Here is a 57,671-nt window from a genome sequence, read left to right as displayed (position 1 = left end):
GCGCCGTTGCCTCCTGGTGGAGGGCGCGGCATCCCTACGCTCTGTGGCTGCTGGCCGGGACCCTGGTTCTCTCATCGGGCGGCGCCCTCACCCGGTTCGGGGTGCCGGCGGTGCTGCCGGTAGCCAACCTCATCGGCGTCTGGATGCTGTATCGCGGACATCGCCTGTCCCGGGAAGCCCACCGTGCCCACCGGGACGAACCGGCCGCCGGCGGGCCGGCCCGCGGCCTGGCCTGAGGGTCCGCCGCGGCTCCACACAAAGATCTGCCGGCGGCAGGCATGCCGGCGGTCTGGCGGTGGCCCGCCGCGGAGAGGGGGAGCGCCCGTTGCCGGAATTCAGCCTGAACCGGGTCATCGTGGGACGGCTGCGCCGGGGTGACGACATCCTGGCGGCCCTGGCCGCCCTGGCCCGCCAGCACCGGATCGTCACGGGCTGGGTCCAGCTGCTGGGCGCAGTGGAGCGGGCGCGCCTGGCCTTCTACGACCAGGCGGAGCAGCGCTATCTCGACTTCCAGCTGGACGAACCGGCCGAGATCCTGGCCGGCACCGGAAACATCAGCCGGCTGCGCGGCGAAGCGGAGCCTTTCGTCCACCTGCATCTGACCCTGGGCGACGCCCAGGGGCGGGCGTGGGGCGGGCACGTACTGGAGGGGACGCAGGTCTTCGCCTGCGAGTACGCCATCTGGGTGCTGGACGGGCCGGCTTTGGAGCGGGCACCCGACGGGGAGACGGGCTTGAAACTGTGGCCGCCGGCCTGAAGGCCTGAAACCTTGCGGCGCTCGGGCCGCCGGGGCCGCGCGCCTTGCACCCCGTGGCGCCCGGGTTCCCGAGGCCGCCGGCGCCTTTACCCCCGCGGGTTGCGGGTGGTATACTGGGCAGCGGCCGCCACCGGTGGGCCCGTGCAGCGCTGAGCCGTCGGGCTGGGCTTGGGCGGCAGGCCCGCCGGGCCCGGGCAACCCGGGACGGGGAAGCGCCTCCGGGCAGCTCCGGTGATGGCGCTCGGCAGCCTCCCGTGCTGGGGCGGCATCCTCTTTTGGCCGATGGGCGAATAGCTCAGCGGTAGAGCACTCGCCTTACAAGCGAGGGGTCCCAGGTTCGATTCCTGGTTCGCCCACACCGCCCTGCTCCAGTTGTTGTCTTGCAGCGACGGCTGGGGTTGCAGTATAGTAGGGGTCGGTCGCGGCGCCGGTCGTGCTGGAAGAAGCCGGCGCGCGGCAAGGACCCGGCCGGAAGGAAAGCCGGAAACACGGCCGTCCGTCCGGTGCGGGCAGGGCGATCGACACGACAAAAGGACGATCGACACGACAAAAGGACCATGAGGCCCGGTAGCTCAGTAGGTAGAGCAGGGGACTGAAAATCCCCGTGTCGGCGGTTCGATTCCGCCCTGGGCCACAAGCAAGAAACCCGCGAGGCGCAAGGCTTCGCGGGTTTTCTGTTGGCGGTCCCAAACGCTGGCCCTGGGGGTGGCCATGGGCCCCGCCAGCCCGTCCCGGCACCGCGGCCAGCAGCTGTCCCTGGGGACCGGCCGCCACGGCGCCGTGCACCGGGCGGGTCCCCGTCGGCCGGGCGGAGGCCGCCACACCTGGACCTGGATAAGAATCGCCCGGCCGGGCCATGCTTTTCCAGTGGAACCCGGGCAGGCGCCTCGGCGCCTGGGCCGGGGGCGCAGGCGCCGAGGCGCCGGTCGAGGTGTTCCAGGCGCCGCCCGGGCAAGCAAGGGGGGGAGCGCGGTGCTCGTCGGGGTGCGCTGCACGGTGGCCGACTGCCACTACTGGCGGGAAGGGAACTACTGCGACGCCGAGCAGATCCTCATCACCCACGACTGGGTCAGCGACCGGTTTCCCAACCGGTTCGATGCGGCCGAAATCCAGGAGCTGTCGAGCCGGGTGGGTGGAACGCCGGCGCGCCAGGCTACTGACACCTGCTGCAAGACCTTCGAGCCGCGGCGGCGGTCGTGAAAGAAGGGGGTGGAGCGCCCGCTGGACGGGCCTCCACCCCCTGGCCGGTTCGTCCCCGGGGACGGCATCGCCTGCCGGGCCTGGAGCTCGGGGTTACTTGCCGCTGCCCGCCGCCCTCGCCAGCTGCAGGAACTCGTCCAGGGGCGCCAGGGCGGCGTCCAGGGCCTCTTCCCAGAAGGCGGGCCCGGTCAGGTCCACGCCCAGGTGCCGGCGGGCCAGGTCTTCCACCGTCATGCGGCCGGTGTCTTGCAGCAGGGCGGCGTAGCGGCGGGCGAACGACGGTCCTTCGGCCCGGGCCCGGGCGTACAGGCCGGAGCTGAAGAGGAAGCCGAAGGTGTAGGGGAAGTTGTAAAACGGCGCGTCGGTGGCGTAGAAGTGCAGCTTGGACGCCCAGAAGTACGGGTGGTACCGGTCCAGGCTGTCGTGGTAGGCACGGCGCTGGGCGTCTTCCATCAGGCCGTTGAGGTCCGCCACGCTCAGGGGACCCTGGCGGCGCGCCTCGTAGAAGGCCGTCTCGAACAGGAAGCGGGCGTGGATGTTCATGCAGAAGGCGACCCCGTCCAGCACCTGCTGCTCCAGGAAGGCCAGGCGCGTGTCCGTGTCGGGCGCATGCCGGATGGCGGCGTCGGTGACCACCCGCTCCGCGAAGGTGGAGGCCGTTTCGGCCAGGCTCATGGGGTAGTCCCGGGCCAGCACGGGCAGGTCGTCCATCAGCCACTGATGGTAGGCGTGTCCCAGCTCGTGGGCCAGGGTGCCCACGTTGGACGCCGTTCCGCCGAAGGTCATGAAGATCCGGGACTGCCGGCTCAGCGGGAATCCCGTGCAGAACCCGCCGGCCCGCTTGTTGGGGCGGTCTTCGGCTTCGATCCAGCGCTCGCTGAAGGCGCGCCGGGCCAGCCCCGCCAGCTCGTCGCTGAAGCGGGCAAACTGCTCGATGACGAAGTCCGCCGCCTCGTCGTACGTCACCTTGCCCTGGGCCTGGTAGACGGGCACATGGGCGTCGAACCAGGCCAGCCGCTGGACCCCAAGCCGTTCGGCCTTCCAGCGGAAGTACTCCAGCAGGGCGCCGCGCTTGCGGGCGACGGCATCCCACATGGCTTCCAGGGTGGCCCGTTGCATCCGGTTCTCGTCCAGGGGCTCCTTCAGGATGTCATCCCAGCCGCGGCGCCGGTACCACTGCCAGCGGAACCCCGCCAGGTGGTTGAGGGCGGCGGCGATGACCTCGGCCTCCTGACCCCACGCCGCCTCCCAGCGGTCGAACACGGCCGCGCGGACGGCCCGGTCGGGATCCTCCAGGCGATTGGCCGCCTGACCGACGGAGAGGTGGACGGTGCGATCCCCTTCCTGCACGGGAACCCGGATGCGGCCGGCCACCAGCTCATAGAGGTCGCCCCAGGCATGATAGCCGTCGACCGCCAGCGAGCCGGCCAGGGATTCCAGCTCGGGGCTCATGCGCTCCCGGGCCCGGCGGCGGCGTTCGTCCAGGGCGAAGGCCACTTCCCGCAGGCCGGGGTGCTCCAGGAGGGCCTGCCAGGCGGGATCGGACACCGCCAGCAGGTGCCGGTCCAGGTCGGTCCACAGGTTGTTGTAGGTGGCGCGCAGCTCGCCCACGCGGGTGAGCAACAGCCGCGCCCGCTCGTCGGTGGTGTCCTGGGAGACCAGGCAGTAGGTGAAGGCGCCCGCCTGCCCCAGCCGCGCGCCGGCGTCCTGCAGGCCGTTGACCAGGTTTTCCCAGTGTGCCGCCGGAGCGCCGGGGTCGAGCCGGCGCACCTCCTGCCGCAGGCGGTCCAGGTCCTGGGCCAGGGAAGCCAGGAAGGATTCAAACTGGGGCGATGCGCTGCCACCGGGGAAGAAGGTTTCCAGATCCCAGGTGGGGTTGTAGCGAGAACTCACGGCCACCGAAGCTCCACCGTCCTTTCGTGTCGGAACCCGTTTCTTGTTTTTCGCACCCGAAGGGAAGGATGCCTGCCGCTCCGGAACCTGCCGCGGCAGAGGGACGTTGGGGCCGGGGCTGGCAAGGCGGGGCTATGCGACCCCGGGAGCGGCAGGCCGGCGGTGGGGCAGCGGCCTCGCGCTGCGGGCGGCGGCTGCCGGACCGGGGCCTCACGGCTGGCAACGGGTGGTGTGGACAGGATACGGAGGGGTTGCTAAAATGAACGCCGCCGGGCCGCCCGGGCAGGACGGCCCGGCACGCATCCGGTGCCGGGCGCGGGTCGCGGTCCTCCGCGCTGGTTCCGGTCGCAAAGACCCTGCCATGGGGTCTCATGCGGGAGTAGCTCAGGGGTAGAGCGTCTGCTTGCCATGCAGAAGGCCGCGGGTTCGAATCCCGTCTCCCGCTCACGGCTCCGCTCCGGGACAGGTGCGGCAGGGACCTGTCCCGGTTCCTTTTGTGTTGTGGCGCCCTTTTGTGGCGCCTTGGGGCGGCGCCGGGCACCCCGGTGGCGGCGAAGGTCAGCTTAGGGAGCGTTTCGCCCCTTTTCACGGCGTGCCTCCCCATCCTGCGGTCCAGGGCGGCTTTGCAGCGCACACCCGGCAAGGTATAATCGGAGGGCGGATCAATCGGCCCGGCTCGCGGGCTTCCAGGCATAGGGGCTGCCGGCGGCAATGCCCACGCTCCCGTCGGCCAAGGCCGGGCCGCCGGCGGGGTCGCGCCGGTGAAGCAAAGCCGCGCCGTGAAAGCAGGGTCGCGTCGGTGAAGCAAGGCCGCGTAGCCAAGTGGTAAGGCAGGGGCCTGCAAAGCCCTTACTCGCCGGTTCGAATCCGGCCGCGGCCTCAGGAGCGGTCCTTCGGCGGAACGTTCACCGGCGGAGGACCGCCGGCGGGAGGTCCGGATCGACCTCCCCATCTGGATCTGCAGCGCACCTGCAGCTGCAAGAGGGGCGAGGGAAGTGGCTCCCCGGATGCTCCCGGGTCCCGGGAGGGAGCCGGGGCCTGCAGAAGGCCGGGTTGACAGGCCAGCCGCGCGGCTCCTATAATCCGTCCTGCAGCGCAGGGGTTGAGCGGGCGGTTAGCTCAGTTGGTAGAGCACGTCGTTGACGTCGACGGGGTCAGTGGTTCGAGTCCACTACCGCCCACGACGGGCACCGGAGAGCAGGGCCGGTGCCCGTTTTTGTTGCCGGCGGCCCCTTCCGCTACCGGTTCCCCTGCCGGCGGCGGTTCATTGACCGTCCGGGAGCCGGAGGCGTAGAATGAAAACGAACGTCAGTGATAGTCAAAGTCATCCTGCGAAGGATCCGCATGCCGCGGAGGCGAAAGGCGCCTCCATGGCGTGCGGCGCCACGGCGCGACCCGCACCTGCGCGGGGCGCGCTCGCCGGCCGGGAGCGTGGGCCGGTGGCCCGCGCTCCCGGCCTTCCTCAAGGGAGAGAGGAGGCTTCGGAGTGACCGAGCCCTGGATGGACCCCCTGTCCCAGTGGATCACCCGCGCGGTGGAGGCCGTGAGCCCGTCGGTGGTGCAGATCGCGCGGCAGCACCGGCGCGGCGGGCGGCGCCTCATCGACGCCGTGGGTTCCGGCCTGATCTGGCGCTCCGAGCCGGGCCGCAGCCTGATCTTGACCAATGCCCACGTGGTCGGTCGCGCGGCGGAGGTCACGGTCCTCCTGCCGTCGGGCAAGCGGGTCACCGGGACGGTGGCCGGCCGCGACCGCCTGTACGACGTGGCCGTAGTGGAGATCGCCAGCGGCCCCCTGCCGGCAGCGACGCTGGGCGATTCGCGCAGCCTGAAGCCCGGCCAGGCGGTGATCGCCGTGGGCAACCCCTTCGGCCTGGGCACCACGGTGACCATGGGGATCATCTCCGCGGTGGACCGGTCGCTTCCTACCCCGCAGGGTACGCCGCTGGACGGGCTGATCCAGACGGACGCGCCCATCAACCCGGGCAACTCGGGCGGGCCCCTGGCCCTGCTCGACGGCCGGGTCATCGGGCTCACCACGGTCAAGCTGGAGGGCCATGGCCTGGGGTTTGCCGTGCCGGTCCACCTGGTGGAGGCCATTGCCGGCCAGATCCTGCAGGAGGGGGCCGTGCGGCACCTGTGGCTGGGTATCCAGGGGTACGCCGAGGTGATCGACGACAACTGGGTGCGCACCTTCGAACTGCCGGCCGACCGGGGCATCGTCATCACCCGGGTGATGCCCTCCAGCCCGGCGGAGAAGGCCGGCCTGCAGGTCTTCGACATGATCGTGGCGGTGCAGGGGGAACATGTGGACACCATCGGCGACGTCCGCAAGCGGCTGGTGGGCCGCCGGCCCGGCGACCAGCTGGAGGTGACGGTGCTGCGCGGCGCCGAGTTGTTCCGCGTGCCCGTCCGCCTGGAGGAGATGCCCGCCCGCCGGCCGACCCGGGACAGTTGAGGGCGGGCCCGGTATTCCCGGCCCGTCCGGCGCGCCGGACCGGCCGGTCCCGCCGGCATGCCCGCCGGCGGCGTGCCGGGCGGGCGCTGCGGGCAGGTTCGTCCGGAAACCGGACGGAGCACGGGCGGAGCCGCCGCGGGCGGGCCTTGACGCCCTGGAAGCGTGTCTTCACCCGGAGCGGGCCTTGACCCGGCCTCGACCCATGGAGGGATGGCGCGTGGTACCCTCAGGCGAAACGCTTCCGCCAGTGCGTTCCCCGGGCGGCCAGGGCAGTCCGGCGCCTTCATCCGGCGGTGCGTCCGGCGGTGGGGGCAGCGCCGGTGGGGGCGGCGGGGCCGTGCGGCTGCAGCTGGTAGGAACCCGGCCGGGGCCCCACAGCCATCTGGGGGGCCTGGCCGCCATCCTGGTGGACGGCGACCGGGCCACGGTGTCGCCGGGTGCCCTGCACGCCAAATCGCCGGTCGAGCAGGGGGTACGCTGGGTGGACGATCCGGCCCAGGTGCCCGGGGCCCGCCAGTACTGGGTGGTCTGGATCGCCCAGGGCGGCGCCGGCGGGCGCGGGGTGCGGGGCGCCGTGGCCAGTCCTATGTGGATCGACCGGCAGGCCATGGTGGGGTACAAGCACCTGGCGCGTCACGTCAACGACATGTCCCGGGCCCTTAAAGGGGTGATCGACCTGGAGGGGCTTTCGGACGCCCAGCGGCGGGCGGTGGGGGAGGCCATCCGCGCCCGGGCGCCCCAGGTTTGGGAGGCGACGGACCCCGCCGTCCGGGCCGCTCTTGGCGGTGAGCCGGCTGGCACGGTGGGGCCGGCTGAAGGCGGCCCGACCAGCCGGGACGGTGCCGCCCCCGGGGACCGTGACGCCGCCACCTCCTGACCGCGGCCACCGGGCCGACCCCGGGACTGCCGGACGCGGTGCCGCGCCGGCCCCCGCTTTCGCCCCCTGTCTCGCCTTCGCCCTGCGCCTCGGGCTTCCGCTAGCCGGTTCCGCCCTTCACCTGGCCCGGAGCTGTTATCGGAACCCGGCCCCACCCGGCGGCCGGGTCTTCTGCTTTTGCGGCGGCCGGTCGCGCCGGCGGTCGTTAATCCGGTCGTTCAGGTGGCCGTTCGAGTGACCGTTCAGGTGATCGCCCTGGGCCCGCTGCTGGCAGGCCGGACATGGGTGCCTTGATCGCCGCCGCACCGCCGCTGCATCGCGCGGCCGCCCACGCTGACCCGGCATGTCCTCCCTCGCCCGGCCATATCGGTGACATGGGGCCGGGCGGTTGACCCCCCGCCCCCGTGCTCACACTACGGGGGAAGGCGGCGGGGAAGGGAGCGATGGGAATGTCCGACCTGCTGGTCATCGGCACCGCCCAACCGCCGGATTCCTTGCGCCAGCGGCTGGAGCAGGAGGTGGCCGCCTTTACCCCCCTGGCGGCGGCCTGCGGGCTCGAGCCGCCCCAGCTGAGCGAATACCAGTGCGGCAACTGGTTCTTCCTGGCCGTCCAGGGCCCCGCCTTGCCGGGACGGCGCCGGAACGGGCCGTTGCGGGGCGGCCGCCGGACCCCGGCCGGTCCGGCGGCGGTCCCGGGCGGGGGTCCCGGCGGCACTGGCGGGACCTGGGAGGAACCCGGCCGGGCCGGAAGCGCGCGGCCGGGTTCTCCGGGTCCGGCCGCATCCTGGAGCCGGATGGCCGCGGAGCTGCGGTACGACTTCGGCGGCCTGTTCCTGGGAGGGCCGGGGTGGATTTCAGGGGCCCTGGGCACAACCGCCGGCGCGGCCGCCCGCGGGGCCCCGTCCCGCCGGCGCGATGCCGCCCCGGGGGCGGCCGGTTCCTCCCTGCGCTCCACGCCGGCCCCGGCAGCGCATCCCGGCACCGCCGGCATCGGAGGCGCCGCCACCCCCGGAGGCCTGCCGGGCAGAACCCGCGGCGGCTCAGGGGAAGCGGGGCGGCCCGGGGCCGGTGCCGAGCCCGGGGTGCACGGCACCCGCCCTGCCGGCGCGGGGGCGGGAACGGCGCCGCCGGGGCCCCGAGCCGGCCCGGCGGCGACCCGAACGGGGTGGCCGCGGCGGACCCGGTGACCACGCCGCCCGCAGGTACCGGTGCCGGCCCCGCCGGAAGGGGCGAGGCGGTGCCCGCGTCGGAGGCCGATCCCTTGTTCCGCGACTGGCGCGCCCGGGTGGTGCGGGCCATCGTGGCCTTCATCCACGACGAGCACCGCTGGCACCTGATGCAGCGGCTGGTCGCCCGCCGCTACGCCCATCTGGCTCCCGACGAGCGGCACCAGGCCCTGGCCTACGCCCGCCGGCACCTGGCCACCGCACCGGCCCGGGACGGGCAGCTCCGCTACCAGTTGAGCCGCCAGGTGGCGGCGTACGTGGAGGGCGCCGGTTTGCTCCTGGTCGACGGGTTCCTGCGGTTCCGGTGCCGGGACTACGTGGAGGCCCTGGAGCTGGCCGTGGACCGGGCGGTGGACGAGTACCTGCTGGACCGGGAGTACCGGGACTTCGTGCGGCTGCTGCGGCAGTTCGTCGACCTGCAGGTGCCGCGGCTGGATGTGGTCCATGTGGTGGTGGAACCGTCGGGCGCCTTCACCATGACCGATGAGCAGGGGCGGGCCGTGTCCCTGCCACCGGGAGAGGCCTGGGTGGCCGGCCCGGGGGAGGGGGTGGCGCCGGATCCCGGCGACGCCCTGGTCAGTGCCCTGGTGACGGTGGCCGCCCGCCGGTTCGTGGTGCACCTGCGCCGCCGCAATCAGGGGCTGGGCGGTGACACCCGGGACATGCTGGAGCAGGTCTTCGGCAACCGTGTGGAGGTCTGCACGGGTTGCACCCGCTGCCGCCCGCGGCAGCGGCGCCCGGCGGCTCCGGCCCCGCCGATCCGGTGACCCTGCCGGGCCGGCGCCGGCAAGCCACCGCCGGCCCGCAGGTGGGGAGGCGCCCGGCGTTCCCGCCGCCGTGGTATAGTGGCGGCCGGGAGGGACGCCCGTGGACACGGCGTGGTTCACCCTGCCCCTGACGGGCGGGCTCATCGGTTGGGCCACCAACCGGGTGGCCATCTGGGCCCTGTTCCGGCCCATCCGGCCCTGGCGGGTGCCGGGGGTGGGATGGACCTTGCAGGGCCTTTTGCCACGCCGCCAGGCCGACCTGGCCCGCGCCCTGGCCGAGGCGGTGGAACGGGACCTGCTGACGGCGGCCGATGTGCGGGAACACCTGCGCCGGCTGCCACTGGACCGGGCGGCGGCCGACGCGGTGGCCCGGATGGTGCGGGAGGCGGTGCTGGCCCGCCTGCCGGCGCTGGTTCCTCGCGCCTGGTCCCTGCAGCTGGCCGATCGCATCGCCCAGGAGGCGCGCTACGAGGTGGCGCGCCGCTTTCCCGAGCTGGCCGAGGGCCTCTGGGCCGCCGCGGGCGAGGGTCTGCGCCTGGGTCCGGTGGTGGAACGGAAGCTGCTGGCCCTCGACCCGGCAGGCGTTGAAGATCTGGTCTTGCGGCTGGCCGGGAAGGAATTGCGCTTCGTCGAGTGGTCGGGGGCGGTGCTGGGATTCCTGGTCGGTCTGTTCCAGGCGCTCCTGGTGACCGTCGCCTGAAGCGAAGCCTTGGCCGCAGGCGCGGGAGCGGCGGCCGCAGGGGCACCCCAGGCGGCGGCCGGCCGGACCTCGCCGGGGGCGGCCGCCTGCCGCGCCGGGACATGGCGGCCGGTGACGGCGCCTCGATGGCCGCGCGCAGGATCCCCTTTGCCCCGGCACCAGGGTTGGCTATAATTTCGGCCAAACCGGTGCCCGGAGGATCCGGGCACGCCGGCGACGATGAAGGGGACACGACCGGAGGAGCGGCCCCGCCAGAGAGGGCGGGTCCCCCGCTGCGGCCAGCCCGGGGTGGAGTGTAGCCGGGAACCGCGGGCGGGGGGCTGGGAGCCTGCCCCGGAAGGCCACCGCCGGTTACCACCCCGGAGTTGCCGGTCCCAGGTGCGAGCGCAGGGCCCCGGCGGCGGGGTTCGACCGGCCGGCGGCGCCGCCGCCCCGGAACAGCGGCACCCCCGCCGGGGGCCGGGAGCGGGCGGGCAGCTGTTGCCGGCGCGGCGGCGACCGGGGCCGCGGCCCGCGGAGGCTGCACGAGCCTCCCTGCAGCACCGAAGACCGGCCGGTAGCCCCCGTTACCGGGCAGAAAGAGGGTGCCAAGCGGGAGGGGGCTGGCTCCCGCCCCGGGTGGCACCAAAAAGGGTGGAACCGCGAGGCCGGCGGGCCTCGTCCCTTTGGGACGGGGCCCTTTTCATTTGCCCGCTGCAGATTCCTGGAAGGACGGTGAGGGACGTTGGACGAACCGGCACGTAAGGAAACCGGGACCATGATCGTGGTCGAGCTGCCCGGCGGCAGCCGTCGGGAACTGCCCCGGGGCATCACGCCCCTGGAGGTGGCCCAGCAGATCGGCCCGCGCCTGGCCCGGGACGCGGTGGCGGCCCGCTGGAACGGGCAGGTCATCGACCTGAACCGGCCCCTCGAAGAGGACGGCCGGCTGGAGATTCTCACCTTCGCCGACGAGGCGGGGCGGGAGGTCTACCGCCACAGCACGGCCCACCTGATGGCCCAGGCGGTGAAGCGCCTCTGGCCGGAAGCCCAGCTGGCCGTGGGGCCGCCGCTGGAGGACGGGTTCTTCTACGACATCCAGACCCCCCGGCCCCTCTCCACGGACGATCTGGAAGCCATCGAGCAGGAGATGGCCCGGATCGTACAGGAAGACCTGCCCATCCGCCGGCGGCCGGTCAGCCGGCAGGAGGCCCTGGATCTCTTCCGGCAGCGGGGGGAGCGGTACAAGGTCGAGATCATCGAGTCCATCCCGGAGGACGAGCCGCTGACGGTCTACGAGCAGGGGGAGTTCGTCGACCTCTGCCGGGGGCCTCACCTGCCGTCCACCGGGCGGATCAAGGCCTTCAAGCTCACCGGCGTGGCGGGCGCTTATTGGAAGGGCGACGAGAAGGGGCCGATGCTGACCCGCATCTACGGCACCGCCTTCCCCTCCGCCCGGGAGCTGGAGGAGCACCTCCAGCGGCTGGAGGAGGCCAGGCGCCGCGACCACCGCAAGCTGGGCCCCGAGCTCGACCTTTTCCACTTCGAGGAGGTGGCGCCGGGGTACGCCTTCTGGCATCCCAAGGGGGCCACGGTGTACGGGCTCCTGGAACAGTTCTCCCGGGAGCTGCAGGCGCGCTACGGCTACCAGGAGGTCCGCACCCCCGAGATCCTGAAGGTCGACCTGTGGCATCGCTCGGGCCACTGGGAGCACTATCGCGACAACATGTTCCTGATCGAGCGGGAGGATGCCCTGTTCGGCGTCAAGCCGATGAACTGCCCGGGGCACTGCCTGCTCTACCGCAGCCGGATCCGCTCCTACCGGGACCTGCCCCTCCGCCTGGCGGAATACGGCCGGCTGGCCCGCTTCGAGCGCTCCGGCACGCTGCACGGGCTCTTGCGGGTACGAGGCTTCGAGCAGGACGACGCCCACCTGTTCGTCCGGGAGGACCAGATCGAAGAGGAGATCGGCCGCGTCCTGGAGCTGGTCGACACCATCTACGGCACCTTCGGCATGCCCTACGAGATCAAGCTGGCCACGCGGCCGGAGAAGTTCATGGGCGATCCGGCCTTGTGGGAGCGGGCGGAGGCGGCCCTGGCGCGGGCCCTGGAGGCGGCGGGCCGGGACTACACCCTGGCGCCCGGCGACGGCGCCTTCTACGGCCCCAAGCTGGACTTCTACGTGATCGACTCCCTGGGGCGGAAGTGGCAGACGGCCACGGTGCAGCTGGACTTCCAGATGCCCATCCGGTTCGACCTGACCTACGTGGACGCCGCGGGCCAGGAGCAGCGGCCGGTGATGATCCACCGGGCCATCATGGGGTCCCTGGAGCGCTTCATCGGCATCCTGATCGAGCACTACGCCGGCGCCTTCCCCGTCTGGCTCGCCCCGGTGCAGGTGCGGGTGCTGCCCGTCAGCGACCGGCACCACGACTACGCGCGCCGGGTGGAAGAACGGTTGCGGGCGGCGGGCCTGCGGGTCGAGGTCGATGCCCGGGACGAGAAGCTCGGGTACAAGATCCGCCAGGCCCAGGTGGAAAAGGTGCCCTACATGCTGGTGGTCGGCGATCGGGAGGCCCAGGAGGGCCAGGTCGCCGTGCGCAGCCGGGACCGGGGTGATCTGGGCAGCCAGTCCCTGGAAGACTTCGTGCGCCTCATCACCGAGAAGGTGGCACAGCGGCAGGGGAACCCGGCTTGACCAGTTTGACCATTTTTTGGGGAGGAACCTCGTCCAGCGCGGCGAAATCCACCCCAACACGGACCCGGAACCGTGCCGCCGGCGCGCCTTGCGCCCGCGGGCGGCAGGGCGGTGTAGATCACTCCCGGGCCGAAGGGTGAGGGGGGCTGTGATGGTGAAGACGTGGCGGCGGCGCCTGCAGGCGCTGGCGCTGGTGGCCGTCCTGGCGGTCCTGGCCACGGCGTGCGGCGCGCCGGCCCAGCCTTCGGGTGAGGGTGGCGGGGGCAGCGGCGGCGGGGAGGCCGGCCTGCCGGCGGACACCCTGGTCTGGGGGCGCGGCGGCGATTCGGTGTCCCTGGATCCGGCCAACGTCACCGACGGCGAGTCCATGAAGGTCACCCACCAGATCTTCGACACGCTGGTGGAGTTCAAGGAGGGCAAGACGGAGGTCGAGCCGTGGCTGGCCACCGATTGGGAGGTCAGCGACGACGGCAAGGTCTGGACCTTCCACCTGCGCCAGGGCGTCACCTTCCACGACGGCACGCCCTTCAACGCCGAGGCCGTGGTCTTCAACTTCGAGCGCTGGATGAAGACGGACAACCCCTACCGGCACGAGGGCGAGAACTTCGAATACTTCGCCTACATGTTCGGCGGGTTCGACGAGGAGTCGGTGATCGAGAAGGTCGAAGCGGTGGACCAGTACACCGTCCGCTTCACCTTGCGGGAGCCGCTGGCGCCCTTCCTGCAGAACCTGGCGATGCCGAGCTTCGCCATCGCCAGCCCCGAGGCGATCAAGAAGTACGGCGCCGACTTCGGCCGCAATCCGGTGGGCACCGGACCCTACAAGTTCGTGGAATGGGTCCCGGACCAGCAGATCGTGCTGGAGGCCTACGACCAGTGGTGGGGCGAGCCGAAACCCAAGATGAAGCGGATCGTCTACAAGGCGATCAAGGACAACTCGGCGCGGCTGGCCGAACTGATGGCGGGGACCATCGACGTGATGGAAGACCCGAACCCGGCCGACCTGCCCACCATCGACACCGGCCAGTTTGACATCCTCTACCGCGATGCGAACAACGTCGGCTATCTGGCGCTCAACAACGACAAGGAGCCCTTCAACGACGTGCGGGTGCGCCAGGCCATCGCCCACGCCATCAACAAGGAGGAACTGGTCAAGGCCTTCTGGGGCGATCTGGGCCAGGTGGCCAAGAACCCCATGCCGCCCGCCATGTGGGGCTACAACGATGACATCCAGGACTACGAGTACGATCCCGAGCGGGCGAAGCAGCTTCTGGCGGAGGCCGGCTACCCCGACGGGTTCCAGACGGAGCTCTGGACCATGCCCGTGCCGCGGCCTTACATGCCCCAGCCCGAGCAGATCGCCGAGGCCATCCAGCAGCAGCTGGCGGCCGTGGGCATCCAGGCGGAGATCGTCCGCCACGAGTGGGACGTCTACCTGGAGAAGACGGGCAACGGGGAGCATCCCATGGCCCTGCTGGGCTGGATCGGCGACAACGGCGACCCCGACAACTTCCTGTACGTGCTCTTGGACAAGGACAACGCCCGCACGCCCGGTGCCGGCAACATCTCCTTCTACCGCAGCGAGGAGGTGCACCAGCTGCTGGTGCGGGCGCAGCGCACCCCGGACCAGGGCCAGCGGGAGCAGCTCTACCGGCAGGCGCAGGAGATCATCCACCGGGACGTGCCCATGATCCCCCTGGCCCACGCCCGCTCGCCCATCATCGTGCGCAAGGGCGTGGAGGGGCTGGTCCCGAGCCCGCTGGGCAGCGAGAAGCTGCACAAGGTGTCGGTCACCCGCTAAGGCCCGCCAAGTCGCGGGTGCAGGCCCGGAGGTTCGCCGGGTGCTACCGGCGGCCAGGTGCCGGCCGGGCAGCAGGTGGCGAAGGGGAACGGTCGGGGCGCAGGCCGGGGCGGGGACCCCGTCCCGGCCTGCGCCTTGCCCGGGACCCAAGGCCGCCGGAGGCACCCCGGTGGCACCCGGCAGCAGGTGCGGGCGCGGGGCGGGCCAGCGGCCGGAGATAGCGAGGCGAGAGCGTGCTGCGGTACGTGATCAAACGGTTGTTGCTGCTCATTCCGACCCTGTTCGGCATCTCGGTGGCCGTCTTCGGTTTCTTGTACCTGATCCCCGGCGATCCGGCCCAGGCCATCCTGGGGGAACGGGCCACGCCGGAGATGCTGGCCCGGCTGCGGGAGGAGATGGGGCTCAACGATCCCTTCTGGGTGCAATACGGGCGCTTCGCCGGCCAGTTGTTGCGGGGGGAACTGGGGCGCTCCCTGCGCAGCGGCCTGCCCGTCAGCCGGGACATTGCCGTCCGCTTGCCGGCGACCATCGAGTTGACCTTTGCCGCCATGCTGGTGGCGATCCCCCTGGGGGTGCTGGCCGGCGTCATCGCCGCCGTACGGCGCCGCACCATCCTTGACTACGGCGTGATGGCGGGATCCATGGTCGGCGTCTCGATGCCCATCTTCTGGCTGGGGCTCGTGATGATGTACTACCTGGCCGTCGACCTGAAGTGGCTGCCGCCGTCGGGCCGGCTGTCGGTGCAGTACGAGGCCCAGGTCCCCTTCATCACCGGCATGTACCTTGTGGACACCCTGCTGGTGGGCAACCTGCCTGCCTTCGTCGATGCCGCCCGGCACCTGGTCATGCCCGCCCTGGCCCTGGCCACCATCCCGGCCGCCTTCATCGCGCGCATGACCCGCTCCAGCCTGCTGGAGGTGCTTCGGCAGGATTACGTGCGCACGGCCCGGGCCAAGGGCCTTCTGGAGCGCATCGTCACGCTGCGGCACGCCCTGCCCAATGCCATGCTGCCCGTTCTGACGGTGACGGGCCTCCAGGTGGGCAGCCTGCTGGGCGGCGCGGTGCTGACGGAGACCATCTTTTCCCTGAACGGCGTGGGACGGTACATCGTCGATTCCATCGGCTACCGCGACTATCCCGCCGTGCAGGGTGCCGTGTTCTTCGTGGCCACCCTGTTCGTGCTGACCAACCTGGTGGTCGACCTGCTCTACGCCCTGGTGGACCCGCGCATCCGCTACGACTGATCACCGGCTGGTGCCCGGGAACCGCACGGAGGGAGATGCATGGCAGCCCTGTCCCGCCAAGTGGAATCCGCAGCCTCTCTGCCGCCGGCCGCTCCGCTGCCGCTGGGCCACGGATTCTGGCGCCGCTTTCTTGGCCACCGCTCGGCGGTCCTGGGTGGGGGTATCGTCCTGGCCTTCGTCCTGGTCGCCCTGCTGGCCCCGCTTTTGGCACCCTACCATCCCACGGACGACGCGAACCTGCTGCAACGCCTCCAGCCGCCCTCGGCCGAGCACTGGCTGGGCACGGACCACCAGGGCCGCGACGTCCTGAGCCGCATCATCTACGGGGCCCGGATCTCCCTGCGGGTGGGCGTGGTGTCGATGCTGATGGCGGCCGTGGCGGGCACCGTGTGGGGGGCCCTGGCGGGGTACTACGGCGGCTGGTTCGACATGGTCTCCGGGCGGCTGGTCGACCTGATGCTGGCTTTCCCCAGCATCCTGCTGGCCATCGCCTTTGCCGCCTTCCTGGGACCCAGCCTGGAGAACACCATGTACGCCGTCGCGCTGGTCGCGGTGCCCCAGTACATGCGGCTGATGCGCGGCCAGGTGCTCTCGCTCCGGGAGCAGGACTACGTGGCGGCGGCGCGCGCCCTGGGCTTTTCCGATGCGCGGATCATCGTCCGCCACATCCTTCCCAACGCCCTGGCGCCGCTGATCGTTCAGGGCACCCTGGGCGTGGGGACGGCGGTCCTGGATGCGGCGGCCCTGAGCTTTCTCGGGCTGGGCGCGGTGCCGCCCCAGCCGGAGTGGGGGCGAATGCTCAACGATGCCCGGACGGTCTTCCGCGTGGCACCCTGGAACATGACCTTTCCCGGGCTGGCCATCATGCTGGTGGTTCTGGGCTTCAACCTCCTGGGTGACGGCTTGCGGGACCTCCTGGATCCCCGGGCCCGGGACGATTGACGTCACGGGCCGATCCCGGCTCCGGCGCCGCCGGCACGGCACCCCGGCGGCGACGTGTCAACTCAGCTAAAAATGTTACCCAACGGGTCCTGATCACTCACGTAAGGATGTTACCGAACACCTCAATCGGCGGACATGGTCGTTTCCGGGGGTTGCTGGAGGCCAGCGATCAGGTCGTCCAGCTCCCGATGGAGCTTTAGGGGGTTGAGAGACTGGCGAAGGGCCAGCCAGCGCGCCCGTTCCTCGGGCGAGAGCACGTCGCGCTCGAGGATGCGATCCAGCGGGGGCCGGGCGGCGTCGTAGGATTTGCGCACCCGGGCGCCCTCCCGGACCTTGTTCTTGAGCTTCCGGGTTGGGAGGAACAGGTTGGCGTAGAGGTCCAAGCGGGCGTAGAGCCGGTTGAGCTGTTCGACCTGCTCGGGGCGGTCGTAGCGGGCATAGCCGACGATCTCCCGGACCAGCTGGCGGTTGCGCTGCTCGACGTGGGCGTTGTCGTTCTTGCGATAGGGGCGGCTGCGGGTGAACGTCAGGTGGTGCGCTTCGGCGTACCGGTGCAGGTGATGGTTGACGAACTCCGCGCCGTTGTCGGTGTGCAGGCCCCAGACGGGATAGGGCCATTGGGCGATCAGGTCCTGGATGGCTTCGTGGACGGCGCGCTGGCTTCGGCCGAGCAAGGCGCGGCGGCGGCTCCAGCCCGTCACGATGTCGACCATGCTGAGGGTGTACGCGTACTGGCCGGCGGTCGAGCCGCCGTTATGTTCGACCAGATCGACCTCCAAGGCCCCGGGCCGGGCTTCGTCCCAGTCGTAGGTGGCCATGGGGATCTGGCTTTGCAGCAGCCCCGGTCGCGGACGAGGAAGCCGACGGCGCGGCTTGGGCGAGGGCATCGCAGCGAGGCGGCGGGCCAGGGTGGCGCGGCTGATCTGCCGAAGGGCGTCGCGAACGGCCCCGGTGAGGACCACTTCCCCATGGGCGGCCAGGTGCTCGGCCATGGGCAAGAGGACCGGGTGAAGCCGTTCGGCGCAAGGGTAGTCCAGCGCTTCCCAGACCCGCGCGATGACCGGCAAGGCCTCCAGGTAGCGCAGGGCCCGCTTGCGACGGCGCTTGGCCGGGGCCGGCGGCGTAGCCTGTCGGAGGACCCGGATCGCGTACTTGCGGTGATACCCACAGACTTGCTGGACTTCGTTCAGGATCTCGGTGCGTTCCCGGCGGGTTCGGGCCGCCCAATACCGTTCTCGCATGGTGGCGAGATACTCCCGGCGGCTGGCGAGCGACATTGGCACAGCACGTCCCTTCGGTAAGATTTCTCCGTGAGTGATCCGGGACCCCTTCGGTTACATTTTGGCTGAGTGATTGCGGGCGATTGACGGCCTCTGGCACCGGTGCTACAATGCCTCAGGCTAGTCGCATCCTGCGACCGGCTGGCATTTTTGTCTCAACCGGCAGGCAAGCGGAAGCACGAGCTTCCCACCCCAGCGCGTCCAAACTGCGACTGGGGTTTCGGGCCGGGCGGCCCGGTGGCGATCCTGGCGCGCCGCGGGCACCTGCACACGGGGTGCCGGCGGCAGGGGCAGGGTGCCGTGGAGCCGCCCGGGGGATGAGCGGGCGCCGCTTGCGCCCGTTTGCTGTTTTTGCGGTCGTACGGCAGGTCATGGGACGGGTACCTCCACCCGGGCGGCAAGGGCGGGTGGTGGGGTGCCGGCCAAACTTCCGGAGGTGACGCGCAATCGTCAGGGACCTGCGCGTGAACGAGCAGATTCGCGTGCGCGAGGTCAGGGTCATCTCGCCCGAGGGCGAGCAGCTGGGCATCTTCCCGACCCACGAAGCCCTGCGCATGGCCTACGAGCGGAACATGGACCTGGTGGAGGTGGCACCGCAGGCCCGGCCGCCCGTGTGCCGCATCATGGACTACGGCAAGTTTAAATACGAGCAGGCGAAACGGGATCGGGAAGCGCGCAAGCGGCAAAAGATTGTGGATATCAAAGAGGTCAAGATGCGGCCGCGCATCGACCAGCATGACTTCGAGGTCAAGCTGCGCAATGCCCGGCGGTTCCTCGAGGACGGCGACAAGGTCAAGGCCACCATCATGTTCCGGGGGCGGGAGATCGTCCATGCCGACCTGGGGCGCCAGGTGCTGGAGCGCCTGGCCAGGGCGGTGGAGGACATCGCCACCATCGAGCGCCGCCCCGTGGTGGAAGGCCGGAACATGACCATGGTCCTGGCCCCACGCCCCCAGGTGGTGGGTGCGTCCCGCGCCGAGGCCCGGCCGGCGGCCGGGGAGGGCGAGGGCGCCGCGGGTCCTGCGGGCGAGGAATCGCGCGCCACATGACATCCGGTTCGTCCCATGACCGGTGACGGGGCCTGGCCGCAACCCGGTGGCCGCCGCGGGGCGGCCACCCGGCGGTGAGTCCCGGCATCCGTGCAAGCCGCCCGCAGCGGCTAGCTTGTCTGACAATGTGCCAATTCTCCAACGTTGACCGAAGGAGGCGGGCCCCATGCCCAAGATGAAGACCCACCGCGGTGCGGCCAAGCGGTTCCGCCGGACGGCGCGGGGGCGCTTCAAGCACCAGCGCAGCAACCGCGGGCACCTGAACGAGAAGAAGACGGGCAAGCGCATGCGGCGCCTGCGCCAGCCCGCGGTGCTGGGTAAGGCTGACACCAGGACCGTGCGCAAGCTGCTGCCGTACCAGTAAGGCCGCTACGGTCCAGGCGGCCATGGCCGCCCGAGGACCAGCGGCAGGCCCCGGCGGGAAGCAGCGACGGTCCCGCCGCGGCGCGCGGTGGCAGTCGACGCGGCATCATGCCATCCGCCAGCAAGGCGTCGCCAGCAAGGCGTAAGGAGGAAGGTTTTCATGCCACGGGTCAAGGGCGGTCCCCGGACACGCCGCCGGCACAAGAAGATCCTGAAGCTCGCCCGCGGCTATTACGGCCGGCGGAGCAAGACGTTCCGTGCTGCCAACGAACAGGTGCTGCACTCCCTCTGGTACGCTTACCGGGACCGGCGGGCACGCAAGCGGGACTTCCGCCGGCTCTGGATCCAGCGGATCAACGCGGCCGCACGGCAGTACGGGCTGTCCTACAGCCGGCTGATGAGCGGCCTGCGCAAGGCCGGCGTGGGGCTCAACCGGAAGGTGCTGGCCGACCTGGCCGTCCGGGACGGAGCGGCCTTCCGGGCGGTGGTGGAACGCGCCCGCCAGGCCCTGGGCACCTGACGCCGGGCCGGCGGCGCGGGGCGGCTCGCCACGGCGGGCCGCCCCGCTTGTTCTTCCGTTCCAATTGATGGGCCTTCATCAGGAGGAACCCGCTACGCGATGTCCCGATCCGCCGGTTCAACAGGCAACGGCCCTGGCCCGGAGGAACCCGGCACCCGGTGGGCTGCCGGCGAAGGCCGGGCCGGTCCGGTCCGCGAGCCCAACCCGGCCCGGGTGCTGGCCCTGGGGTTTGCCGGGGTCATCCTGCTGGGCGGCCTGCTGCTGAGCCTGCCCTTCGCCTGGGAGCCCGGCCACCGGGTGAGCTTCCTGGACGCCCTTTTCACGGCCACGTCGGCGGTGTGCGTCACGGGGCTCGTGGTGGTGAACACCGCCGAGACCTTCTCCACGGCGGGCGAGCTCATCATCCTGGCGCTGATCCAGGTGGGCGGCCTGGGCATCATGACCATGTCGACCCTCTTCGCCATCCTGGTGGGCAAGCGCATCACCTTCCGGGAGCGCCTGCTGATCCAGGAATCCCTGGGCCAGCTCTCGCCGGCGGGCATGGTCCGGCTGGTGCTGTACGTGGCGGCCGTCACCGCAGGATTTGAAGTGGTGGGGGCGACCCTGCTCACCCTGTACTGGTGGCAGGCCTACGACATGCCCTTCGGCCTGGCGGCCTATCGCGGCCTCTTCCACGCCGTTTCCGCCTTCAACAACGCCGGGTTCGACGTCTTTGACAGCCGGCGGCCCAGCCTGGAGCGGTTCGCCGGTGACCCGGTCATCACCCTGACCATCGGCGGGCTGATCGTGGCCGGAGGCCTGGGCTTCACCGTGCTGGCGGACCTGGGCCGGCGTCTCCGCCATCCGCGGCACCGGCTGTCCCTGCACACGCGCTTGGTGCTGTGGACCACGGCGGCCCTGCTGGTGCTGGGCACGGTGCTGGTGGCGGCCGGCGAGTGGTCGAACCCGGCCACCATGGGCCGGCTCTCCCCGGGGGGCCGGTTCTGGGCCGCCCTCTTCCACTCCATCACGCCGCGCACGGCCGGCTTCAACATGCTGCCCATGGCCGAGCTGACCAACCTCACGGTCCTCGCCACCATCCTGCTCATGTTCGTCGGCGGCTCGCCGGCAGGCACGGCCGGCGGCATCAAGACCACCACCCTGGCCCTGCTTCTGGCCACGGTGCGGGCCACCGTCCGCGGCGAGGACGAGCTGGTGCTGATGGAGCGGCGCATCCCCACGCTGGTCGTGGCCAAGGCCCTGGCCCTGGCGGTGATGGCCGCGGGCCTGGTGCTGGCGGTGACCGTGGGCATGCTGCTCTGGGACGGTCATTCCCTGGAGGCGACGGTCTTTGAGGTGGTCAGCGCCTTTGGCACCGTCGGCCTGAGCCTGGGCATCACGCCGGAGCTGACGGCGGCGGGCAAGGTGCTGATTCTGCTTACCATGTATGCTGGGCGGGTCGGGCCCCTGACGGTGGCCGTCGCCCTGACCCGGCGCGGCCGGCGCCCGCGGGCGGTGCGGTACCCCGAAGAGCGGGTGCTGGTGGGATAGGCTGCAGGCCGTGGCGGCACGCCAGGCCGCGGCAGCTCCGGCCCGGGGAGGCCGCCGCGGCGGCCGCGACGATCCTTGCCGGGGGCGCCCCGGCAAGGACCCAGGAAGAGGTCAAGGAGGGGAAGGGCGGATGCCCGTCCGGGAGTTTGCCGTCATCGGGCTCGGCCGGTTCGGCCGGGCGGTGGCGACCACCCTGTACGAGATGGGGTTCAGCGTGCTGGGGATCGACTCCGACGAGCAGGTGGTGCAGGACATGGTCCAGCACGCCACCCACGTGGTGACCGCCGACGCCACCGACGAGGACGTCTTGCGGTCCTTGGGCCTGCGCAACTTCGACGTGGTGGTGGTGGCCATCGGCGACCTGGAGGCCAGCGTCCTGGTGACCCTCATGCTGAAGGAGATGGGGGTCCGGCGGGTGGTGGCCAAGGCCGTCAGCGAGCATCACGGCCGGGTGCTGCAGCGCATCGGCGCCGACCGGGTGGTCTTCCCCGAGCGGGACATGGGCATTCGCCTGGCCCAGCGCATGGTATCGGCCCACTTCCTGGACTACATCGAGGTCTCGCCGGACATCAGCGTGGTCGAACTTCAGGCCGGCGGGGACATGGTGGGCAAGACGCTGGAGCAGCTGCGGCTGCGCAACCGCTTCCGGGTGACGGTCATCGCCCTCCGGCGCGGGGACGAGGTGATCGTGGCCCCGGGCGCCGGGGCCACCATCCAGGCGGGGGACCTGGTGGTGGTCATCGGCAGCAACGAGAACATCCGCCGCATGCAGGAAGAACTCGGCCTCTAGCCGCCCGGTACCGGCCGTGACCCTGCCCTCCGGCATGGCCCCGCCCGCCGGCGGGACCAGCGGGCGGCCTGCCACCGGGCGTGCAACCGGGCAGGGGAGGGACCGCAGGCCAGCGCCATGCTCATCACATCGCCCCACAACCCGCGGATCAAGCGGCTGCGCCAGCTCCAGGAGCGTCGCCACCGCCGGCGCCTGGGCGCCACCCTGGTGGAGGGGCGTCGCTTCGTGGCCGAGGCGCTGGCGGCCGGCCGGGTCGTCCGCCAGGCCGTGTACACCGCCGCCTTTGCATCCTCGGCGGCAGGAGCGGCTCTGCTGCGCGACCTGGCCGCGGCCGGCTGCCAGCTGGCGGAGGTGCCGGACCGGCTGCTGGCGGAGGTGGCCCTGACCGAAACGCCCCAGGGGATCGTGGCGGAGGTGGCCGTGGACGAACCCGGCCCCGCCGGTCCCAGCTGGTGGCAGGGAGTGGCAGCGGCCTCCCTGCCCCTGGCCCTGCTGCCCGATGGCGTGCAGGACCCGGGCAACCTGGGGACCCTGTTGCGGGCGGCCGAGGGGCTCGGGGCGGCGGGAGCCGTGATGGTACCGGGTACCGTCGATCCCTTTCACCCTCGGGCCGTGCGGGCGTCGGCCGGCGCCTGCCTGCGGCTCGCGCTGGCCCGGGCGGGCGACGCGGCGGAGGCCGCCCGCGCCGCCCGGGCGGCGGGCCTGGCGGTGTGGGTGGCCGAGGCCGGTGCGGCCACCGCCTGCTGGGATGTGGACTGGCGCCGCCCCGCCCTGCTCGTGGTGGGCAACGAAGGGGCCGGCGTCAGCCCCGCGGTGGCCGGGCAGGCCACGGGCCGGGTGGCCATCCCGCTGGCGGGGGGCATCGGGTCCCTTAACGTGGCCATGGCCGGGACCATCCTGCTCTACGAGGCGGCCCGGCAGGCTGCGAATTCCGGTTCCGGGCCCGGGACCGGCCAGGGGGCGGGGGCCCTCTCCTGAGCGGCGGCCCTCCGGCCGAATCGGGTGGCCGCAGCCCGTCCCGAGAAGCCCGGTCGCCCAGGTTCAGTCGCCGAAGAAGGGCAGGTCGAAATCGAACAGATCGTCGAGAAAGTGCTTGCGCCGCTTGCGGCCGTAGGGGTGACGCGTGTACGGGACCTCATGGCCGGTCTCCCCGCGGTGCCGGAAGTCTTCCTCCTCCCAGCGCTCGGCGCCGGCCAGGAGCTTCTCCAGCTCGCCCCGGTCGAGCCACACGCCGCGGCACTCGGGACACACGTCGATGGTCACGCCGCGACGCTGGACCTCGCGCATGGGCACCTCGCACAACGGGCAGCGGATCATGATCCCACCTCCCAGCCCATGGTAGCCCAGGGGGCCGGGCGGAGCCAGCCAGACCCGCAGGGCAGGGCCGGTGGAAAAGGCCCGCACCGGGCCCGGGGCGGGGTTTGGGATGGCCGTGCCCTGGCGCTGGTTGTGGGATTTCCCGGAGCCATGCTATAATGCCCGCAACTGGCAGGCGGCCGCCAGGCAGGGAGAGGTGCGGAGATGGGTCCGCTGACGGCCGACGTCTTCTGGCAGCTGTTCGAGCGCACCGGGTCGGTGGTGGCGTTTCTGCTGTACCGGTTGTTCCTGGGCGCCGACGGCTGACGGGCGCCGGCAGCGGCGGCAGCCGGTGGGTGCCATGGCAACCGGATCCGTACCGTCACCGCCCTCAACGGCATGTCCCAGGGGCCGGTTCGACAACCGCCCCATCGCCGAACCGCCCATCGGCGGCGGGCGCAGGCCGATCCCAGGCGGCGCCTCCCTTCAGCGTAGCCAGCGACAGCCAGGCGATCTTCCAGCAGATCTGCGAGGAACGGGTCGAGTAGTCCGGAGACGGCCCTGCAGAGAGGGCGGGCCGGAGGCTGCAAGCCCGCCCGGGCGACGGCCGGATGAAGTTCCCCCGGGAGCAGGCGGCTGAACGGGCGAGATGCGGCGGCCAAGCCGGTGTGCGGTGGAAGCCGGTTCGTCCCAGTAGGTCGTTCCGGGAGGGGCCCGTTATCGCCCCAGCGGTCGGTCACGGTGTCGGGGCCCAGGGGCGTGGCGCCCGGCGTGGCGCCCGGCGCCGTCGCAGCGGCCCGGGCCCGGGTTGTGCCGTGCCGACCCGCCGAGGCGCCGTGCCGCGAGGCCGGCGCGAACCAGGGTGGTACCGCGGAGCTCGTCCGCCCCCGGAGGGGGCGGCTTTTTTGTTGGCTGCAAACCCGTCTAGGGGACGTCCCCATGGACGTGCACGGCCCCGTCGAGGCACGGCCAACCCGTAACGCGCAGGGCCGGCCGAGCAGGGGTTAGGGAAAGAGGTGGCACGTGGTGACCCAGGGTGCGATGGAACCCCAGCAGGGGAGACAGGCGCCGCCGGTGCGCGGCGAGGATCCCGGCGCCGGCAGGGGTACGTCCGGCCCGGCTCCCGATCCGGAGGGCATCGCCCAGCTGCAGCACCAGGCGGAGGCCGCCATCGCCGCAGCCGAAAGCCTGGCGGACCTGGAACGGTTGCGGGTCGAGTGGCTGGGCAAGAAGGGCCGTATCAGCCAGCTGCTGCGGCAGATGGGAAGCCTCCCGCCCGACCGGCGGCCGGCCTTCGGCCAGCGGGCCAATGCGGCCCGGCAGGCGGTGGAGGAGGCCCTGTCGCGGCGTCGCCGGGAGCTGGAGGCCCAGGAAGAGCGGCGCCGCCTGGCGGCGGAACGGATCGACGTCACCTTGCCCGGGCGCCCGGTGCTGCGGGGGCGGCGGCATCCCCTGCGCCGGGTGGAGCTGGAGATCATCGCCATCTTCCGGGGGCTGGGGTTCACCGTGGCCGAAGGGCCGGAAGTGGAGCGGGATTACTACAACTTCGAGGCCTTGAACATCCCGGCGGACCATCCGGCCCGCGACATGCACGACACCTTCTACCTGACGGACGACATCCTGCTGCGCACCCACACCTCCCCGGTCCAGGTGCGCTACATGCAGGCCAGGACGCCCCAGCTGCCGGTGCGGATCATCGCCCCGGGCCGGGTGTACCGCCGGGACGACGATGCGACCCACTCGCCCATGTTCCACCAGGTGGAGGGCCTGCTGGTGGACCGGGGGGTCAGCTTTGCCCACCTGAAGGGCACCCTGGCCGAGTTCGCCCGGCGCATGTTCGGCCCCCAGACCCGCTACCGGTTCCGGCCGAGCTACTTCCCCTTCACCGAGCCCAGCGCCGAGATGGACGTCTCCTGTCCCCTGTGCGGGGGCAGCGGCTGCCGCACCTGCGGCGGCAGCGGCTGGATCGAGATCCTCGGCTCGGGCCTGGTCCACCCGGCGGTGCTGCGGGCGGGGGGGTACGACCCGGAGCAGGTTTCGGGTTTCGCCTTCGGCATGGGCATCGAGCGCATTGCCATGATCAAGTACGACATCGACGATCTGCGCCTGTTCTTCCAGAACGATCTGCGGTTTCTCGGCCAGTTCCGCTGAAGGCCGGGGTGGGGCGCGGTGCCCCAGGCCGCGGGGCGTGCCGGCCCCTGAGGACGGGCCGGTTTCGGCGACCGGGCCCCCTGGCGGGCCGGACGGCCTGGCGGGCGGTGCCCCACGGCCCCGGCCGGTCGCCCGGCGGTGCCCCGCGGCCCCGGCCGGTCGTGCCCGCCCGGTCGCCGGGCCCGCCCGGTCGGCAGGGTGGGACAGGGGATAAGGTGTTGCGCTGACGGGGAGGAAGGCCAAGGTGCGCGTGCCGGTGGAGTGGTTGCGGGACTTCATCGACGTGGAAGAGGATGCCCGGAGCCTGGCGGAGCGGCTTACCGCCCTGGGGCTGGAAGTGGAGGCCGTGGCGGTGGTGGCGCCCGAGGCCCGGGGTGTGGTGTCGGCCCGGGTGGAGACGGTGGAACCCCACCCCGAGGCAGCGGGTCTCAAGGTCTGCCGGGTGGCGGCGGGACCCGCCGGCCGGTTCACGGTGGTCACGGGGGCACCCAACGTGCGCCCCGGCATGGCGGTGGCCATGGCCCTTCCCGGGGCGGTGCTGCCCGGGGGGATGAACATCGGCGTGCGGGACGTGCGGGGCGTGGCGTCGGAAGGCATGCTGTGCTCCATCGCCGAGCTGGGCCTGGGGGACCAACCGGCCGACCGGGCCGGGCTGGCCGACCTGGAGGACCTGGCCGGGGGCGACCCCGCGGAGGTGCCCGCGGCGGGGGCGGACCTGGCTCCCTGGCTCGGCTGGACCGAACCGGTGCTGGAGCTCAGCCTGACGCCCAACTACGCCGCCCATTGCCAGAGCATCCTGGGCATCGCCCGGGAGCTGGCGGCCGCCACGGGCCGTCCCTGGCGCTTTCCCTGGGACCGGCAGGGGGAAGGGGGATCCGGCAGGCAGGCCGCCGCGGGTGTCCCGGCCGCGGACGCCCCGGGGCCGGAGGCGCCGGGCGGGCCCGGCGGCGGCGGATCCGGGTGGGGAGAGGCTTCTTCAGGGCCGGCGGAGGCGTTCCTGGGAGGCGACTGGCCTGTAAGGGTCCGCATCGCCGACCCTGAGGGGTGCGGCCTGTACGTGGCCCGGATCCTCCTGGATGTGCGGCCGGGCGGCTCGCCCCTCTGGCTGCGCCGGCGCCTGGTGGCGGCCGGCATGCGGCCCATCGACCGCATCGTCGACGTGACCAACTACGTCATGCTGGAGCTGGGCCAGCCCCTGCACGCCTTCGATGCGGAGGCCGTCGGCGGGGGGACGGTGGTGGTCCGCTCGGCGGCGCCGGGGGAGGTGCTGGAGACCCTGGACGGCCGCCGGCGTACCCTGGCGAAGGACGACCTGGTCATCGCCGACGCCTCCCGGCCCATCGGCCTGGCGGGGGTGATGGGCGGCGGCAATTCGGAGATCACCCCGTCCACCCGGGTGGTCCTGCTGGAGTCGGCCTGGTTCGAGCCGCGGCGGGTGCGGCGCACCGCGCGGCGGCACGGCCTGCTGACCGAAGCGGCCCAGCGCTTCGAGAAGGGGGTTGACCCCCAGGGCGTGGTGCGGGCCGCGAACCGGGCCATGGACCTGTTCCAGCAGGCCGGCGCCGGCCGGGCGGTGCCGGGTGCCGCGGTCGCCCGGGCCCGGACCTTTCCCGAGCGTCGGCTGCCCTGGCGTCCCCAGCGGCTCCGCCAGTGGCTCGGGGTCGACCTGGACGACAGGACCATGGCGGGTCAGCTGGAGCGGCTGGGGTTTGCCGTGGACCCCCAGGCGGGGCAGGTCCGGGTGCCCTCCTACCGCACCGACATCGAGGGGGAGGTGGACCTGGCCGAGGAGGTGGGCCGGGTCTACGGCCTGGACCGGATCCCCGCCCTGCTGCCGGGCGGGATCCCGGCGCCCGACCAGGTCTCGCCTCGGCTGGCGCTGACCTGGCAGGTGCGGGAGGCCCTGGCCCGGGCCGGGGCCCAGGAGGTGGTGAGCTGGGCCTTCACCCGGCCGGCGGTGTGGGACGGGCTGAGGCTCCCGCCGGACCACCCCTGGCGGCGGGCCATCCCCCTGCTCCACCCCTTGGCGGAAGAACACAGCCTCTTGCGCACCACCCTGTTGCCCGGCCTGCTGGACGTCCTGGCCTACAACGCCCGCCGGCAACAGGCGGGGGCGCTGGTGTACGAGGCGGGGGCTGTGTTCGTCCCCCAGTCTCTGCCGCTGGAAGAGTTGCCGGCGGAGCCCGTCCGGGTGGGCCTGGCGGGTTTCGGCGAGCTGGGCGGCCTGCACTGGGCGGCGACGCCGGTCCCCATGGACTTCTTCACCCTGAAGGGCGTGCTGGAGGCGCTGCTGGACGAGCTGGGCATCCCGGCGGCGGCCTGCCGCTGGGAGCCGGTGGAGGAGCCGTGGCTTCACCCGGGCCGGGCGGCCGGACTCTGGCTGGAGGGGCGGCGGGTAGGCTGGCTGGGCGAGCTGCATCCCCAGGTGGCGGCGGCCTGGGACCTGGCGGTCCGGCCCGTGGCGGCGGAACTGGACCTGGAGGCCCTGCTGCCCGCGGTGCAGCCCGTACCCGCCTACCGGCCGGTGCCCCGGTTCCCGGCGGTGCGCCGCGACATCGCGGTGCTGGCTCCCCAGGAGATGCCCGCGGCGGCCATCACCCAGCGCATCCGCCAGGTGGCGGGCCCGCTGCTGGAAGCCGTTCACCTGTTCGACCGGTACACGGGGCAGCCGGTGCCCGAAGGGCAGGTCAGCCTGGCCTTCGCGCTGGTCTACCGGGCGGCGGACCGCACCCTGACCGATGAGGAGGTCGACGGGGTCCACGGCCGGGTGCGGCAGGCCCTGGCCGACATGGGGCTGACCCCCCGGTCCTAGGGCGGCTTGCCGGGGCGCTCGCCCGGCGGGCTGGGCCTTCCCGCCAGGGGGCGCCGGGGTGCCGCGTCCCGGACCGGCCCTGGGTTCCCCAGCCGGCGGGCGCGGCGGTCCGCACGCCGGCTGGGGCGACCGCCGGAGGTGGCGGCCGGGGGCGGGAGGGCCCGCACTCGCGGGGGTGACGGGAGAAGGGCTCTCCCGGGGCTCCGTTTCCGAAAGCGGCAGGAAACGGCGGGTGCTATCCGAAAGCACTATCGCGGGAGGGGCCCGGACATGCGTGATGTGCCTCCGGCCGGGGGTCAGGACGAGGGGACAACCCACCGGGTCACGGTGCGGATCTTCGGGGAGGAGTACGTCCTCCGGGGTGAGGCGCGCCCGGCGTACATGGAACGCCTGGCCGACATGGTCGACCGGCGCATGAACGAGATCGCCAAGCGCCACCCGCGCCTGGGCATCACCCGGATCGCCGTCCTGGCCGCCATCAACCTGGCCGATGAGCTCACCAAGCTGGAAGAGCAGTACCAGCGCGTGCTCGGCATGCTGGAGCGGGAATGGGACCGGCGCAAGCGGGAACTCAACGGCCGTTCGTCCGGGCAGGGCGCGCGCACGGCCGCACCCGGTGCCACGGGCGGGAGCGGCGGGGTACCGGCGGGACCGGGCAGCGGCGGCGCGCCGGGAAGCACTGCCGCGGCCGGGCAGGGGCTTCCGGCGGGAGGATCTGCGGCAGGGCCCGGCGGACCGGCCACGGGGCGGCCTGATGGCTCCTGGTCCGGCGGGGCGTCCCCGGCCGGGGATGACCGGTGAGCCCGCAAGAAGGCACCAGCCGCAGCCCGCGCCCTGGCGCCGCCGGCGGGCCCGGGGATTCCGCCGGACCGGTGGACGGCGCCCGTTCTGCCCGCCCGGAATCCGCGGGCGGGACCGGTGGCGACCCGCCCGGCGGGGCCGCTTCGGTACCCGCCATGACCAACAAGCGGGTCGCCGCCCTCCTGGAAGAGATCGCCGACCTGGTGGAGATCGACGGCACCGACGCCCGCAAGGCCGGCGCCTACCGCCGGGCCGCCCGCACCGTGTCCGCCCTGCGGGACGACCTGCGCCAGTACCTGGAAGGCGACCGCCTGCTTTCCCTGCCGGGGATCGGCCCCGCCATCGCCGCCAAGATCCGCGACTTCTACGCCACCGGTTCCACCCGCCTGCTGGACGAGCTCCGTGCCCGGGTGCCGGCGGGAGTGCAGGCCCTGCTGGCCGTTCCCGGCCTGGGCCCGCGGACGGCGGCACGGCTCTTCCACGAGCTGGGCATCGACTCCCCCGCCGCCCTGAGGGACGCCCTGGAGGATGGGCGGGTGGCCGCCCTGCCGGGCATGGGGGAGGCTCGGACCCGCAAGCTGCGGGAGGCCCTGGACCGGCTGGACCGGGAGGGCCGGTGGCTCAACCTGGGGGAAGCCCTGGCGGTGGCGTCCGCCGTGGCGGAAGAACTGGGCCGGCAACCCGGTGTGGTGGAGGCGCTGCCGGTAGGCGCCGCCCGGCGCGGCGTGGAGCAGGTGGAGGCGGCGGAGGTGCTGGTCCTGGCGGAGGAACCGGCGGTGGTGGCCGCTGCGGTGGCCGCCTGGCTCGGACCGCAGGACGGAACGGCAGCCGCCTCCGGCGGCCTTGATGCCCCGGCGGGGGCAAGGGCCGGTAACCGGGATGCCCCGGCGGGGGCCGGCGGCAAGGGCGCTCCGGTGGGGCCCGATAGGGACGGCAGCCTGCGGGTTCTGGCCGGGACCACCGGCGAGGGCTGGCCGGTGCGGGTCACGGTGGCGCCCCTGGCTGCGCGGGCCGCAGCCCTCCTCTACACCACGGGCAGCCAGGCCCACTGGCGCCAGTTGCAGCAGCGGGCCCGGCAGCGGGGATGGGAACTGGAGCCGGCGGGGTTGCGGTCCCCGGGGCGTGGCCGTGAAGGAGCAAGCGGCGAGGAAGCGTCCCTCTACCGGTGCCTGGGTCTGGAGCCCGTTCCTCCCGAACTGCGGGAAGGGCAGGGTGAGGTGGAGGCCGCCGCCGCGGGCCGGCTGCCCCGGGTGGTGGCCGTGGCCCAACTGCGGGGCGATTTGCATGTCCACAGCCGCTGGAGCGACGGCGCCGCGTCCATCGCCGAGATGGCCGCGGCGGCCCGGGCACGGGGTTACCGGTATCTGGCCATCTGCGACCACAGCCGCTCCCTCAAGGTGGCCCACGGGCTGGAGATCGCGGAACTGGAGGCCCAGTGGGCCGAGATCGACCGCCTGAACGGCGAGCTGAAGGCGGAGGGGGTCGATTTCCAAATCCTGAAGGGGGCGGAGGTGGACATCCTCAAGGACGGGCGCCTGGACTACCCGGACGAGATCCTGGCCCGCCTCGACGTGGTGGTGGCGTCGGTCCACACCCACCTGCAGCTGGACCGGCAGGCCATGACCGAGCGCCTGCTGGCGGCGGCCGAACACCCCCACGTGGACATCATCGGCCACCCCACGGGACGCCGGCTGGGTTTCCGGGACCCCTACGACGCCGACCTGGAGGCGGTGATCGCCGCCGCCGCGCGTTACGGCACCGCCCTGGAGATCAACGCCTCGCCCGAGCGCCTGGACTTGCCTGCCGTCTGGGCCCGTCGCGCTGCGGAAGCGGGGGTCTGGCTGGTCATCGACACCGATGCCCACGCGCCGGAACAGCTCGAGCAGGTGGTCCTGGGCGTCAAGGTGGCCCGCCGCGCCTGGGTCGAACCCGGCCAGGTCCTCAACACGCTGGACCGGGACGCCCTGCTGGCGTGGCTGGAGGCGCCCAAGGGCCGGCGGCCCGGGCCGCCAGGGACTGCTGGCGCCTGAAGGGCGGCAGGGTGATTCGGCCCAAACGGCCCCCAAGACGACAGTTCGGGGCGCCGTGCGGCTCCGGCCGCCGGGAGCCGGCCAGCCGGCCCGTGCGGGTAACCCGGCCGCCGGCTCCAATAGGAGGTACGGCTCGGTGTACGTTCCCCGCCATTTTCAAATGGACCCGGCGGAAGCCGTCGCCTTCATGCGGGCCCATCCCTTTGCCATCCTGGTGACCGCGGCCGGTGGCACACCGGTGGCGACCCATATTCCCGTTCAGGTGCATGGGCAGGGTGGGCTAATCTGGGTTACGGGGCACATCGCTGCCGCCAACGAGCAGAAGGAGACCTTTGCCGGCGGAACCACGGCCTTGCTGATCTTTCACGGTCCCCACGCCTACATCTCCTCCAGCTGGTATACGGTGGACGAGGTCCCCACATGGAATTATCTGGCGGTTCACGCCTATGGGACCCTGCGTAGCCTGTCGGAGGAAGAGCTCGAAGCGGACCTCAAGGACCTGCTGCTCCAATACGAGGGGCACCGGGAGAACGGGCGCCTGTGGGACACTCTGCCCCCCGAATTGCTGGCTCGTCAGATGAAGGGTATCGTGGGGTTTCGGGTGGACGTGACGCGCCTGGAAGCCAAAGCGAAGATGAGCCAGAACCGGAAGGACATCGACTACAAGCGTATTGTGGAGCGGCTGGAAGAGTCCCCCGACCCCATGGACCATGCCGTGGCCGCCTGGATGCGGGCCCACCGGCAGCATCTGTTCAAGGGACCGGCCCAGGGATAGGTTCACCGGTGGGAGCAATCGAGCCGGAGGGACAACCCGAAGCGACCCGGCGGCGGCCTGCCGGCTGGCGCCACGGGCAACCCGGCACCGGCCCCCGGGCTGCGCCACCGGCCGGAGCCACCGGCCGGCGAGCCACCCATCGCAGCCACCGGCTGCTTCGGCCGGCTGGCGGTCCGCCGGTCGAAGCCACTCGACGTCGTGCCCGGCGCCGGCCCTCCGATGCAGACCCTCCGGCACAAGTCACCGGCTCACCCCGCCCGCAGCCCGCTCCGGCTTGCATCACCGTTGCCATCCGCCGGGCCCCTGGACTATGGTCGGAGAGGAGAAGGGTCGCGGGGCCATGGATCCGCCGCAGGCCGGCCGCCGCCGGGCAGCGGCGGGGGCCGGGCATCGCCCGGCGGCACGGGACCCAGGGAGGCCACCATGGATCCACGCAGTCTGGACCGGCTGGAGTATGCCAAGATCCTGGAGCTTCTGGCCGCGCAGGCCAGTTTTTCTTTGGGGGCGGAGCGTTGCTGCGCCCTGGAACCCTTGACGGACCCTGAGGCCGTCCGGGAGCGCCAGGCGGAGACGGAGGAGGCGGCCCGCCTGCTGGAGCGGGAAGGGGAGATCCCCCTGGGCGGCCTGGCCGACATCCGCCGTTCCCTGCAGAGGGCGGCCAAGGGGGGCATGCTGGCGCCGGACGAACTCCTGGCGGTGGCGGGTACGGCCCGGGGCGCCCGGCGCCTGAAGAGCTTCCTCGCCCAGCGGGAAGCCACCTGCCCGCGGCTGGCGGCCCGGGCGGCGCGGCTGACCCCACAGCCGGCCCTGGAGGAAGCGGTGGCGGCCGCCATCGGCGAGGACGGCCGGGTGCGGGACGAGGCCAGCCCGCGGCTGGCGAGCCTGCGGCGGCGCCTGGCCGACCTGGAAGAGGCCATCCGCCGCCGGCTGGAGGAGATGATCCGCTCGCCCCAGTGGGCGGCGGCCCTCCAGGAGCCCCTGGTCACCCAGCGGCGGGGCCGGTTCGTCCTTCCTGTCAAGGCCGAGGCCCGGGCCCAGGTGCCCGGGGTGGTCCACGACCAGTCGGCCAGCGGCGCCACCCTGTTCATCGAACCCATGGCGGTGGTGGAACTGGGCAACCGCCTGCGGGAGGCCGAGGCGGAAGAACAGGAAGAAGTGGAGCGGATCCTGGCCGAACTCACCCGCCTGGTGGCTGCGGCGGGCGACGAGCTGGCGGCCACCCTGGAGGAGCTGGCGGAACTGGACGCCATCGTGGCCCGGGGCCGGCTGGCCCTGGCCATGCGGGCGGAGCGGCCCGAGACCCTGGACCGGCCCCGGGTCGACCTGAAGCGAGCCCGCCACCCCCTGCTGGGACCGGGTGCGGTGGCCATCGACGTGTGGCTCGGGGAAGGGGCCGGGTTCGACACCCTGGTGATCACGGGACCCAACACGGGCGGCAAGACGGTGACCCTGAAGACCGTGGGCCTCCTGGCGCTGATGCACCAGGCGGGCCTCCACATCCCGGCGGCGCCCGGCAGCGCCCTGGGCGTGTTCCCGCAGATCTTCTGCGACGTGGGGGACGAGCAGAGCATCGAGCAGAGCCTGAGCACCTTCTCGTCCCACATGAGCGCCATCGTCGGGTTTGCCCGGGCCGCCCGGCCGGGCGCCCTGGTGCTGCTGGACGAGATCGGCGCCGGCACGGACCCCGACGAGGGGGCCGCCCTGGCGGTGGCCCTGATCGAGCACTTCCGCTCCCGCGGCTGCCTGGTGGTGGCCACCACCCACTACAGCGCCCTCAAGGCGTACGCCTACCAGCAGCCCGGAGTGGAGAACGCCAGCGTGGAGTTCGACCCGGAAACCCTGCGCCCCACCTACCGGTTGTGGATCGGCCTGCCCGGCAAGAGCATGGCCCTGACCATCGCCCAGCGGCTGGGCCTGCCCGAGCCCATCGTCCAGCGGGCGCGGCAGGTGATGGGAGCCGGTGCCCACCGGGTGGAGGAACTCATCGCCGCCATGGAGGCGGACCGGCGGGAGATCGCCGCCCTCCGCGCCGAGGCGGAGACCCGTCGCCGGGAGGCCGAGGCCCTGCGTCACCAGCGCCTCCGGGAGATGGAGGAGCAGCGCCAGGAGCACCGGGCGCGGCTGGAAGCCCTGGAGCGGGAGATGGCCACAGCCCTGCAGGAGGCCCGGCGGCAGACGGAGGGCCTCGTGGCCCGCCTGCGGGCGGCCATGGGGCGTCTGGAAGGGGCGCTGGAGGAACTGGCCCGTGCCCGCCAGGCCCTGGTGGAAGGGGATGCCTTGGACGCGGGAGAGGGGCCGGCGGCCGCCGTCGCGGCCGTGGAAGCCCGGGCCGCCGAGGCCCTGGCTGCGGCCCGGGCGGTCCTGGAGGAGACCCGCCAGGGTCTGGGCGATCTGGAGGGTCGGGCGGCGGCGGTCCGGCAGCAGGCCGAGGAAGCCCGGCGCCGGGCGCGGGAAGGGGCCGCGGCGGCGCTGGCGGCCGCCTTGCGGCCGGGCGCTCGGGTGGAGGTGCTCAGCCTGCGCCAGGAGGGCGAGGTGCTGGAGGTGCCCGCCGACCCCGGCGAGCCGGTCACCGTCCAGGCCGGCATCCTGCGCCTGCGGGTGCCGCGGTCAGACCTGCGCCTCCTGGACGAACCGGCGGGCACCGGGCCGGGTGGCCCGGCGGCAGGACCGGGCGCTGGTACCGGCGGAGCGGCGGCCACCGGCAGGCGCTCGGGCCGGGGGCGCCGGGCGGGCGAGCCCGGTTCCGTCACGCCGGAGGGCACGGCCCCGACGGGGGCCCTGGAGAGGGCGCGGCTGTTGCAAGCCAAGGCGCGGGACTTCGAGCCGGAGATCCACCTGCGCCAGCTGACGGTGGACGAGGCCCTGGCTCGCCTTGACAAGTACCTGGACGACGCCATCCTGGCCGGGGTCCCCCAGGTGCGCATCATCCACGGCAAGGGGACGGGGGCGCTGCGCCGGGCCGTTCACGACTACCTGCGCAAGCACCCGGCCGTGGCCTCCTACCGGCTGGGAGCACCCAATGAGGGCGGTGCGGGGGCTACGGTGGCGGTGCTGAAGGACAGCCTGTAGACCGTCTCGCGACGGAGCGGGCCCGGTACCTTGAGCGGCGAGGGCAACGACCGGTGGCTCGGCCGCCGGCGGCGGCGCCCGGCGCCCGGCGGAGTTCATCCTGACGGTCGGTGCGAGCCCACACAGCAGGGGGCCCGGCTGCAGCCGGGCCCCCTGCTCACCTGGATCCTGCCGCCCGTTCCCGGCGTGCGCCCTCACGCCGCCCGGCCCGTCAGGGCCGCCCACCAGCGATCCCAGTCGACCCGGAACACCCCGGGCCCGATGGGCAGGATGGCCTGCCCGCCCTCGCTGCCATCCTCGCCACCCTCGCTCCCGCCGCCTTCCGCCGCCACCACCTCGACCACGATGGTGACGTCCTCCGCCGGATGGTTCGGAAGGTGGGAGATGTCGATCCGGTGTTGCGCCGGATGGTCGAAGGTGAAGGTGAGCGTGGTCGAGCGGTTGGCCCGCACCTTGACCGGCGGCATGGGCTGGCCGTCGACCATGATCACCACGTTGTTGTGGTCCTGGCCGATGCCGTCCTCGATGGTCAGCTCGAGCGGCTGCCCGGCCCGCACCTGCACGGGCGCCGCGGGACCGGTGGCGCCTGCGTCGCCCAGCAGCCGGACGGTCACCGTGGCGCCTTGGTCACCACGGCCCCCGCCGTTGCCGCCGTCGCCACCGTTCCCGCCACCCTGGCCGGGCGCCGCCCCCTGGACGGTGACCAGCAGGCGGACCACCAGGGTGGTCTTCCCGCCGTCGGGGGCGGTGGACGTGGCGGTGATCCGGTACTCCTGCTGGCCCGGCTCCGCGGGTAGGGTCAGCGGGACCTCCACGCTTTGCAGGGCGCCCACCTGGATCTGCCGGTCCGGCAAGGGCACGCTGACCTGATGGTCACGGCCGGCCACGTCCGTGAGGCGGACGGTCACGGTGGCGCCCGGGGCCCCGGTCACCGCCATCTCGCCGGGGACCGCGCCCTGGGGGGTGAGCCAGATCTCGTTGGGACCTCTGTCCCGCTGGAACACCGGCGACGCGGCGCACGACGCCTTCTCCGGATCGGGTGGCATCAGGGCGTAGTCCTTGGGTTCGGGCGCGTTCTCCGGCAGATTCGCCAGGGGCCGGTTGAAGAAGGCCTTCTCCTGCGGTGTACACGCGCAGTTGGGCGCGTAGAGGAACTCGGGGTTCTCCGCGCAGACGGGCATCTTCACCCACAGGTTTTCGGCCTCGGAGGGCTGGGTGCCGGCGATGAAGACCTCCCGGTACTGGAATTCCTCCGGGCAGTTGGGCCCGGGCAAGAGCCCCGTGTTGGCGCAGACGGTGGCGGTCACGATGCCCCGGGGCGGGTCGAACCAGCGCACGGGCTTGCCCTCGTGGGCCGCGGCCATGATGCGGCCCCAGATGGGGCCGGGGACGCCGGCGCCCGACGCACCGCGCGGCAGGCTGCGGACCTTGTCGTTGTACTCGTCATAGCCCACCCATACCGCCGCGGCGTACTGGGGCGTGAAGCCGACGAACCAGACGTCCCGGTCCTGATGGGTGCCCGTCTTGCCGGCGGCCGGACGGCGGAAGTAGTTGTTGTGCACGCTGTAGCCGGTGCCCGACGACGGCTGGTAGAGCGGGATGCCGGCGGGGAAGCGGTGGGGTTCCATCACGTCGCGCATCATGTCGGCCAAGAGGTAGGCCACCTTCTCGTCCACCACGGCCTCCTTGTGGCTCTGGTGGCGGTACAGCACCCGGCCCTGGGCGTCCCGGATCTCCGACACGATGTAGGCGGGTTCCCGCACGCCCCCGCGGGCCAGGGTGGCGTAAGCGTCGGCCACCTCCAGCGGGGTGACCCCGTTGGTGAACCCCCCGAGGGCCAGGGGGGAAATATCCCGGTCCTTCTCGACCAGATTCAGCCCCAGCCGCCGGCCGAACTCCCAGGCCTGGTCAACGCCCACCAGCTGGACGGCCTGGATGGCCACGGTGTTGATGGACCGCTTCAGACCGAAGCGGAAGGGTGTGAAGCCGAAGTACCGGTCGTCGTAGTTGCCGATGGGTTTGGTGGAACCGCCCGAGGGCACCACCTGGATCACATCGTCCACGGCGGTGGCGGGCGTGTAGCCCGCGGCCAGCGCCGGGCCGTAGGCGGTCAGGGGCTTGGTGGCCGACCCCAGGCTGCGCCGGGCCGTGGTGGCCCGGTTGAAGTTGCGGGCGCCCAGGGGGCCGTCGTAGAAGCGCCCGCCCACCAGGGCCACCACCTGGGCCTGTTCCACATCGATGAGGACGGCGGCCGCCTGGGGCCCGCGCAACCGGTCCTCCGGGGTCGGCATGGGGTAGCCCAGCCGGCGCAGGTGCTCATGCTGGGCGCGGTACGCTGCCCGCTGGAGTTCGGGATCGACCGTGGAATAGATGCGCAGGCCGCCCTGGTAGAGCATGCTTTCGGCCCGCTGCTGGGCCTCCGACGGGCTGAGCCCGCGGGTTGCCGCCAGCTGTTCGGCCAGGATGCGCTGGGTTTCCTCGATGACGTAATCCACCACGTGGCCGAAGACGTTCTGGTCCCGCTGGGGATTGTTCGGTGCGGTCTTGGGCCGGTTGCCCAGGACGTCTTCCTCCAGCGCCGCGCGGTACTGCTCTTCGGTAATGAAGCCCAGTTCCCGCATCTTGGTCAGGACCAGGCGCTGGCGCTCCTTCCAGCGGCCGTTTTCGGCCCGCTGCTGGTCCTCCGGCGACGGTTCGTCCCCCGGTTCCGGGATGGGCGGCGGAGGGTAGGCCGACGGGTTCTTGGGGATGCCGGCCAGCACCGCCGCTTCGGCGATGGTGAGTTCCTCCACCGGCTTGCCGAAGTAGGTGTACGATGCCGCCTGGATGCCGTAGGCCCCGTTCCCGAAGTAGATCTGGTTGAGGTACATCTCCAGGATCTCGTCCTTGGTGAAGCGGCGTTCCAGCTCGATGGCCAGGATGGCCTCCTGGACCTTGCGCCGCCAGGTCCGGTCCTGGGTCAGGAAGGCGCTGCGGGCCAGCTGCTGGGTGATGGTGCTGGCACCCTGCAGGTAGCCGCCCCGCAGGTTGTTGATCAGGGCCCGCGCGATGCCGATGGGATCGACCCCGAAGTGATCGTAGAAACGCTCGTCCTCGATGGCGATGAAGGCCTGCCGGACGTGTTCGGGGATTTGCTCTAGGGGAACGACGATGCGGTTCTCGGGTCCGGTGATCTCGGTCAGCAGCTCGCCGTGGCGGTCATAAATGAAGGACGTTTGGGCCACCTGGGGGCGCAGGGCGGTGATGGGCCCCATGGCCCGCACCGCGCCCATCATGAAACCGGCCGCCAGCACGGTGCCGCTGATTCCGAACAGGAAGACCAGGAACAGGAAGAGCCGCATCCAGCGAATGCGGCGCCACCATGGCTTGCGCCGCCGCGGGCCACCGCCCGCGGGCGCATGGGGATAACCGGCCACGCAGGTCCCTCCCCCTGTGGATGCTCTCCCTCCGGGGAACCTTGCCCGCCCGTCCCGCGCCAGCAGCGGAAGGCGTGCGGCCGGCGGCGGTGGGGGCCGGTTCGTCCTGCCGATTATACCACGGGCATATTTCGCCGCCCGGCCGCGCCGTCCCCCCGGAGCGCGCCTTGTCAGTCCATGCCGGTTATATTACCTTCGTTCCAGTCCGTCGAAGGAAGGGGAACGGTGCAACGGCCATGGCCCAACCGGGTGGCCCGGCACTCCCGGCCCACGAGCAGCTGGAGCTGCTCCGCCGCGGAGCCGCGGAGATCGTTTCGGAAGAGGAGCTCTTGCAGAAGCTGCAGCGGTCCGTGGAAACGGGCCGGCCCCTGCGGGTGAAGCTGGGGCTTGATCCCACCGCTCCCGACCTGCACATCGGCCATACGGTGGTGCTGCGCAAGCTGCGGCAGTTCCAGGACCTTGGGCACCAGGTGGTCCTGATCATCGGCGATTTCACCGGCCGCATCGGCGACCCGACAGGCAAGTCGGTGACCCGCCCGCAGCTTACGGAGGAACAGGTCCGGGCCAACGCCCGCACCTACGCCGAGCAGCTGGGGCGCATCCTGGACATGGAGCGGACGGAGCTCACCTTCAACGCCCGGTGGCTCGGGCCCATGACCTTCGCCGACGTGATCCGCCTGGCGGCCCGGTATACCGTGGCCCGGATGCTGGAGCGGGACGACTTCGCCCAGCGCTATCGGGAAGGGCGGCCCATCGCCATCCACGAGTTCCTCTACCCGCTGGCCCAGGCCTACGACTCGGTGGCGGTGCGCGCCGACGTAGAGCTGGGCGGGACGGATCAGAAGTTCAATCTTCTGGTCGGCCGGGAGATCCAGCGCGAGTACGGCCAGGAGGCCCAGGTGGCCCTGCTGATGCCCCTCTTGGAGGGCACCGACGGCAAGGACAAGATGTCCAAGTCCCTGGGGAACTACATCGCCATCGCCGACCCGCCGGGCGAGATGTTCGGCAAGACCATGTCCATCCCCGACGAGCTGATCGTCAAGTACATGGTGCTGGCCACGGATCTGGACATGGGCGAGATCCGCCGGCTGGAGCAGGGCATGGCCTCCGGTCAGGTGAACCCGCGGGATGCCAAGCTCCGCCTGGCCCACGCCCTGGTGCGGATGTACCACGGCCGGGCGGCGGCCGATGCGGCCCAGGAGGAGTTCCTGCGGGTCTTCAGCCGGCACGAGCTGCCGGCCGAGATGCCCGAGGTGGTGCTGCCGGCCCCGCGCCTGGATGCCGTACGGCTGCTGCGCGCGGCCGGCATGGCGTCGTCGAACAGCGAGGCCCGCCGCCTGATCGAGCAGGGCGCCGTGCGCCTGGACGGCCAGCGGGTGGCTTCCCCCCAGGACGAACTGGCCCCCGCGGACGGGGCCGTCCTTCAGGTGGGCAAGCGGCGGTTCGCGCGGCTGCGGTTGCCGGGTTCCCGCTAGGTGAATCGAGGGACGGCCCGGGGCCGGGGCAGGGGCGGCCCCACCCGGTGCAGCGGCGGGTCCCCGGTGCCCCGCTGCCGCCGGGGCCGGCGGCCGGCCCGCCGGTGGGTGTGCGCCGGCTCCGGTGGCCTCCTCCGTTCAGGCGTTGTTCACGCCCGCATACACATACCCCGGGACCGGCTCGGCCGGTCCCGGGGCGGTGACAGCATTGGCCTACGTGCGCCGCAGGACCCGCCGGCGGTCCGGGGTGGGGTGGCCGCCCCGGCTGCGCCTGGGGCCACGCGGGGTGGTGGTGCTGGCCCTGCTCGTCCTCGCGGGGATCGGCTGGGCGGCGGACCGGGCTCTCGCGCCGGCCCTCATGGCCGTTGCCCGGCGGGAAGCGGAGATCCGGGCGGTGGAGGCCATCGGTGCCGCCGTGGAAGCGGAGATCGCCGGCCGGTACCAGCCCGAGGACGTGATCCGGGTGCGGTACGACGGCGGCCGGCCGGTGTTCGTCCAGGTGAACACCCCGCTGATCGTCGACGTCCAGGCCCGGGTGATGCGGGCCGTACAGGACCGGCTCAACCACCTGCGGTCGCTGCCTGTGGTGATCCCCCTGGGGGCGGCCCTGGGCAATCCCCTGGTGGCCGGCTGGGGTCCCGGTGTGCCCGTACGCATCCTGCCCCTGGGCCGGGTGGACGTGGACGTTCAGAGCCGGTTCGACGGAGCGGGCATCAACCAGGTGCGCCACCGGGTGGTGCTGGTGATCCGCACCTCCGTGCGCGTGGCCATCCCCCTGTACGGCGATACCGTCCCGGTGGAGGTCCCGGTCCCCCTGGTGGAGACGGTGATACCGGGCGAGGTGCCGCCCTGGGTGGTCCCGTGGCCGGGCGGCGCGCCGGGGTCGGGTGGCCCACCGTAGGACGCTCCCCATGAGAGGCCCTCACCATAGGCTGGGAGCCTGCTGCGCCGGGCGCGGACGGGCCCGGGGATCGCCCCCGCAGCCGCCGGCGCCCTGGCCGCCTCGCCAGGGATCGGGGCCGTGCGGCCCCGTTTCCAAGTTTGCCGATCATGGTATGCTGGATTTGGGCGGGAGCCCTTCCCGCCGGTCCCAGCTTTCGGGGTCGTCATTCTGGCATCTGGAAACGGGAGGTCGCGGCCTTGGCCGACGTCAAGCAGCAGGCGGGTCGCGTGGCGACCGACGTCCTGCAACTGGTGGGCGCGACGCCGGTGGTGCGCCTCAACAAGGTGATCCCCCGCGACAGCGCCGAGGTCTGGGTCAAGCTGGAGTCGTACAACCCCGCCGGGTCCGTGAAGGACCGCATCGCCCTGAGCATGATCGAAGCCGCCGAGCGGGATGGCCGCCTCAAGCCGGGCTACACCATCGTGGAGCCCACCAGCGGCAACACCGGCATCGGCCTGGCCATGGTGGCCGCGGTCAAAGGGTACCGCCTGCTGCTGGTGATGCCCGAGACCATGTCCCTGGAGCGCCGGGCGCTGCTACGGGCCTACGGCGCCGAGCTGGTCCTCACGCCCGGGACCGAGGGCATGGCGGGCGCCATCCGCAGGGCGCAGGAGCTGGTGGCGGAGCATCCGACGTACTTCATGCCGATGCAGTTCGACAACCCCGCCAACCCCGAGATCCACCGCCGGACCACCGCCCGGGAGGTCCTGGAGCAGATGGACGGGCGGCTGGATGCCTTCGTCGCCGGGGTGGGGACGGGCGGCACCCTGACGGGGGTGGGGGAGGTGCTCAAGGAGCAGCTGCCCGGGTGCCTGGTGGTGGCGGTCGAACCGGCCGGTTCGGCCGTGCTCTCGGGCGGGGAGCCGGGGCCCCACCGCATCCAGGGCATCGGGGCCGGGTTCGTCCCGCGGGTGCTGAACCGGCAGGTGATCGACCGCATCATCCCCGTCCGGGATGAGGACGCGGTGATCATGATGCGCCGCCTTGCCCGGGAGGAAGGACTTCTGGCCGGCATCTCGTCGGGCGCGGCGGCATGGGCCGCGCGGCAGGTGGCGCGGGAACTGGGTCCGGGCCGGCGGGTGCTGGCGGTGCTGCCCGACACCGGGGAGCGCTACCTCTCCATGATGGAAGACCTGGCCGCCTTCGTCCGCGACGAGGAGTAAGCCGCGCCGCGGGCAGGCAGGGGATGCCCTGCTCCCCCTCCGTCCCGCGAGCCGGCCCCGCCGGCCGGCGGCCCCGGGGGACCTGCCGCCGGGAGGGGGGCCGCCCGGCAGGATGCCGCGGCCCCGGAGGGCCGTGCTACAATAGGGCGCGGCGACAGGGCGCGGCCCCGGCTGCGGCTGGCCATGGTGCCGGCCGCAGCGCGCATTCATCCTGCATTCGGCACGTCACGGGAGGATGAAGGAGCATGGCCGGGCACTCCAAGTGGGCCAACCGCAAGCACCGCAAGGCTCGGCAGGACGCGAAGAAGGGGAAGATCTTCTCCAAGCTGGCCCGGGAGATCATCACCGCCGTGCGGCAGGGCGGCGGGGATCCGGAGGCCAATCCCCGCCTGCGCCTGGCGCTGGAGCGGGCGCGCCAGTTCAGCATGCCGGCGGAGAACATCGAGCGGGCCATCAAGCGCGGCCTGGGCGAGTCCGAGGCGGAGAACTACGAGGAGCTCGTCTACGAAGGCTACGGCCCCGGCGGCGTAGCCCTCATGCTGGAGATCCTGACCGACAACCGCAACCGTAGCGCCGGCGAGATCCGGCATATCTTCGCCAAGCACGGCGGCAACCTGGGCGAGAGCGGGTGCGTGGCCTGGATGTTCGACCGCAAGGGCGTCATCACCGTCTCGGCCCAGGGAGCGCCCGCGGAAGACGACCTGCTGCTCCTGGCCGTGGAGGCGGGGGCCGAGGATCTGAAGGCCGAGGACGGCAGCTTCGTGATCTACACCGATCCCGACGACCTTCACCGGGTCCGGGAGGCGCTGGAAAAGGCCGGCGTGCCGGTGGAGGATGCCGGGCTGCGCATGGTCCCCAAGACCGAGGTGAAGGTGGAGGGCAAGGAGGCGGAGCAGTTGCTGCGGCTGCTGGATGCCCTGGAGGACCACGACGACGTGCAGGAGATCTACGGCAACTTCGAGCTGCCCGACGAGCTGCTGGTGGAATCCTGAACGGCCCCCGCCCGGGAAAGGCGGCCCGCTGCGGCCCGCGACGGCATCTGTGCGGCATCGGGAGCCGGGAGCAGGTGAGGGGACGCGGCCATGGCCACCGGGCATCGGGGTGGTCCGGGGCGTGGTATAGGGCAAGGCCCCTCCGGGCATCCTCGCCTTCCAGAAGAAGTGCCCGCCGCGGAGCGGGTACGGTTCGGGAGGCGGGCCCGTGGCACTGGGGCGCAAGCAGGCCGTAACGGCCACGCTGGTGGCGGTGGCCATCCTGGGCGGGGTGGCCGCGGGCGCCTACTGGTGGCGGCTGGACGCCGGGCGGGACGAACGGGCGCCGGCCGCCCGCAAGCCCGCGCCGCCCGCGCGGGCCGCCACCCTGACGGCGGAGACCCGGCTGGTCGAGCGAACCCGGTACCCGGCTTGCCGCGGCGTGGTGCTGGAGACGGAACGGCCGCCCACCGCCCTGGAAACGGGCTGGCGCGTCGCCGACCTCTTGCGCAGCCGCGACACCTGGCGGCTGGTGGAGGCCACGCCCGACCGCGTGGTCCTGGAGCGGGAGGTCCAGGAGCCGTGCCCGCCCCAGGCCTGGCTGCGGTACCGCACGGTGGGCCTGCACCAGGGGCGGGTGGCGGTGTACTACGGCCGGCCCGGCGAGCAGGGCGACGGCCTCGGGCCCCTGCGCCTGCTCACCACCGTGCCCGAGGAGCGCCTCCTGCCCGGCGACCGGCGCCGGCTGGAGCGCGGCCTGGTGGTGGAAGGCGAGGCCGAAGCCTGGCACGTGCTGGAGAGCCTGACGCCGTAGCTGCGACCCGTCGCCGGCGGCCGCGAGCGGGCTGGAGCCCCTCGCCGGAGCCCGCGGGCGGCATCCCGTTCCGGAGGCCGCCGTCCCGCTGAACCGGAGGAGGTTCGGCCAGGGAGCGCCCGCTCCCGTTCCGGCGCCCTTCCGTCGTTGGCCACACCCTTTCCGTGCTGCCTTCCAGGCCGCTTCCCATGCCGCTGTGCAGGCGTCCCGCCCCGCACCCACGGGACCCGGGCCGTGACCGGCCGCCCGGGACGGGCAGGCCCTCCCATGGGCTGGCCGAAGCCCGGCGCGCCCGGTGGGGCTGGGTCTTGCCGGCCATGCCGCCGCGGTGGGCCACCCCGGCTCCGCCGCCACGGGGTCCGATGCCCCGCGGTCCTCGGCGCGGCCCTTGGCTTTCCACAAGGAACCACCCTGGCGCCTGTCGAACCCCCACCGGATGAACGGAGGGATGAGCGTTGCAGGTGCTGGGCATCGACCCGGGGACGGCGACCATGGGCTTCGGCGTCGTGGCGGTGGCCGGTACCACCCTGGTGCCCGTGACCTACGGCGTGATCCGTACCCCGGCCAGCCAGCCCCCGGCTCAGCGCCTGGCCGCCATCTACCGGGATCTCCAGGAGCTCCTCCGCCGCTACCAGCCCCAGGCGATGGCGGTGGAGCGCCTGTTCTTCCAGAAGAACCGGTCCAGCGCCCTGCACGTGGGACAGGCCCGGGGTGTCGCCCTGCTGGCAGCGGCCCAGGCGGGGCTTCCCGTCCACGAGTACGCTCCCCACGAGGTCAAGCAGGCGGTGGTGGGGTACGGCCGCGCCTCCAAGGTCCAGGTGCAGCGCATGGTCCAGGCGCTGCTCGGGCTCGCCCGGCCGCCCGTTCCGGACGATGCCGCCGATGCCCTGGCGGTGGCCGTGTGTTGCCTGCATGCCCAGACCTCGGCTTGGGGCGGGACCGGGGCTCCGGGGCGGGGCGGATCGCGGGGCCTCCCCGACGCCGGTGCGGCACCGTTCCAGAGGGGGGCGGTCCGGTGATCGCCTTCTTGCGCGGCGAGCTGGCCGGTTTCCACGGTGACGAAGCCTGGATCGACGTGGGCGGGGTGGGCTTCCGGGTCGCGGTCTCCCGCCAGACCCAGCGCCGGCTGCCGCCGGTGGGTGAGCCCGTGCGGCTCCTCACCCGGCTGGTGGTCCGGGAAGACCAGTGGTCCCTCTACGGTTTTGCCACGGCCGACGAGCAGGCGGCCTTCGACGCCCTGGTGGCCGTGTCGGGGGTCGGGCCACGGGTCGCCCTCTCGGTGCTGTCGGTCCTGACCCCCGAAGACCTGCGGCGGGCCGTGGTCCTCCAGGATCCCGCCCTGCTGACCCGGGTGCCTGGGGTCGGGCCCAAGCTGGCCCGGCGGCTGCTGACGGAATTGCGCGACCGGCTGGGGCAGCCGCTGGCGGAGGACGGTGCCGCGGGCGGCCCGGCCGCCACGGGCACGGCGGGGGCGGTCCCTTCGCCGGGTACCGGCGAAGCCTCGCCCCGGGACGATGCCCTGGCGGCCCTGGAGGCCCTGGGTTACAGCCGCGCTGAGGCCGAGGGTGCCCTGGCGGCGGTGGCCGGCCAGGTCGAACCGGGCGCCCCGGCGGCGGCCTGGGTGCGGGCCGCCCTGCGGGCCCTGGCCGGCGCCCGAGCGGCGGGAGGTGCGGCCCGGTGATCGAGGAAGAACGCGTGGTCTCCAGCCGCCTGCAGGCCGGCGATGCACCGCTGGAGGCGGGGCTGCGGCCCCAGTCCCTGGACGACTTCCCGGGCCAGGAAAGGGTCAAGGAGAAGCTTTCCATCTATATTCAGGCGGCCCGCGAGCGGGGCGACGCCCTGGACCACGTGCTGCTGTACGGTCCCCCCGGCCTGGGCAAGACGTCCCTGGCCCAGGTCATCGCCCGGGAGCTGGGCGTGGGCTTCCGGATGACCTCCGGTCCTGCCATCGAGCGGGCCGGTGACCTGGCCGCGCTCCTGACCAACCTGAACGACCGGGACGTCTTGTTCATCGACGAGATCCACCGGCTGCCGCGACCGGTCGAGGAGATCCTCTACCCGGCCATGGAGGATTTCGCCCTGGACCTGATCATCGGCAAGGGTCCGGCCGCCCGGTCCCTGCGCATCGACCTGCCCCGCTTCACCCTGGTGGGTGCGACCACCCGGGCGGGACGGCTGACGGGTCCTTTGCGGGACCGCTTTGGCGTGCTGCTGCGCCTGGAGTACTACCGGCCGGAGGAGCTGACCCGGATCGTGTTGCGGGCCGCCGGCATCCTGGGGGTGGCCATCGACCCCGAAGGTGCCGCGGAGGTGGCCCGGCGGGCGCGAGGCACGCCGCGGGTGGCGAACCGGTTGCTGCGCCGGTTGCGCGATTACGCCCAGGTGCGGGCGGAGGGCGTCATCACCGCGGAGGTGGCCCGGGCGGGCCTGGATCTGATGGAGGTCGACCCGCTGGGCCTGGATCGGGCCGACCGGCGGCTGCTGGCGGTCATGGCCCAGCATTACGGCGGCGGGCCGGTGGGGCTGGAGACCCTGGCCGCGGCCATCGGCGAGGAACCCGAAACCATCGAGGACGTCTACGAGCCCTACCTCATGCAAATGGGTTTCCTCCAGCGCACGCCCCGCGGGCGGGTCCTGGCGCGCCGCGCCTACGAGCATCTGGGGCTGCCCGTGCCGGCCTGGCTGGATGCTGAAGGCCCCGAAACGGGGGTGCGGCCCGGCGGGGCCCGGGCGGGCTCCGGCCCGGCCCGCGGCGGTTCGGGCTCGTCCCGGGACGAAACCGGCAGCGCCCAGCAGGAACTGCCCGGGCTGGGCTTGTAATCATTTCGTCATGTTATTGCAAACTTTGTAGGAGACGTGGGATGGGCCGGGAACAGGGAAACAAGACGGGAGATCACCGGAAGGCCGGGTGAGGACCGTGGGGCTGACGGACATCGGACGCTGGCTGGTGTTCATGGGCCTGGGCCTGGCGGCCCTGGGGCTCCTTCTCTGGCTCGCCGGCCGGGCCGGCTTCGGCGGCCTGCCTGGGGATATCGTCATCCGGCGCGGAAACTTCACCTTCTTTTTTCCTCTCGCCAGCTCGCTGCTGTTGAGCTTGCTCTTGACCCTGGTGCTGAATCTGCTGTTCCGCGGGCGCTAGCCGCCTGCGGGGCCGGTGCTGCGGGTTCCCGGCCGCCGGGCGGGTCCGGCGGCCGGTCACCGGTCCCGCACCGGCGGCCGCCTTCCCGGGGCGGTGGCCGGCGATGGTGAAGGGCGGGGGAGGGGCCGGTGGATCCGGTGGTGGCCCGCCGGACGGGTGGCCGGCGACGGGACTTGCCGACGGGGTGGAGCCATGCATCCGAGCCCCCTGGGGACGGACCAGTTGATCGTCCAGGCCAAGGCCGGGGATGAGCATGCCCGCAACGAGTTGATCCGGGCGTACACCCCCTTTGTGCTCAAGGTGGCCTCCCGCGTGTGCGGCCGCTACCTGCACGCCGGCCAGGACGAGGAGATCAGCATCGGCCTTTTGGCCTTCAACGAGGCCATCGACCGCTTCGACGACACCCGGGGCAACAACTTCATCGCCTTCGCCGAGACGGTGATCAAGCGCCGGCTCATCGACCACTTCCGCAAGCAGTCGGCGACGCGGGCCGTGGTCCCCTTCAGCGACCTGGAGACCGAAGACGAGGAGGGCCACCCCGTCAACCAGGTGGACGTCCAGGCTGCCCTGGACCAGCACGCCCTGGCGGAGGAAGCCTGGGAACGCCGCCAGGAGATCCTGCGCTTCCAGCAGGAGCTTGCCCGCTTCGGCATCCGCTTCAGCGATCTGGTGGAGAACTGCCCCAAGCACAAGGATGCGCGGGACCGGGCCATCCAGGTGGCCCGGCGCCTGGCGTCGGTGCCGGCATACCGGGAGGCGCTGCTGAAGAACCGGACCCTGCCCTTGCGGGAACTGGCGGCCGACCCCGAGGTGCAGGCGTCCCGCAAGACGCTCGAGCGCCAGCGCAAGTACATCGTCGCCGTTGCCCTGATCCTCATCGGCGATTATGTATTCCTCCAGGAATACCTGGCGTGAGGAACACGGGCGGAGGCGCGCGGGGCGGATTTTCGGGGGCGGAGGCGACATTCACCCCAGAACCGAACCGGTTCTTTGCGTAAGGACTAACGAAGGCCGGATTGTGATGGACGGACCGGCCGGGGGAGGCGTGCAGGGCCGTGACGACAAAGGCGGTCGTGCTGGAAATCGACGGAGATCGTGCCGTCGTCCTGCGGGAGGGGGGCCAGTTCCTGCGGGTGCCCCTGCGCGGTCGCCGCTGGTATGTGGGCCAGGAGGTTCATCTGGACCTGGTGGCCCGGCGCCCCTCCTGGCGACCGCTGCTGGCCTGGGCGGCCGCGGCGGCCCTGCTGGTGGCCGTCTTCAGCGGCTTCCTGGTGACCCCGGCGGCGGCGGGTCCGGCAAGCTACGTCACCGTCGATCTGGATCCGGCCAGCGTCGGGCTGGTGACGGACCCCTGGGCGGCCGTGCTGGGGGTCGAACCCTTGACCGAGGCGGCGGCGGCCCTGGTCGACCCGGCGGCCTGGGTCGGCCTGCCGGTGGACCGGGTGGTGGTCCTGCTGGTGGAACGGGCCGCCCGGCAGGACAGCCTCCTGCCCGGAGTGGTGGTGATCGCTGCCGCACCGCTGGATGAAGGCCGGCGCCTGCCACCTGCGGTACGGCAGGCGGTGGCCCGCGCCCAGCGGGGTGCGGCCGTGGTGCTGCGCCAGCGGCCGGAGGCGGTGGCCGCCGCGGTGGTGGCGGTGGACGAGCCGCACCTGGGGCCCCGGCTGGCCCGGCTGGCGCGGCAGGCGGGGCTTTCGGTGTTCAAGACCGCGGCGGTCCTGGGGGCTGAGGTGGAGGCCCTCGACCGGCAGGGGACGGGGACTACCCTGGAGCCCGCGGTGGTCGGCGACCTGCTGGCCCGGCTGGCCAGCCTGCCACCGGAGCAGGTGCGACGGGGATGGACCGGTACCGGCCGGCCGGGGCAGGGAGGCACCGGCGGGCCGGTGGCAGGTTCCGGTGGCGTGGCGCCCGGACCGGACCGCGGCGCGGAGGGACCCGCTGCCGGCGCGGGGAACGGGGGCACGGACCAGGGGAACCCCGGCGGCGGGCATGCCGCGCCCGGTGGCGGGAACGCCGGCAACGGGCGTGACCGGGATGCGGGGGGCGCGGGCGGTGACGGAGCCGCAGACGTGCTGGCCGGCCTGGAACGGGTGAGCACCCTCCGACAGGTGCTGCAGGACGGCATCCTGCAGGTCATCCTGCCCGTGAACCTCCTCGGCTCGCCGGACGGCGGGGCGGAACGGGAGCCGCAGGGCAAGGGCAAGGCCAGGGGACATGGCGGCGATCAGGACGGCAAGGGCGGTGCGGCGGGCAAGGCCGGAGGCCGCCAGGCAGGCCAGGGCGGCGGTGCGGGCGGGGAGTCCGGCCCGGGAGCCGGCGGCCCGGGGAAGAAGGCCGGCACCGGCCGCAAGACCAAGGAGAAGACGGGTTCCGGTGCCCCTGGTACCCAGGTTCGGCCCGGGCGGCCGGGCTCGTCCCCGGTTCCCTCCGTGCCCGGGTGGCCGCGGGCCTTGCCCGGCGGGAACGGCGGCAGCAAAGGCACCGGGAACGGCGATTCGGGGGCGGGTTCTGGGAGCGGCGGGCAAGGGGATGGCAGCGTTCGCCTGCCCCTCCCCCTGCCCGGCACCGGCCTGGGCGGGTCCACCCGCCCCGCTGCGGGAGGCGGCTCCGGCACCACCGGGACCGCGGCGGGCTCCACCGGCGCCGGCACGGGGAGCGGAACCACCAGCGGGGATGGAGGGGGTGGCGGCTCGACCGCGGGCACCGGCACGCGCGGCGGAACGGGCAGCGAAGCGGGGTCGCCGGGATCGACGGCCGGCGATACCGGTACGGGCCCGGCGGGTGGCGGGATGCTGCTGGACGACCTGGAGGGGCTGGTGACCTGCCAGGACGGGGGCGGGCTCCTGGGCTCCCTGGTGGGCGGCATCACCGATCCCTTGCTGTGTCGCTGAGGCGGCGTGAGAGCAGGGAAGGATGGCCGGGCCCAGGCGGCCACGCGGCAGCGGGCATGACGGCCGGCAGGATATCCGGCCCCGGGGTGGCGAGCCCCCGGGGTTTTTTGTGTCATAATTCCCCACGTGACCCGGCGAGGCGGCTGCGGTCCGCAGGGCCCATCGGGCCACCGCCACGCCCCGGGCGCACCACCCTGCAGCCCGGGACCCCGCCCGGCGCGCCCGGGGCAAGAGGGTACGAGGTCGCCATGGAGAACGCGGAGCCAGAAGGAGAAGGGGCATGCGCGTTGACGAGTTCGATTACGATCTGCCGCCGGAGCTGATCGCCCAGCAGCCGCTGGCCCGGCGGGACGCCTCCCGCCTGATGGTGGTCGACCGCGACACGGGGCGCTGGCTGCACGCCCGCTTCCGCGACCTGCCGCGGTTCTTGCGCGCCGGCGACTGCCTGGTGCTCAACGACACCCGGGTGCGGCCGGCCCGCCTCTACGGGCGCCGGCCCACCGGCGGGCAGGTGGAGTTTCTCCTGCTGCAGCCCTTGGACGGAGGCCGCTGGCTGGCCCTGGCCCGGCCCGGCCGGCGGGTGCGCCCGGGCACGGAGGTGGTGTGCGGCGAGGAGCGGCCCCTGCGGGTGTACGTCGAGGAAGCCCGGGACAGCGGGGAACGGGTCATCCGTCTGGAGCCGCCGCCGGGGGAGACGGTGGACGAAACCCTGCACCGCCTGGGCCGGGTCCCCCTGCCGCCGTACATTCGCGCCGAGCTGGAGGACCCCGAGCGGTACCAGACGGTCTACGCCCGGGAAGAGGGCTCGGTGGCGGCGCCCACGGCGGGCCTGCACTTCACCCCGGAGCTGCTGAAGCGGCTCCAGGACCAGGGCGTCCGCATCGCCTACCTCACCCTCCACGTGGGGGTGGGCACCTTCCGGCCCGTCACCGCCGAGAGGGTCGAGGAACATCAGATGCACGCCGAGTTCTACCGGGTCGAACCGGCCGCGGCGGAGGCGATCAACGCCGCCCGCGCCGCCGGCGGCCGGGTGATCGCCGTCGGCACCACCGTGACCCGCACCCTGGAGACGGTGGCGGCGGCCGGCGGGACCGTCCGGCCGGGCAGCGGCTGGACGGACCTGTTCATCTACCCCGGCTACCGCTTCAAGGCCATCGACGGGTTGATCACCAACTTTCACCTGCCCCGGTCGACCCTGATCATGCTGGTGGCGGCACTGCTGGGCAAGGAGCAGACCCTGGCCGCCTATCGGGAGGCGGTGGCCCGGCGCTACCGGTTCTTCAGCTTCGGTGACGCCATGCTGATCCTGCCCGGGGCGGTGCCGGCGGGGAGGGAGGAGCCGGCCCTGCCGGAGTAAGGGCGGCCCCCGGCCGGGTGACGGGGATCGCCGGGACGGGCGACGGGCCGTCGTGGCCGTGCCGGCAGGGCGGGAGAGCCGGAGGGCGGCCGGGCACGGACCTGAGGGTGGGAGGGACGGGATCGTTGGGCCGCTGGGACGGCTGGTTCACCGTGGAACACCACGAAGTCCACAGCCACGCCCGGGCGGGGCGGCTCCACACGCCCCACGGGGTGGTGGAGACGCCGGTGTTCATGCCCGTGGGCACCCAGGCCGCGGTGAAGACCTTGAGCCCCCACGAGCTGCACCAGGTGGGGGCGCAGATCATCCTGAGCAACACCTACCACCTGTACCTGCGACCCGGGTCCCAGGTGGTGGCGGAGGCCGGCGGCCTGCACCGCTTCATGGCCTGGGACCGGCCCATCCTGACCGACAGCGGCGGATTCCAGGTGTTCAGCCTGGCCGCACTGCGCCAGGTCACCGGCGACGGCGTCCGCTTCCGGTCCCACCTGGACGGCTCCGAGCACTTCTTCACCCCCGAGCTGTCCATGGCCGTCCAGCGGGACCTGGGGGCGGACATCATCATGTGCTTCGACGAGTGCCTGGCGTATCCGGCCCGCCGGGACGAGGTGGAGGCCAGCGTGGAACGGACCACCCGCTGGGCCCGCCGCTGCCACCGCGCCTGGCAGGAAGACGGGGACCCCGACCGGCAGGCCCTCTTCGGCATCGTGCAGGGGGGAGCCTATCCCGACCTGCGCCGCCGCTCGGCGGAGGAACTGGCGGAGCTGGACTTCCCCGGCTATGCCGTGGGCGGCCTGAGCGTCGGCGAGCCCGCCGGGGTCACCGTGGCCGTGCTGGACGTGACGGTACCTCTCTTGCCGGCCGGCCGGCCCCGCTACCTGATGGGCGTGGGGACGCCCGACTTGATCCTGGAGGCCGTGTGGCGCGGGATCGACATGATGGACTGCGTCCTGCCCACCCGGATGGCCCGGCACGGAACGGTGTACACCTCCCAGGGACGGATCACCGTGCGCAACGCCGCCTACGCCCGGGACTTCGGCCCCCTGGATCCGGCCTGCGACTGCTACGCCTGCCGCCACTTCTCCCGGGCCTACATCCGGCACCTGCTCAAGGTCAACGAGACCCTGGGCATGCGCCTCACCACCATCCACAACCTGCGGTACCTCCAGCGCTTCATGGAGCGCCTGCGCCAGGCGGTGCGGGAGGACCGCCTGCCGGAGTTCCGGGCGGCGTTCTACCGGGAAGAAGGCGCGGCGCTGGGCTTCCGCCCGCCGGAGCCGGAACCGCTGCCGGCGGGATGACGGGCTCAGACGACACGGCTCCAAGGCGATGGGGCGCAAGGCGCAGGCGGTCCCCTGCGGGCGCGGCCCTGCAGGGCAGGAGGCCCGGGCCTCCCGGCGAAGCCGTGAAGGGTACACTCTCTTGGAGGAAAGCGAGGTGGCGCTGTGCCGGAACAGGGGAATGCCCTGCTTTCGAACCTGCTGATCTTCGCCGTGTTCTTCGGCCTCATGTGGTTCATGCTGATCCGGCCCCAACAGCAGCAGCAGAAGCGGCGCCGGGAGATGCTGGCACGGCTGAAGGCCGGCGACAAGGTGGTCACCATCGGCGGCATCTTCGGCACCCTGACCAGGGTCGACGAAGACACGGTGCGCCTGCGCATCGCCGACAAGGTGGAGATCCGCCTGAGCCGGGACGCCGTTGCCCGGGTGCTGGGGCAGGACGACTAGCCCGCCGTCCCTGGGGGAAGGGGTAACCTGTTGGGCTTCTTGCACCGGCCGAGCGCGACGGAAGCCCGGAAGGATGGCCGGCGGCCGGTTTGCCATGGGACGAACCGGCCGCCGGCCGGCGTACCTGGTACGGGAGAGGGGCCACCGGCAGGAAGTCCGGCCGGGCCTCCCGCTGCCGTGAGCCGGAAGCCCCGCCGGGTCCGGGGCCGGGCGCGGGCCCGCCGGGGGGAGGCTGCGACCCTCCCGGGGTCGCGGGGGCTTGCCGCCACCACGTGCCGTGGAAGGGGGCCTCACGATGACAGGGTACGGTTCGAGCGGGAGGCCGGAGCAGGCCGAGCAGGAGCGGCCCGCGCCGGCGCGGCCGGATCCGGGGCGGCCCGGGGAGCCTGCCGGGAAACCTGCCGGGAAGCAGGGGCCCCCGCCCTCCCCGGCGGCCGCCGGGCCGCGCCCGGGGGCGACGGCCATGGAGGTGGCGGCGCCGCTGGCTCCGCCCGTTCCCGCCCCGGCCGAGGCGCCGGCGGAGCCGGCCAGGGGACGGGAGGCGGCGGGCGAGACGGCAGCCCAGCCAGCCCGGCCGGAGGGGCCGGCGGCCCGGCAGGGCACCGGAACCACCCTTGCGCCGCAACCCGGGCCGGCCCGGGAGACCGGCGGTCCGGCCGGGGCCGGAGCCGGGGACGGCAAGGTGGAGACGGGTGCCGACCTGCCCAACCCCTACGAGGTGGCCAAGCAGGAGATTGCCCGCGCCTGCCAGGTGCTGGGCCTGGACCCCGCCGTCTACCGGATCCTGGCGCGGCCGCTGCGTTTCATCGAGGTGGCGATCCCCGTCCGGATGGACGACGGGCGCACCGAGGTCTTCGTGGGCTACCGCTCCCAGCACAACGACGCCCTGGGGCCGACCAAGGGCGGGATCCGCTTCCACCCCCAGGTCACCCCTGATGAGGTCAAGGCCCTGTCCATGTGGATGACCCTCAAGTGCGCCCTGCTGGAGATTCCCTTCGGCGGCGGCAAGGGCGGGGTGGTCTGCGATCCCAAGCGGATGTCGGCGCGGGAACTGGAGGGGTTGAGCCGCGGCTACATCCAGGCCATGGCCCAGGTGATGGGGGAGGAGAAGGACATCCCGGCCCCCGACGTCTACACCACGGCCCAGGTGATGGCCTGGATTGCCGACGAGTTCAGCCAGATCCGCCAGCAGAACGCCTTCGGCATCGTGACCGGCAAGCCCCTGGTGATCGGCGGCTCCTTAGGCCGCCACGAAGCCACCGCCCGGGGTGCCGTCACTGTGGTCCGGGAAGCGGCCCAGGCCATGGGCCTGGACATCCGCCACGCCACGGTGGCGATCCAGGGGTACGGCAACGCGGGCAGCATCGCCCACCGGCTGCTGTACGACATGGGGGTCCGGGTCATCGCCGTCAGCGACTCGGGGGGCGCCATCGTCAACGAAGGGGGCCTGGAACCCGAGGCGGTGGCCGCCCACAAGGAGGCCACCGGCAGCGTGTCCGGCTTCCCGGGCGCCCGCACCATCACCAACGAAGACTTGCTTACCCTGCCTTGTGATATCCTTTTGCCGGCCGCCCTGGAAAACCAGATCACCGCTGCCAACGCGGGCCGGATCCAGGCGCGGCTCGTCGGCGAGATCGCCAACGGCCCCACCACCCCCGAGGCCCACCGCATCCTGGTGGAGCGGGGCGTGGTGGTGTTGCCCGACATCCTGACCAATGCCGGGGGCGTGACCGTCAGCTACTTCGAGTGGGTCCAGAACCAGTGCCACTGGTACTGGTCGGAGGACGAGGTCAACCAGCGGCTGGAGGAGCGGATGGTGCGGGCCTTCCACCGGGTCTGGGAGGCGGGGCAGCGGCTCCCGACCCGGGATCTGCGGCTGGCCGCCTACACCGTGGCGGTGGCCCGGGTGGCCGAGGCCATGCGGGTGAGGGGCTGGATCCACCGTACCGACAGCAGCTTCCGCTCCTAGACCCGGGGCCCAGGCCCGCGGCCGTACCGGGCCGGCGGCCGGATCCGGTGGACCGGCGCGCGGGCGGCTTCCGGTCGGGTGCCCGGGCCGGCGAGCGGGATCCCGGCGGCATCCCGCGTCAAGGCCCGGGTCCTGGGCCGGTCCCGGGCCCGGTCCACGGTGCCCGAGCCGGGTTCCGGGCCGGGCCGCGGGCCAGCAAGGCGTGGCGAAACCGGGCGAGAAACCGGAGGACCGAAGGGACCATGACCAGCGACGGCAAGGCGAAACGGGACGAACAGGCGGTTCCCGCCCCCGCCAGGGCGGCCGGGGCGGGCCAGGCGCCCGGCGGCCGGGCGGCGAGCAGCCCCGCGGGCACCGGGCAGGACAACGGGCGGGGGGAGCCGCCGTCCGGTGCAGCGGGACCTGCGTCCATGGCCGAGAAGGTGGCCGAACTGCGGTCCCGCCGGCAGCGGCTGGAGCAGGGGGGCGGGACCCAGCGCATCGCCCAGCAGCACGTCAAGGGCAAGCTCACCGCCCGGGAGCGCCTCGCCCTCCTGCTTGACCCCGGCAGCTTCCAGGAGCTGGACCTGTTCGTCCAGCACCGGGCGCGGGAATTCGGCATGGAGGGCAAGGAGGCGCCGGGCGACGGCGTGATCACGGGATTCGGCTGCATCGACGGGCGGCTGGTGTACGTCTTCGCCCAGGACTTCACCGTCATCGGCGGCACTCTGGGGGAGATGCACGCGGCGAAGATCGTCAAGGTGATGGACCTGGCCCTCAAGGCGGGGGCGCCCTTGATCGGCATCAACGACTCCGGGGGTGCCCGCATCCAGGAGGGCGTCGCCTCCCTGGACGGCTTCGCCCGGATCTTTGCCCGCAACACCTGGGCCTCGGGGGTCATCCCCCAGATCTCCGTGATCATGGGCCCCTGTGCCGGGGGTGCCGTCTACTCGCCCGCCATCACCGACTTCGTCTTCATGGTGGAAGGCACCAGCCAGATGTTCATCACCGGGCCCGACGTGATCAAGACGGTGACGGGCGAGGAGATCAGCTTCGAAGAGCTGGGCGGTGCGGCGACCCACACCACCCGCAGCGGCGTGGCCCACTTCTACGCCCGGGACGAGCGCGAGTGCCTGGGCCTGATCAGGCACCTTCTGAGCTATTTGCCCTCCAATAATCTGGAGGAACCGCCCCTTCTCGACACCGGCGACCCGCCCGGACGGCCCGCGCCGGAACTGGAGCAGGTGGTGCCGACGGATCCCAACAAGCCCTACGACGTGCGCCGGGTCATCGAAGGACTGGTGGACCGGGGGACCTTCTTCGAGGTTCACCAGCGCTTTGCCCAGAGCGCCGTGGTGGGCTTCGCCCGGCTAGGCGGGCGGGTGGTGGGCGTGGTGGCCAACCAGCCCCGGGTGCTGGCCGGGTGCCTCGACATCGACTCGTCCGACAAGATCGCCCGCTTCGTGCGCTTTTGCGACGCCTTCAACATTCCCCTGATCACCCTGGTGGACACGCCGGGCTACCTGCCGGGCCGGGCCCAGGAGCACGGCGGCATCATCCGCCACGGGGCCAAGGTGCTGTATGCCTACGCCGAGGCGACGGTGCCCAAGATCTCGGTGGTGCTGCGCAAGGCCTACGGCGGCGCCTACATCGCCATGTGCTGCCGCGGCCTGGGGGCCGACTACGCCTTTGCCTGGCCGACGGCGGAGATCGCCGTCATGGGTCCGGAGGGGGCCTGCAACATCGTCTTCCGGCGGGAGATCGCCGAGGCGGACGACCCCGCCGCCATGCGGGCGGCCAAGGTGCGGGAGTACCGGGACGTCTTCGCCAGCCCCTACGTGGCGGCAGCCCGGGGGTATGTGGACGACGTCATCGAGCCGGCCCTGACCCGGGCGCGGGTGGCGGCAGCCCTGGAGAGCCTGGCCGGCAAGCGAGAGCAGCGCCCCGCCCGCAAGCACGGCAACATCCCCCTGTGAACCCGGTGCCCCAGAGCGGTGGGGGGCTGGAGGCGGGAGGGGCGGTTGCGGGGGTCCTCCCGCTGCCCGGAGCCCGGAGGGAGGAACAACCCGCGAGGCGGGCCCTGCGCAGTTTCGGGTGCAACCCGGTGTGGGAGGAGGATGGGAGGGTGATTCCTCCGGCGGTGGTGGCCGCCATCATGGCGGCCGTGGAGGCAGAGGCGGGGCAGCCGGTCAGGGTGCTCCGGATCGAACCCCTTGGGCCTGCGCCGGCGAGCCCTTCATGGGCCGGCGGCGGGGCGGCGGGAATCCTTGGGCGCAACCCCATCGCGGGCTCGCCTGCCCTGCCCACGGCGGGTGGCGGGTGGCCGCAGCCCTGGGCCCTGGCCGGCAGGCAAGAGCTGATGGCCGCCGGCACGGCCATGCAGGCGCGCCCCCGCCGGCCCCATCCCCCCGCCGCCCAGCGGCCGGACGGCCGGCAGCAGGCGCCGGCCCAGGACGCCTCCACCCGGCAGGGCCGTAAGGACGGGAGGACACGAGGATGAAACGCTATCGGGTGACGGTCAACGGCTGGGTCTTTGACGTCTGGGTCGAACCGGTGGAGGCGGGCACGGCGGGCCCCGGCGGTACGGCGGGCGCCACCGGGCCGGCGGCGTTTCCCGGCGCCGGTGGGGCCGGGGCGTGGAGCGGGCCGGCGGGACCGGGCTGGCCGGCCGCCGGGCCCGGTGCCGGCCTCTGGCCGGCGGCCGCCATGGGCTGGCCCTGGGCGGCGGGCGGGGTGCTGGGGGCCGGTGGCCCCCTCGGCCCCCTGGGCCCGGCCGGTGGTGGCCCGGGCGGGACCCATCCTGGGGCCTGGGCAGGCTTCGGCCC

45 protein-coding genes, 5 tRNA genes and 1 pseudogene (1 of these 51 only partly in view) are annotated in these 57,671 nt (G+C 72.7%); 47 read left to right on the top strand and 4 right to left on the bottom strand.

Annotation, left to right across the window (positions count from 1 at the left end; translation table 11 throughout):
• The 5 genes from THESUDRAFT_RS06685 to THESUDRAFT_RS13725 all read left to right on the top strand — a co-directional run.
• Positions 1 to 236, top strand: partial view of a hypothetical protein gene (locus tag THESUDRAFT_RS06685; RefSeq protein ID WP_006903994.1) — the 3' portion only. The gene continues 463 nt to the left of window position 1, outside the view; 236 of the gene's 699 nt are visible here — the last part of the coding sequence; the start codon falls outside the window, past its left edge; it ends in the stop codon at positions 234 to 236.
• An 89-nt stretch (positions 237 to 325) separates the two neighbouring features.
• The gene (locus THESUDRAFT_RS06680; RefSeq protein ID WP_006903993.1) at positions 326 to 757 is read left to right on the top strand and encodes a PPC domain-containing DNA-binding protein; all 432 of its coding nucleotides are present in this window, start codon (positions 326 to 328) and stop codon (positions 755 to 757) included.
• Positions 758 to 1,041: 284 nt separating this feature from the next.
• Positions 1,042 to 1,113 (top strand) — tRNA-Val (locus tag THESUDRAFT_RS06675).
• A 205-nt stretch (positions 1,114 to 1,318) separates the two neighbouring features.
• Positions 1,319 to 1,391, top strand: a tRNA-Phe gene (locus THESUDRAFT_RS06670).
• Positions 1,392 to 1,729: 338 nt separating this feature from the next.
• On the top strand, positions 1,730 to 1,957 hold the full coding sequence (locus THESUDRAFT_RS13725; RefSeq protein WP_006903992.1) for a DUF1540 domain-containing protein: 228 nt from the start codon (positions 1,730 to 1,732) through the stop codon (positions 1,955 to 1,957).
• Between the two features lie 93 nt (positions 1,958 to 2,050).
• Here the strand turns inward: THESUDRAFT_RS13725 and THESUDRAFT_RS06660 are convergent, their stop codons facing one another.
• Positions 2,051 to 3,856: a M3 family oligoendopeptidase gene (locus THESUDRAFT_RS06660; RefSeq protein ID WP_006903991.1), complete on the bottom strand. Its 1,806-nt coding sequence runs from the start codon at positions 3,854 to 3,856 to the stop codon at positions 2,051 to 2,053.
• 367 nt (positions 3,857 to 4,223) lie between these two features.
• Between THESUDRAFT_RS06660 and THESUDRAFT_RS06655 the strand changes: the two genes are divergently transcribed.
• The 12 genes from THESUDRAFT_RS06655 to nikC all read left to right on the top strand — a co-directional run bounded on the left by THESUDRAFT_RS06655 (position 4,224) and on the right by nikC (position 16,536).
• A tRNA-Gly gene (locus THESUDRAFT_RS06655) sits at positions 4,224 to 4,295 on the top strand.
• A 363-nt stretch (positions 4,296 to 4,658) separates the two neighbouring features.
• Positions 4,659 to 4,730: transfer RNA gene (locus THESUDRAFT_RS06650), tRNA-Cys, on the top strand.
• 228 nt (positions 4,731 to 4,958) lie between these two features.
• Positions 4,959 to 5,031, top strand: a tRNA-Val gene (locus tag THESUDRAFT_RS06645).
• A gap of 305 nt (positions 5,032 to 5,336) precedes the next feature.
• Positions 5,337 to 6,305, top strand: a complete 969-nt coding sequence (locus tag THESUDRAFT_RS06640; protein WP_006903989.1) for a S1C family serine protease — start codon at positions 5,337 to 5,339, stop codon at positions 6,303 to 6,305.
• A gap of 337 nt (positions 6,306 to 6,642) precedes the next feature.
• Entirely contained in the window at positions 6,643 to 7,182 is a 540-nt protein-coding gene (locus THESUDRAFT_RS06635) for a YwhD family protein (protein ID WP_006903988.1), read from the top strand.
• A 449-nt stretch (positions 7,183 to 7,631) separates the two neighbouring features.
• The gene (locus THESUDRAFT_RS13405; RefSeq protein WP_040826348.1) at positions 7,632 to 8,369 is read left to right on the top strand and encodes a hypothetical protein; all 738 of its coding nucleotides are present in this window, start codon (positions 7,632 to 7,634) and stop codon (positions 8,367 to 8,369) included.
• Positions 8,370 to 8,443: 74 nt separating this feature from the next.
• Positions 8,444 to 9,175 carry a putative sporulation protein YtxC gene (ytxC, locus tag THESUDRAFT_RS06625; protein WP_207635422.1) on the top strand — a complete coding sequence of 244 codons (732 nt, stop codon included), beginning with the start codon at positions 8,444 to 8,446 and terminating at the stop codon, positions 9,173 to 9,175.
• A 100-nt stretch (positions 9,176 to 9,275) separates the two neighbouring features.
• Entirely contained in the window at positions 9,276 to 9,875 is a 600-nt protein-coding gene (locus tag THESUDRAFT_RS06620; protein WP_040826344.1) for a DUF445 domain-containing protein, read from the top strand.
• Between the two features lie 757 nt (positions 9,876 to 10,632).
• Complete coding sequence (thrS, locus tag THESUDRAFT_RS06615) at positions 10,633 to 12,549, top strand: threonine--tRNA ligase (protein WP_006903986.1); 1,917 nt, start codon at positions 10,633 to 10,635, stop codon at positions 12,547 to 12,549.
• Between the two features lie 151 nt (positions 12,550 to 12,700).
• Positions 12,701 to 14,350, top strand: coding sequence for an ABC transporter substrate-binding protein (locus tag THESUDRAFT_RS06610; protein WP_006903985.1), 1,650 nt, complete (start codon positions 12,701 to 12,703; stop codon positions 14,348 to 14,350).
• Positions 14,351 to 14,583: 233 nt separating this feature from the next.
• The gene (locus THESUDRAFT_RS06605; protein WP_006903984.1) at positions 14,584 to 15,594 is read left to right on the top strand and encodes an ABC transporter permease; all 1,011 of its coding nucleotides are present in this window, start codon (positions 14,584 to 14,586) and stop codon (positions 15,592 to 15,594) included.
• Positions 15,595 to 15,633: 39 nt separating this feature from the next.
• Complete coding sequence (nikC, locus tag THESUDRAFT_RS06600; protein WP_006903983.1) at positions 15,634 to 16,536, top strand: nickel transporter permease; 903 nt, start codon at positions 15,634 to 15,636, stop codon at positions 16,534 to 16,536.
• 122 nt (positions 16,537 to 16,658) lie between these two features.
• Here nikC and THESUDRAFT_RS06595 read toward each other — a convergent pair whose 3' ends face one another.
• Positions 16,659 to 17,777 carry a DDE-type integrase/transposase/recombinase gene (locus THESUDRAFT_RS06595; protein ID WP_242823198.1) on the bottom strand — a complete coding sequence of 373 codons (1,119 nt, stop codon included), beginning with the start codon at positions 17,775 to 17,777 and terminating at the stop codon, positions 16,659 to 16,661.
• Between the two features lie 503 nt (positions 17,778 to 18,280).
• Here THESUDRAFT_RS06595 and infC point away from each other — a divergent pair.
• The 6 genes from infC (at position 18,281) to THESUDRAFT_RS06565 (ending at position 23,046) form a co-directional block, all read left to right on the top strand.
• Positions 18,281 to 18,865 (top strand): translation initiation factor IF-3, encoded by a 585-nt coding sequence (gene infC, locus THESUDRAFT_RS06590; RefSeq protein WP_006903982.1) that lies wholly within the window; start codon positions 18,281 to 18,283, stop codon positions 18,863 to 18,865.
• 166 nt (positions 18,866 to 19,031) lie between these two features.
• The gene (gene rpmI / locus THESUDRAFT_RS06585) at positions 19,032 to 19,229 is read left to right on the top strand and encodes a 50S ribosomal protein L35 (protein WP_006903981.1); all 198 of its coding nucleotides are present in this window, start codon (positions 19,032 to 19,034) and stop codon (positions 19,227 to 19,229) included.
• A gap of 159 nt (positions 19,230 to 19,388) precedes the next feature.
• Complete coding sequence (gene rplT / locus THESUDRAFT_RS06580; protein ID WP_006903980.1) at positions 19,389 to 19,748, top strand: 50S ribosomal protein L20; 360 nt, start codon at positions 19,389 to 19,391, stop codon at positions 19,746 to 19,748.
• A 99-nt stretch (positions 19,749 to 19,847) separates the two neighbouring features.
• A complete protein-coding gene (locus THESUDRAFT_RS06575) occupies positions 19,848 to 21,278 on the top strand; it encodes a TrkH family potassium uptake protein (protein WP_006903979.1) in 1,431 nt (476 codons plus the stop codon).
• 130 nt (positions 21,279 to 21,408) lie between these two features.
• A complete protein-coding gene (locus THESUDRAFT_RS06570) occupies positions 21,409 to 22,068 on the top strand; it encodes a potassium channel family protein (protein ID WP_006903978.1) in 660 nt (219 codons plus the stop codon).
• Positions 22,069 to 22,185: 117 nt separating this feature from the next.
• Positions 22,186 to 23,046 (top strand): TrmH family RNA methyltransferase, encoded by an 861-nt coding sequence (locus tag THESUDRAFT_RS06565; protein ID WP_006903977.1) that lies wholly within the window; start codon positions 22,186 to 22,188, stop codon positions 23,044 to 23,046.
• A gap of 63 nt (positions 23,047 to 23,109) precedes the next feature.
• Here the strand turns inward: THESUDRAFT_RS06565 and THESUDRAFT_RS06560 are convergent, their stop codons facing one another.
• Positions 23,110 to 23,385 carry a TFIIB-type zinc ribbon-containing protein gene (locus THESUDRAFT_RS06560; protein ID WP_006903976.1) on the bottom strand — a complete coding sequence of 92 codons (276 nt, stop codon included), beginning with the start codon at positions 23,383 to 23,385 and terminating at the stop codon, positions 23,110 to 23,112.
• A gap of 1,005 nt (positions 23,386 to 24,390) precedes the next feature.
• On the opposite strand from THESUDRAFT_RS06560, the gene pheS reads away from it, so the two are divergent.
• The 6 genes from pheS to THESUDRAFT_RS06530 all read left to right on the top strand — a co-directional run bounded on the left by pheS (position 24,391) and on the right by THESUDRAFT_RS06530 (position 35,002).
• Positions 24,391 to 25,515 (top strand): phenylalanine--tRNA ligase subunit alpha, encoded by a 1,125-nt coding sequence (pheS, locus tag THESUDRAFT_RS06555; RefSeq protein ID WP_006903971.1) that lies wholly within the window; start codon positions 24,391 to 24,393, stop codon positions 25,513 to 25,515.
• Between the two features lie 244 nt (positions 25,516 to 25,759).
• Entirely contained in the window at positions 25,760 to 28,327 is a 2,568-nt protein-coding gene (gene pheT / locus THESUDRAFT_RS06550) for a phenylalanine--tRNA ligase subunit beta (protein ID WP_006903970.1), read from the top strand.
• A gap of 270 nt (positions 28,328 to 28,597) precedes the next feature.
• Positions 28,598 to 29,128 (top strand): cell division protein ZapA, encoded by a 531-nt coding sequence (locus THESUDRAFT_RS14430; RefSeq protein WP_006903968.1) that lies wholly within the window; start codon positions 28,598 to 28,600, stop codon positions 29,126 to 29,128.
• The gene (locus THESUDRAFT_RS06540; RefSeq protein ID WP_006903967.1) at positions 29,125 to 31,158 is read left to right on the top strand and encodes a PHP domain-containing protein; all 2,034 of its coding nucleotides are present in this window, start codon (positions 29,125 to 29,127) and stop codon (positions 31,156 to 31,158) included. The genes THESUDRAFT_RS14430 and THESUDRAFT_RS06540 overlap by 4 nt, the downstream gene beginning before the upstream one ends.
• Positions 31,159 to 31,294: 136 nt before the next feature.
• Entirely contained in the window at positions 31,295 to 31,933 is a 639-nt protein-coding gene (locus tag THESUDRAFT_RS06535; RefSeq protein WP_006903966.1) for an FMN-binding negative transcriptional regulator, read from the top strand.
• A 423-nt stretch (positions 31,934 to 32,356) separates the two neighbouring features.
• Complete coding sequence (locus THESUDRAFT_RS06530; protein ID WP_006903965.1) at positions 32,357 to 35,002, top strand: endonuclease MutS2; 2,646 nt, start codon at positions 32,357 to 32,359, stop codon at positions 35,000 to 35,002.
• 194 nt (positions 35,003 to 35,196) lie between these two features.
• Here the strand turns inward: THESUDRAFT_RS06530 and THESUDRAFT_RS06525 are convergent, their stop codons facing one another.
• The gene (locus THESUDRAFT_RS06525) at positions 35,197 to 38,418 is read right to left on the bottom strand and encodes a transglycosylase domain-containing protein (RefSeq protein WP_006903963.1); all 3,222 of its coding nucleotides are present in this window, start codon (positions 38,416 to 38,418) and stop codon (positions 35,197 to 35,199) included.
• Positions 38,419 to 38,654: 236 nt separating this feature from the next.
• Between THESUDRAFT_RS06525 and tyrS the strand changes: the two genes are divergently transcribed.
• The 18 genes and pseudogenes from tyrS to THESUDRAFT_RS13720 form a co-directional block, all read left to right on the top strand.
• Positions 38,655 to 39,893 (top strand): tyrosine--tRNA ligase, encoded by a 1,239-nt coding sequence (tyrS, locus tag THESUDRAFT_RS06520; RefSeq protein WP_051009254.1) that lies wholly within the window; start codon positions 38,655 to 38,657, stop codon positions 39,891 to 39,893.
• A 217-nt stretch (positions 39,894 to 40,110) separates the two neighbouring features.
• Positions 40,111 to 40,794, top strand: a complete 684-nt coding sequence (yunB, locus tag THESUDRAFT_RS06515) for a sporulation protein YunB (protein ID WP_242823365.1) — start codon at positions 40,111 to 40,113, stop codon at positions 40,792 to 40,794.
• Positions 40,795 to 41,033: 239 nt separating this feature from the next.
• Positions 41,034 to 41,999, top strand: coding sequence for a cysteine synthase A (gene cysK, locus THESUDRAFT_RS06510; protein ID WP_006903959.1), 966 nt, complete (start codon positions 41,034 to 41,036; stop codon positions 41,997 to 41,999).
• 245 nt (positions 42,000 to 42,244) lie between these two features.
• On the top strand, positions 42,245 to 42,991 hold the full coding sequence (locus tag THESUDRAFT_RS06505) for a YebC/PmpR family DNA-binding transcriptional regulator (RefSeq protein ID WP_006903958.1): 747 nt from the start codon (positions 42,245 to 42,247) through the stop codon (positions 42,989 to 42,991).
• Positions 42,992 to 43,199: 208 nt separating this feature from the next.
• Positions 43,200 to 43,784, top strand: a complete 585-nt coding sequence (locus THESUDRAFT_RS06500) for a hypothetical protein (protein WP_006903957.1) — start codon at positions 43,200 to 43,202, stop codon at positions 43,782 to 43,784.
• Positions 43,785 to 44,239: 455 nt separating this feature from the next.
• Positions 44,240 to 44,803, top strand: coding sequence for a crossover junction endodeoxyribonuclease RuvC (gene ruvC, locus THESUDRAFT_RS06495; protein ID WP_006903956.1), 564 nt, complete (start codon positions 44,240 to 44,242; stop codon positions 44,801 to 44,803).
• Positions 44,800 to 45,465, top strand: coding sequence for a Holliday junction branch migration protein RuvA (gene ruvA, locus THESUDRAFT_RS06490; protein WP_006903955.1), 666 nt, complete (start codon positions 44,800 to 44,802; stop codon positions 45,463 to 45,465). The genes ruvC and ruvA overlap by 4 nt, the downstream gene beginning before the upstream one ends.
• Positions 45,462 to 46,604: a Holliday junction branch migration DNA helicase RuvB gene (gene ruvB / locus THESUDRAFT_RS06485; protein ID WP_006903954.1), complete on the top strand. Its 1,143-nt coding sequence runs from the start codon at positions 45,462 to 45,464 to the stop codon at positions 46,602 to 46,604. The genes ruvA and ruvB overlap by 4 nt, the downstream gene beginning before the upstream one ends.
• An 88-nt stretch (positions 46,605 to 46,692) precedes the next feature.
• Positions 46,693 to 46,923 carry a DUF2905 family protein gene (locus THESUDRAFT_RS06480; protein WP_006903953.1) on the top strand — a complete coding sequence of 77 codons (231 nt, stop codon included), beginning with the start codon at positions 46,693 to 46,695 and terminating at the stop codon, positions 46,921 to 46,923.
• A 192-nt stretch (positions 46,924 to 47,115) separates the two neighbouring features.
• Positions 47,116 to 47,838 carry an RNA polymerase sigma factor SigI gene (sigI, locus tag THESUDRAFT_RS06475; RefSeq protein WP_006903952.1) on the top strand — a complete coding sequence of 241 codons (723 nt, stop codon included), beginning with the start codon at positions 47,116 to 47,118 and terminating at the stop codon, positions 47,836 to 47,838.
• A 140-nt stretch (positions 47,839 to 47,978) separates the two neighbouring features.
• Positions 47,979 to 49,814, top strand: coding sequence for an anti-sigma factor domain-containing protein (locus tag THESUDRAFT_RS14990; RefSeq protein WP_006903951.1), 1,836 nt, complete (start codon positions 47,979 to 47,981; stop codon positions 49,812 to 49,814).
• Between the two features lie 280 nt (positions 49,815 to 50,094).
• Positions 50,095 to 51,171: a tRNA preQ1(34) S-adenosylmethionine ribosyltransferase-isomerase QueA gene (gene queA, locus THESUDRAFT_RS06465; protein ID WP_006903950.1), complete on the top strand. Its 1,077-nt coding sequence runs from the start codon at positions 50,095 to 50,097 to the stop codon at positions 51,169 to 51,171.
• A gap of 125 nt (positions 51,172 to 51,296) precedes the next feature.
• Positions 51,297 to 52,472 (top strand): tRNA guanosine(34) transglycosylase Tgt, encoded by a 1,176-nt coding sequence (gene tgt, locus THESUDRAFT_RS06460; protein WP_006903949.1) that lies wholly within the window; start codon positions 51,297 to 51,299, stop codon positions 52,470 to 52,472.
• Between the two features lie 144 nt (positions 52,473 to 52,616).
• Positions 52,617 to 52,898: a preprotein translocase subunit YajC gene (gene yajC / locus THESUDRAFT_RS06455; RefSeq protein WP_006903948.1), complete on the top strand. Its 282-nt coding sequence runs from the start codon at positions 52,617 to 52,619 to the stop codon at positions 52,896 to 52,898.
• A 295-nt stretch (positions 52,899 to 53,193) separates the two neighbouring features.
• Positions 53,194 to 54,867, top strand: a complete 1,674-nt coding sequence (locus THESUDRAFT_RS06450) for a Glu/Leu/Phe/Val family dehydrogenase (protein WP_006903947.1) — start codon at positions 53,194 to 53,196, stop codon at positions 54,865 to 54,867.
• Positions 54,868 to 55,277: 410 nt separating this feature from the next.
• On the top strand, positions 55,278 to 56,822 hold the full coding sequence (locus tag THESUDRAFT_RS06445) for an acyl-CoA carboxylase subunit beta (protein WP_040827157.1): 1,545 nt from the start codon (positions 55,278 to 55,280) through the stop codon (positions 56,820 to 56,822).
• 149 nt (positions 56,823 to 56,971) lie between these two features.
• Positions 56,972 to 57,346 carry a hypothetical protein gene (locus THESUDRAFT_RS06440; RefSeq protein ID WP_040826336.1) on the top strand — a complete coding sequence of 125 codons (375 nt, stop codon included), beginning with the start codon at positions 56,972 to 56,974 and terminating at the stop codon, positions 57,344 to 57,346.
• Positions 57,343 to 57,671 (top strand): annotated as a pseudogene (locus THESUDRAFT_RS13720) (hypothetical protein); the annotation flags it as partial. The gene THESUDRAFT_RS06440 and the pseudogene THESUDRAFT_RS13720, both read left to right, overlap by 4 nt.

The sequence above is a fragment of the Thermaerobacter subterraneus DSM 13965 genome (assembly GCF_000183545.2).
Classification (GTDB): Bacteria; Bacillota; Sulfobacillia; order Thermaerobacterales; family Thermaerobacteraceae; genus Thermaerobacter; species Thermaerobacter subterraneus.
This window is presented reverse-complemented; position numbering and strand designations above follow the sequence as displayed.

Coding starts and splice junctions, on each gene's coding strand:
- THESUDRAFT_RS06565 (WP_006903977.1), top strand. CDS start 22,186: ATGCTCATCACATCGCCCCACAACCCGCGGATCAAGCGGCTGCGCCAG.
- THESUDRAFT_RS06570 (WP_006903978.1), top strand. CDS start 21,409: ATGCCCGTCCGGGAGTTTGCCGTCATCGGGCTCGGCCGGTTCGGCCGG.
- tyrS (WP_051009254.1), top strand. CDS start 38,655: ATGGCCCAACCGGGTGGCCCGGCACTCCCGGCCCACGAGCAGCTGGAG.
- THESUDRAFT_RS06445 (WP_040827157.1), top strand. CDS start 55,278: ATGGCCGAGAAGGTGGCCGAACTGCGGTCCCGCCGGCAGCGGCTGGAG.
- THESUDRAFT_RS06560 (WP_006903976.1), bottom strand. CDS start 23,385: ATGATCCGCTGCCCGTTGTGCGAGGTGCCCATGCGCGAGGTCCAGCGT.
- THESUDRAFT_RS06610 (WP_006903985.1), top strand. CDS start 12,701: ATGGTGAAGACGTGGCGGCGGCGCCTGCAGGCGCTGGCGCTGGTGGCC.
- queA (WP_006903950.1), top strand. CDS start 50,095: ATGCGCGTTGACGAGTTCGATTACGATCTGCCGCCGGAGCTGATCGCC.
- THESUDRAFT_RS06505 (WP_006903958.1), top strand. CDS start 42,245: ATGGCCGGGCACTCCAAGTGGGCCAACCGCAAGCACCGCAAGGCTCGG.
- rpmI (WP_006903981.1), top strand. CDS start 19,032: ATGCCCAAGATGAAGACCCACCGCGGTGCGGCCAAGCGGTTCCGCCGG.
- thrS (WP_006903986.1), top strand. CDS start 10,633: ATGATCGTGGTCGAGCTGCCCGGCGGCAGCCGTCGGGAACTGCCCCGG.
- THESUDRAFT_RS06575 (WP_006903979.1), top strand. CDS start 19,848: ATGTCCCGATCCGCCGGTTCAACAGGCAACGGCCCTGGCCCGGAGGAA.
- THESUDRAFT_RS14430 (WP_006903968.1), top strand. CDS start 28,598: ATGCGTGATGTGCCTCCGGCCGGGGGTCAGGACGAGGGGACAACCCAC.
- rplT (WP_006903980.1), top strand. CDS start 19,389: ATGCCACGGGTCAAGGGCGGTCCCCGGACACGCCGCCGGCACAAGAAG.
- THESUDRAFT_RS06530 (WP_006903965.1), top strand. CDS start 32,357: ATGGATCCACGCAGTCTGGACCGGCTGGAGTATGCCAAGATCCTGGAG.
- THESUDRAFT_RS06595 (WP_242823198.1), bottom strand. CDS start 17,777: ATGCGAGAACGGTATTGGGCGGCCCGAACCCGCCGGGAACGCACCGAG.
- THESUDRAFT_RS13405 (WP_040826348.1), top strand. CDS start 7,632: ATGTCCGACCTGCTGGTCATCGGCACCGCCCAACCGCCGGATTCCTTG.
- nikC (WP_006903983.1), top strand. CDS start 15,634: ATGGCAGCCCTGTCCCGCCAAGTGGAATCCGCAGCCTCTCTGCCGCCG.
- THESUDRAFT_RS06450 (WP_006903947.1), top strand. CDS start 53,194: ATGACAGGGTACGGTTCGAGCGGGAGGCCGGAGCAGGCCGAGCAGGAG.
- sigI (WP_006903952.1), top strand. CDS start 47,116: ATGCATCCGAGCCCCCTGGGGACGGACCAGTTGATCGTCCAGGCCAAG.